The organism is Microtetraspora sp. AC03309 (genome assembly GCF_020826795.1).
Lineage (GTDB): Bacteria > Actinomycetota > Actinomycetes > Streptosporangiales > Streptosporangiaceae > Microtetraspora > Microtetraspora glauca.
In genome coordinates this window covers 1-57,671 of the sequence record NZ_JADDIL010000045.1, presented here as the reverse complement: position 1 = coordinate 57,671, position 57,671 = coordinate 1, and the positions used below count along the sequence as shown (strand labels likewise).

Annotated in this window: 42 protein-coding genes; 18 read left to right on the top strand and 24 right to left on the bottom strand. The window is 70.3% G+C overall.

The genetic code is table 11. From position 1 onward, the window contains the following. Window positions 1–11: 11 nt before the first annotated feature. From IMZ11_RS25040 to IMZ11_RS25030, 3 genes are all read right to left on the bottom strand, one after another. On the bottom strand, window positions 12–713 hold the full coding sequence (locus tag IMZ11_RS25040) for an HAD family phosphatase (protein ID WP_228644790.1): 702 nt from the start codon (window positions 711–713) through the stop codon (window positions 12–14). A gap of 307 nt (window positions 714–1,020) precedes the next feature. Then, a complete protein-coding gene (locus IMZ11_RS25035) occupies window positions 1,021–1,314 on the bottom strand; it encodes a hypothetical protein (RefSeq protein WP_228644789.1) in 294 nt (97 codons plus the stop codon). Window positions 1,315–1,394: 80 nt separating this feature from the next. Further along, window positions 1,395–2,294 carry a carbohydrate kinase gene (locus IMZ11_RS25030; RefSeq protein ID WP_228644788.1) on the bottom strand — a complete coding sequence of 300 codons (900 nt, stop codon included), beginning with the start codon at window positions 2,292–2,294 and terminating at the stop codon, window positions 1,395–1,397. Window positions 2,295–2,547: 253 nt separating this feature from the next. Here IMZ11_RS25030 and IMZ11_RS25025 point away from each other — a divergent pair, with 253 nt between their 5' ends. The 4 genes from IMZ11_RS25025 to IMZ11_RS25010 all read left to right on the top strand — a co-directional run bounded on the left by IMZ11_RS25025 (window position 2,548) and on the right by IMZ11_RS25010 (window position 15,115). Then, window positions 2,548–3,150, top strand: a complete 603-nt coding sequence (locus IMZ11_RS25025) for a winged helix-turn-helix domain-containing protein (protein ID WP_228644787.1) — start codon at window positions 2,548–2,550, stop codon at window positions 3,148–3,150. 67 nt (window positions 3,151–3,217) lie between these two features. Further along, window positions 3,218–7,099 (top strand): ATP-dependent RNA helicase HrpA, encoded by a 3,882-nt coding sequence (hrpA, locus tag IMZ11_RS25020; protein WP_228644786.1) that lies wholly within the window; start codon window positions 3,218–3,220, stop codon window positions 7,097–7,099. A 13-nt stretch (window positions 7,100–7,112) separates the two neighbouring features. Next, the gene (locus IMZ11_RS25015) at window positions 7,113–7,790 is read left to right on the top strand and encodes an HAD family hydrolase (protein ID WP_374462693.1); all 678 of its coding nucleotides are present in this window, start codon (window positions 7,113–7,115) and stop codon (window positions 7,788–7,790) included. Between the two features lie 719 nt (window positions 7,791–8,509). After that, window positions 8,510–15,115 carry a PKD domain-containing protein gene (locus tag IMZ11_RS25010; RefSeq protein ID WP_228644785.1) on the top strand — a complete coding sequence of 2,202 codons (6,606 nt, stop codon included), beginning with the start codon at window positions 8,510–8,512 and terminating at the stop codon, window positions 15,113–15,115. A gap of 168 nt (window positions 15,116–15,283) precedes the next feature. On the opposite strand, the gene IMZ11_RS25005 is transcribed toward IMZ11_RS25010, so the two are convergent. Both IMZ11_RS25005 and IMZ11_RS25000 read right to left on the bottom strand, forming a co-directional pair. Next, a complete protein-coding gene (locus tag IMZ11_RS25005) occupies window positions 15,284–16,495 on the bottom strand; it encodes an SGNH/GDSL hydrolase family protein (protein WP_228644784.1) in 1,212 nt (403 codons plus the stop codon). Window positions 16,496–16,758: 263 nt separating this feature from the next. Next, entirely contained in the window at window positions 16,759–17,349 is a 591-nt protein-coding gene (locus IMZ11_RS25000) for a TetR/AcrR family transcriptional regulator (protein WP_228644783.1), read from the bottom strand. 140 nt (window positions 17,350–17,489) lie between these two features. On the opposite strand from IMZ11_RS25000, the gene IMZ11_RS24995 reads away from it, so the two are divergent. From IMZ11_RS24995 to IMZ11_RS24985, 3 genes are all read left to right on the top strand, one after another. Next, on the top strand, window positions 17,490–17,666 hold the full coding sequence (locus tag IMZ11_RS24995) for a hypothetical protein (protein ID WP_228644782.1): 177 nt from the start codon (window positions 17,490–17,492) through the stop codon (window positions 17,664–17,666). Between the two features lie 16 nt (window positions 17,667–17,682). Continuing rightward, a complete protein-coding gene (locus IMZ11_RS24990; protein ID WP_228644781.1) occupies window positions 17,683–18,279 on the top strand; it encodes a TIGR03086 family metal-binding protein in 597 nt (198 codons plus the stop codon). Between the two features lie 347 nt (window positions 18,280–18,626). Then, entirely contained in the window at window positions 18,627–19,421 is a 795-nt protein-coding gene (locus IMZ11_RS24985) for a tyrosine-protein phosphatase (protein WP_228644780.1), read from the top strand. A gap of 114 nt (window positions 19,422–19,535) precedes the next feature. Here the strand turns inward: IMZ11_RS24985 and IMZ11_RS24980 are convergent, their stop codons facing one another. Both IMZ11_RS24980 and IMZ11_RS24975 read right to left on the bottom strand, forming a co-directional pair. Beyond that, window positions 19,536–20,654 (bottom strand): Gfo/Idh/MocA family oxidoreductase, encoded by a 1,119-nt coding sequence (locus IMZ11_RS24980; protein WP_228644779.1) that lies wholly within the window; start codon window positions 20,652–20,654, stop codon window positions 19,536–19,538. 147 nt (window positions 20,655–20,801) lie between these two features. Further along, window positions 20,802–21,707, bottom strand: coding sequence for a proteasome assembly chaperone family protein (locus IMZ11_RS24975; protein ID WP_228644778.1), 906 nt, complete (start codon window positions 21,705–21,707; stop codon window positions 20,802–20,804). A 462-nt stretch (window positions 21,708–22,169) separates the two neighbouring features. Between IMZ11_RS24975 and IMZ11_RS24970 the strand changes: the two genes are divergently transcribed. After that, the gene (locus tag IMZ11_RS24970; protein ID WP_228644777.1) at window positions 22,170–23,168 is read left to right on the top strand and encodes a 4-epi-cubebol synthase; all 999 of its coding nucleotides are present in this window, start codon (window positions 22,170–22,172) and stop codon (window positions 23,166–23,168) included. 244 nt (window positions 23,169–23,412) lie between these two features. Here IMZ11_RS24970 and IMZ11_RS24965 read toward each other — a convergent pair whose 3' ends face one another. Continuing rightward, window positions 23,413–24,060 carry a DUF3800 domain-containing protein gene (locus IMZ11_RS24965; RefSeq protein WP_228644776.1) on the bottom strand — a complete coding sequence of 216 codons (648 nt, stop codon included), beginning with the start codon at window positions 24,058–24,060 and terminating at the stop codon, window positions 23,413–23,415. Window positions 24,061–24,411: 351 nt separating this feature from the next. After that, complete coding sequence (locus IMZ11_RS24960) at window positions 24,412–24,807, bottom strand: ACT domain-containing protein (protein WP_228644775.1); 396 nt, start codon at window positions 24,805–24,807, stop codon at window positions 24,412–24,414. 334 nt (window positions 24,808–25,141) lie between these two features. Between IMZ11_RS24960 and IMZ11_RS24955 the strand changes: the two genes are divergently transcribed. Continuing rightward, window positions 25,142–25,651, top strand: coding sequence for a hypothetical protein (locus tag IMZ11_RS24955; protein WP_228644774.1), 510 nt, complete (start codon window positions 25,142–25,144; stop codon window positions 25,649–25,651). A gap of 13 nt (window positions 25,652–25,664) precedes the next feature. Here the strand turns inward: IMZ11_RS24955 and IMZ11_RS24950 are convergent, their stop codons facing one another. Then, window positions 25,665–27,731: a hypothetical protein gene (locus tag IMZ11_RS24950; protein ID WP_228644773.1), complete on the bottom strand. Its 2,067-nt coding sequence runs from the start codon at window positions 27,729–27,731 to the stop codon at window positions 25,665–25,667. 212 nt (window positions 27,732–27,943) lie between these two features. Further along, a complete protein-coding gene (locus tag IMZ11_RS24945; protein WP_228644772.1) occupies window positions 27,944–30,055 on the bottom strand; it encodes a tetratricopeptide repeat protein in 2,112 nt (703 codons plus the stop codon). Between the two features lie 228 nt (window positions 30,056–30,283). Between IMZ11_RS24945 and IMZ11_RS24940 the strand changes: the two genes are divergently transcribed. Further along, window positions 30,284–30,457 carry a hypothetical protein gene (locus tag IMZ11_RS24940; protein ID WP_228644807.1) on the top strand — a complete coding sequence of 58 codons (174 nt, stop codon included), beginning with the start codon at window positions 30,284–30,286 and terminating at the stop codon, window positions 30,455–30,457. Between the two features lie 218 nt (window positions 30,458–30,675). On the opposite strand, the gene IMZ11_RS24935 is transcribed toward IMZ11_RS24940, so the two are convergent. Both IMZ11_RS24935 and IMZ11_RS24930 read right to left on the bottom strand, forming a co-directional pair. Next, window positions 30,676–31,668, bottom strand: a complete 993-nt coding sequence (locus tag IMZ11_RS24935; protein ID WP_228644771.1) for an ABC transporter permease — start codon at window positions 31,666–31,668, stop codon at window positions 30,676–30,678. Then, a complete protein-coding gene (locus IMZ11_RS24930) occupies window positions 31,665–34,328 on the bottom strand; it encodes an alpha/beta fold hydrolase (RefSeq protein WP_228644770.1) in 2,664 nt (887 codons plus the stop codon). The genes IMZ11_RS24935 and IMZ11_RS24930 overlap by 4 nt, the downstream gene beginning before the upstream one ends. 258 nt (window positions 34,329–34,586) lie before the next feature. On the opposite strand from IMZ11_RS24930, the gene IMZ11_RS24925 reads away from it, so the two are divergent. Beyond that, window positions 34,587–35,789 (top strand): hypothetical protein, encoded by a 1,203-nt coding sequence (locus IMZ11_RS24925; protein WP_228644769.1) that lies wholly within the window; start codon window positions 34,587–34,589, stop codon window positions 35,787–35,789. Here IMZ11_RS24925 and IMZ11_RS24920 read toward each other — a convergent pair. The 3 genes from IMZ11_RS24920 to IMZ11_RS24910 form a co-directional block, all read right to left on the bottom strand. Next, the gene (locus IMZ11_RS24920; protein WP_228644768.1) at window positions 35,747–36,853 is read right to left on the bottom strand and encodes a copper resistance D family protein; all 1,107 of its coding nucleotides are present in this window, start codon (window positions 36,851–36,853) and stop codon (window positions 35,747–35,749) included. The genes IMZ11_RS24925 and IMZ11_RS24920 overlap by 43 nt on opposite strands. Then, window positions 36,850–37,539 carry a copper resistance CopC family protein gene (locus IMZ11_RS24915; RefSeq protein WP_228644767.1) on the bottom strand — a complete coding sequence of 230 codons (690 nt, stop codon included), beginning with the start codon at window positions 37,537–37,539 and terminating at the stop codon, window positions 36,850–36,852. The genes IMZ11_RS24920 and IMZ11_RS24915 overlap by 4 nt, the downstream gene beginning before the upstream one ends. Window positions 37,540–37,920: 381 nt before the next feature. After that, on the bottom strand, window positions 37,921–40,239 hold the full coding sequence (locus IMZ11_RS24910; RefSeq protein ID WP_228644766.1) for a chitinase C-terminal domain-containing protein: 2,319 nt from the start codon (window positions 40,237–40,239) through the stop codon (window positions 37,921–37,923). Between the two features lie 532 nt (window positions 40,240–40,771). On the opposite strand from IMZ11_RS24910, the gene IMZ11_RS24905 reads away from it, so the two are divergent. Next, window positions 40,772–42,037, top strand: a complete 1,266-nt coding sequence (locus IMZ11_RS24905; RefSeq protein ID WP_061255273.1) for an MFS transporter — start codon at window positions 40,772–40,774, stop codon at window positions 42,035–42,037. Here the strand turns inward: IMZ11_RS24905 and IMZ11_RS24900 are convergent. The 8 genes from IMZ11_RS24900 to IMZ11_RS24870 all read right to left on the bottom strand — a co-directional run bounded on the left by IMZ11_RS24900 (window position 42,021) and on the right by IMZ11_RS24870 (window position 48,447). Further along, window positions 42,021–42,725, bottom strand: coding sequence for a cupin domain-containing protein (locus IMZ11_RS24900; protein WP_228644765.1), 705 nt, complete (start codon window positions 42,723–42,725; stop codon window positions 42,021–42,023). The genes IMZ11_RS24905 and IMZ11_RS24900 overlap by 17 nt on opposite strands. Beyond that, window positions 42,722–43,549, bottom strand: coding sequence for a PmoA family protein (locus tag IMZ11_RS24895; RefSeq protein WP_228644764.1), 828 nt, complete (start codon window positions 43,547–43,549; stop codon window positions 42,722–42,724). The genes IMZ11_RS24900 and IMZ11_RS24895 overlap by 4 nt, the downstream gene beginning before the upstream one ends. After that, window positions 43,546–43,755, bottom strand: a complete 210-nt coding sequence (locus IMZ11_RS46305; protein ID WP_308066843.1) for a hypothetical protein — start codon at window positions 43,753–43,755, stop codon at window positions 43,546–43,548. The genes IMZ11_RS24895 and IMZ11_RS46305 overlap by 4 nt, the downstream gene beginning before the upstream one ends. Further along, window positions 43,728–44,582 carry a Gfo/Idh/MocA family oxidoreductase gene (locus IMZ11_RS24890; protein WP_308066842.1) on the bottom strand — a complete coding sequence of 285 codons (855 nt, stop codon included), beginning with the start codon at window positions 44,580–44,582 and terminating at the stop codon, window positions 43,728–43,730. The genes IMZ11_RS46305 and IMZ11_RS24890 overlap by 28 nt, the downstream gene beginning before the upstream one ends. Before the next feature lie 5 nt (window positions 44,583–44,587). After that, window positions 44,588–44,776 carry a hypothetical protein gene (locus IMZ11_RS24885; RefSeq protein WP_228644763.1) on the bottom strand — a complete coding sequence of 63 codons (189 nt, stop codon included), beginning with the start codon at window positions 44,774–44,776 and terminating at the stop codon, window positions 44,588–44,590. Next, window positions 44,773–45,300, bottom strand: a complete 528-nt coding sequence (locus tag IMZ11_RS24880) for a hypothetical protein (protein ID WP_228644762.1) — start codon at window positions 45,298–45,300, stop codon at window positions 44,773–44,775. The genes IMZ11_RS24885 and IMZ11_RS24880 overlap by 4 nt, the downstream gene beginning before the upstream one ends. A 216-nt stretch (window positions 45,301–45,516) precedes the next feature. Then, window positions 45,517–47,328 carry an alpha/beta fold hydrolase gene (locus IMZ11_RS24875; protein ID WP_228644761.1) on the bottom strand — a complete coding sequence of 604 codons (1,812 nt, stop codon included), beginning with the start codon at window positions 47,326–47,328 and terminating at the stop codon, window positions 45,517–45,519. Between the two features lie 102 nt (window positions 47,329–47,430). Further along, window positions 47,431–48,447 carry a LacI family DNA-binding transcriptional regulator gene (locus IMZ11_RS24870; RefSeq protein ID WP_228644760.1) on the bottom strand — a complete coding sequence of 339 codons (1,017 nt, stop codon included), beginning with the start codon at window positions 48,445–48,447 and terminating at the stop codon, window positions 47,431–47,433. A 214-nt stretch (window positions 48,448–48,661) separates the two neighbouring features. On the opposite strand from IMZ11_RS24870, the gene IMZ11_RS24865 reads away from it, so the two are divergent. The 6 genes from IMZ11_RS24865 to IMZ11_RS24840 all read left to right on the top strand — a co-directional run. After that, window positions 48,662–49,927, top strand: a complete 1,266-nt coding sequence (locus IMZ11_RS24865) for an extracellular solute-binding protein (protein WP_228644759.1) — start codon at window positions 48,662–48,664, stop codon at window positions 49,925–49,927. Between the two features lie 313 nt (window positions 49,928–50,240). After that, complete coding sequence (locus IMZ11_RS24860) at window positions 50,241–51,131, top strand: carbohydrate ABC transporter permease (RefSeq protein ID WP_228644758.1); 891 nt, start codon at window positions 50,241–50,243, stop codon at window positions 51,129–51,131. Continuing rightward, the gene (locus IMZ11_RS24855; protein ID WP_228644757.1) at window positions 51,128–51,982 is read left to right on the top strand and encodes a carbohydrate ABC transporter permease; all 855 of its coding nucleotides are present in this window, start codon (window positions 51,128–51,130) and stop codon (window positions 51,980–51,982) included. Before IMZ11_RS24860 ends, IMZ11_RS24855 begins: the two co-directional genes overlap by 4 nt. Before the next feature lie 67 nt (window positions 51,983–52,049). Next, window positions 52,050–53,420 (top strand): glycoside hydrolase family 5 protein, encoded by a 1,371-nt coding sequence (locus IMZ11_RS24850; protein WP_228644756.1) that lies wholly within the window; start codon window positions 52,050–52,052, stop codon window positions 53,418–53,420. 103 nt (window positions 53,421–53,523) lie between these two features. After that, window positions 53,524–56,514: an endo-1,4-beta-xylanase gene (locus IMZ11_RS24845; RefSeq protein ID WP_228644755.1), complete on the top strand. Its 2,991-nt coding sequence runs from the start codon at window positions 53,524–53,526 to the stop codon at window positions 56,512–56,514. A 214-nt stretch (window positions 56,515–56,728) separates the two neighbouring features. Next, window positions 56,729–57,671: glycoside hydrolase family 43 protein (locus IMZ11_RS24840; RefSeq protein ID WP_228644754.1), on the top strand; the 943-nt coding region annotated here is incomplete at its 3' end.

The window sequence follows — 57,671 nt, the reverse complement described above, 5'->3', positions numbered from 1 at the left end:
CGTCGGGCGGGTCACCGGCTCTGGCGTACGCCGAGTTCGTCGAGGCGGTTGAGCATGTCGGCGGGGTCGGCGTACACCCGGAACGCTCCGGCGCGCTCCAGTTCGTCCCTGCCGTACCCGCCGGACAGCAGGCCGATCCCGAGCGAGCCGGCGCGGCGCGCGGCGAGCAGGTCCCAGACGCTGTCGCCGACCACCATCGCGGATCGGGGCTCGATGTCCAGGAGGGCGGCACCGGCGAGGAACAGGTCGGGGTCGGGCTTGGCCCGCCGCACCAGGTCGCGGGTGACCATGGGCGTGTCCTCCGGCAGTTGGAGCATGTCGAGCGCCCGCCGGGCGGTCGCGGCGTACCCGCTGGTGGCGATAGCCCAGGGCACCCCGCGTTCGGTCAGCTCGGAGAGCAGCGAGATGGCCCCCGGCAGTGGCTTCACCGAGTCGATCTGCTCGGTGTAGGCGGCGGCGTGCGCGTGCTGAAGGTCGTCGATCTGTTCCTGGGTCAGCGACAGGCCGGTCTCGCGCAGCAGCGCGGTGACGAAGAGCCCTCCGCTCATGCCGATGCGCCGGTGGATCCGCCAGACCGACAGGTCGATGCCGAGCCCGGCCAGCGCGGACCGCCACGCGATGACGTGCTGGTACACGCTGTCGATCAGAGTGCCGTCGAGGTCGAAGAGGAACGCCGGATTGGCCGGTTCGGGATAACGGAGGTCAGTGCTCACCGGCCCATTCTTCCCCGTGGTCCGCCACGAGCCGTAAAGGAGTGCCCCAGTACGGCGATGCCCGCGGCCGCAGGGACCGCGGGTTCGGGACCGTCGCCGCAGCCCTGCTCACGCGGGAAGGCGACGAGCCCGGGGTACCGGGAAGCGCGATCTGAAGCGGTAGGACTCGCGCCGTCCGAAGCCCTCGGAGAAGGCCGCCTGAGCGAGGCCGCTGAGACGCCCGAATCTGGAAAAATCCGGAAAGGTCGGAAACGCGACCAATACAGGAAAGCGGTAGGACGGGATCCCGGTGCGGACGATCAGCGCATCACACGCCCGCGCGTGAAGGGGTGCGCATGGCCTGCTGCTGGGTCTCCTGCCAATCGGCCATCTCGCTCTGCTTCATCTCGCGCATCTCCTCGATGCGGAGCGCGATCCCTATGCCGAAGAACGTGGGTGCCCACTCGCCGACGAAGATCCCCCAGCGGTCGGCCCGATCCTGGCCCGCGGCTTCGTAGTTCCTCGACACGAACCACGACGCGGCCGCGAGGCCGATCGAGGCCAGTCCGGCCGCGTACATCATGCCGGAGCGCAGGCCCATCCTGTGGAGTGTGCTGATCATGTTCCCCCCTGGTGGTGGTTTCCCCCCTCTAGCGTTACCCTCCGTAATCGCACACAATCCGGATGTTACTGATCAAACAGCTACAAACCGGCGTCCACCTCGGCGCGTGACGGCGGCGCCGCGCCCTCGCGCGTGCAGGTCAGCGCGGCGGCGCGGACCGCGTAGCGCAGGGACTCCGCGAGCGGCATGCCGCGGTCCATCGTCCCGTGCAGGAAAGCGCCGGTGAAGGCGTCTCCGGCTCCCACCGTGTCCACCACGCGTACGGCGACGCCGTCCGCCGTAACCGGGGGACCGTCGCAGCTCAGCGCCACGGCCCCGGCGGCGCCTCTCGTCACGAGGACGAGATCGAGGCCGTGCTCGGCGAGCCACGCGCGGGCCGTGTCGAGCGGGTCGCGTTCCGGGTGGAGCCAGGCGAGGTCCTCCTCGCTGGCCTTGACGACGTGCGCCACCCGGAGCCACGCCTCGACCTGCTCCAGGTACGGCTCCCGCCCGGGAAGGACGGCGGGTCGCACGTTGACGTCGTAGACCACCGTGACCGCGTCGCGATGCCTGGCCGCCCACGTGCGGAGGACGGCCGCGCCGGGCGGTACGACCGAGGCCAGCGAGCCGACGTGCAGCGCGCGCGTGCCGGGCGGGAGCGACCCGGGCAGTTCGCCGGGAGTCCACTGCCAGTCGGCGGTCTTCTCCATGGAGAACCGGAAGTCGGCGGAGCCGTGCTCGTCGAGGTCGACCACGGCGAGGGTCGTCGGCTCGGTCGCCTCGACGGCGAGGCCGAGGTCCACGCCGTTCGCGGTCAGGTGGTCGCGCAGCCGCCGTCCGAATCCGTCCCGTGACAGCCGGCACAGCAGGCGTACCGGGGTGCCCAGGCGTGCGACGGCCACGGCCGTGTTCGCCGGGCCGCCTCCCGGCACGGCGCGCCAGGTGTCCTCGGCGCCGGTGGGGACGAGGTCGACGAGGGCCTCGCCGCATACGATGATCACGTTTTCCTCCCGGTCGTCACGGTCGTCTTCCCGGTGGTCCTCGCGTCGCAGTCTGGCAGCGGACGGCCGCGACCGCTAATGCCATAATTTCCTACCTGGACGCCATGGAATTTCGATGCCATGATGACCGCATGAGATCACGGCGAGTACTGACCGAGCGTCGTCACATCGACCTGCTCCGGGTCTGCGGCGCCGCCTGTTGATCACCGGTTCCACAGAATCCGGTACGTCACCAGGTTGAAGGAGAAAGGCAATGTCGCAGGCGGAGATCATCGACCTCGTCACCCGAGATCCGGTCCAGGAGCCGATCGGGAAGGACGAGGGCACCGTCCTCAGCGTCGTCCCCATCCCGGGGGTCGAGGCCGCGCTCATCATCGTCGGGCACGTCGTCCCGCTGGCGCGGGCGAAGGACGCGCGGCGCGTCCCGGGCGTCCCCCCGTCCGGGCAACCGGCCATGGCCTCCCAGGCCGTCCATCCCTCCCAGGCCGTCCATCCCTCCCAGGCCGTCCAAGCCATCCGCTCCGTACCCACCGCACAGACCGCACGGCACGCGGGCGACTTCGGGGCGGACGAGTTCGTCGTCGACCGCGCGGCCCGGCTCGTCCGGGTGGGCGGCGAGGACATCGAGCTCACCTACCGCGAGTTCGAGCTGCTCGACTACCTGTGCGCCGCACCCGGGCGCGTCTACAACCGCCGCCAGATCCTGGCCGCCGTGTGGGACAGGTACGGCGACGAGAGCGCACGCACGGTCGACGTCCACATCCTGCGGATACGCAGGAAGCTGGGCCGCCACGCGGGGCGCATCGTCACGGTCAGGAACGTCGGTTACAAGTACCAGCCGGCCCGTCCGGCCTGAGCCGTCGATCATTGGCACGTAATCCGGTGGCGGAGACATACCTGGTCTTACCTATGCTTACGGCGGGATGAAAACTTCGCTCGCCGATCTGCAGGGCAGCCTGCCTGACCTGATGCTGCGCGACCAGCGCAGGCTCCGCCGGCGCATCGACGGCATGCGCAAGATACGGGACGGCAAGGCACGCCAGGCCGTGGCCGCCGAGATCGCCGCCGACATCGAGGCCGCCGAGCTCCGGGTCGCGGCCAGGCGTGACGCCGTACCCACGATCACCTATCCGCCGCAGCTGCCGGTCAGCCGGCGCAAGGACGACCTGCTGGAGGCCATCCGCGACAACCAGGTCGTCATCGTCGCGGGTGAGACCGGCTCCGGCAAGACCACCCAGCTGCCCAAGATCTGTCTGGAGCTCGGCCGCGGCGTGCACGGCCTGATCGGCCACACCCAGCCGCGGCGGATCGCGGCCCGCACCGTGGCCGAGCGCATCGCCGAGGAGCTGTCGATCCCCCTCGGCGACGCGGTCGGCTACAAGGTGCGCTTCACCGACCACTCCAGCGACGGCACCCTGGTCAAGCTGATGACCGACGGCATCCTGCTCGCGGAGATGCAGACCGACCCGCTGCTCCTGCGCTACGACACGCTCATCATCGACGAGGCCCACGAACGCAGCCTCAACATCGACTTCATCCTCGGCTACGTCAAACAGCTGCTGCCCAGACGGCCGGACCTCAAGGTCGTCATCACCTCCGCCACGATCGACCCCGAGCGGTTCGCGCGACACTTCGGCTCCGCCGCCGGCGACGCGCCGATCGTCGAGGTCTCCGGCCGCACCTACCCCGTCGAGGTACGGCACCGCCCGGTCGAGGAGGACGACGACCAGACCCAGGCCATCGTCAACGCGGTCGACGAGCTGTGCGCCGAGGGCCCCGGGGACATCCTCGTCTTCCTCAGCGGCGAGCGGGAGATCCGCGACACCGCCGACGCGCTGAAGGGCCGCCAGGAGGAGGTCCTCCCGCTGTACGCCCGGCTTTCGGCGGCCGAGCAGCACCGCGTGTTCCAGCAGCACCGCGGCCGCAGGATCGTCCTCGCCACCAACGTGGCCGAGACCTCCCTCACGGTCCCCGGCATCAAGTACGTCATCGACCCCGGCACCGCGCGCATCTCCCGCTACAGCCACCGGCTCAAGGTGCAGCGGCTGCCCATCGAGCCGATCTCGCAGGCGAGCGCCAACCAGCGCAAGGGACGCTGCGGCCGCACCTCCGACGGCATCTGCATCCGGCTCTACTCGGAGGACGACTTCCTCGGCAGGCCCGAGTTCACCGATCCGGAGATCCTCCGTACCAACCTGGCGTCGGTCATCCTCCAGATGACCTCGCTCGGGCTGGGCGACATCGCGGCCTTCCCGTTCGTCGAGCCGCCGGACAGCCGCCAGATCAAGGACGGCGTCAACCTGCTGCACGAGCTCGGCGCCCTCGACGCCAAGGGGCTGACCCCGGTCGGCCGCAAGATCGCGCAGCTTCCCGTGGACCCCCGGCTGGCCCGCATGGTCCTCGAAGCCGACAAGAACGGCTGCGTACGCGAGGTCATGATCATCACGGCCGCGCTGTCCATCCAGGACCCGCGCGAGCGCCCGGCCGACAAGCAGCAGGCGGCGGACGAGAAGCACCGCAGGTTCGCCGACAAGGAATCCGACTTCGTCACCTACCTGAACCTGTGGAAGTACGTCAGGGAGCAGCAGCGGGAGCTGTCCTCCAGCGCGTTCCGCCGGCTCTGCCGCGCGGAGTTCCTCAACTACCTGCGCGTACGCGAGTGGCAGGACATCGACAGCCAGCTTCGCCAGGTCGCCAAGAACCTCGGCGTCGTCCTCAACAGCGTGGACGCCGACCCTCAGCGGGTGCACGTCTCACTGCTGTCCGGGCTGCTCTCGCACATCGGCGTCAAGGACGTCGAGTCGAAGGGCGCGCGCAAGCAGGACGGCCCGCGCCGCCCCATCACGGAGTACATCGGCGCGAGGAACGCCCGCTTCGCGATCTTCCCGGGGTCGGCGCTGGCCAGGACGCAGCCGCAGTGGGTGATGTCGGCCGAGCTGGTGGAGACCTCGCGGCTCTGGGCCAGGGTCAACGCCAAGATCGAGCCGGGCTGGGTCGAGCCGCTCGCCCAGCACCTGGTCAAACGCACCTACAGCGAGCCCCACTGGGAGAAGGACCAGGCCGCCGTCGTGGCCCTGGAGAAGGTCACCCTGTACGGCGTGCCGATCGTGACCGAGCGCAAGGTCAACTACGGCAGGATCGACCCGGAGCTGAGCCGCGAGCTGTTCATCCGGCACGCGCTCGTCGAAGGCGACTGGCGGACCCACCACAAGTTCTTCCACGAGAACCGCAAGCTGCTCCAGGAGGTCGAGCAGCTTGAGGAGAAGGCCCGCCGCCGCGACATCCTGGTCGACGACGAGACGCTGTTCGACTTCTACGACCAGCGGATCCCGGCCGATGTCGTCTCCGGGCGCCACTTCGACAGCTGGTGGAAGAAGACCGCCCCCGCCAAGCCCGACCTGCTCACGTTCTCACCCGAGATGCTGGTCAACGAGAGCGCGGACGTCAGCGCAGGGGACTACCCCGACGCGTGGTGGCAGAGCGGCCAGCGCATGCGCCTCACCTACCAGTTCGAGCCGGGCACCGACGCCGACGGCGTCACCGTGCACGTCCCCCTCGCCGTGCTCAACCAGGTCGACTCGGCCGGGTTCGACTGGCAGATCCCCGGGCTGCGCGAGGACCTCGTCACCGCGCTGATCAGGTCGCTGCCCAAGCACCTGCGGCGCAACTTCGTGCCCGCCCCCAACTACGCGAAGGCCGTACTCGAGCGGGTGTCCTCCGCGACGCAGGAGAGCGGAGCCCCGGCGGAGGCGCTACTCGACGTGCTGGAGCGGGAGCTGCACCGGATGACCGGCGTGACCATCCCGCGTGACGCCTGGGCCCCCGACCAGGTGCCCGACCACCTGCGCATCACGTACCGCGTGATCGACGACAGGAAGCACGCCATCGCCGAGGACAAGGACCTCGACGGGCTGAAGCGGCGGCTCGCGCCCAAGCTCCGCGCGACCCTGTCCAAGGCGGCCGACGACCTGGAACGCACCGGCCTGCGCGAGTGGACCATCGGCACGCTGCCCCAGGTGTTCGAGCAGGGCAGGATGAGGGCCTACCCCGCGCTCGTCGACGAGAAGGACGGCGTCGCGGTGCGGATGTTCGAGACCCAGGCCGAACAGCGACGCGCCATGTGGGACGGCACCCGCCGCCTGCTCCTGCTGGGCTCGGTCAACCCGGCCAAGGCCATCCTGCGCGGGCTCACCACGGCGCAGAAGCTGGCGCTCAGCCGCAGCCCGCACGGAGGCGCCGCCGAACTGTTCGACGACTGCGCGGCCTGCGCCGCCGACCGGCTGATCACCCAGGCCGGCGGTCCGGCGTGGGACGCCGCCGGGTTCGGGCGGCTGCACGACCACGTGCGCGCCGGGCTGTACGACACCACCGAGGACGTCGTCGGCAAGGTGGAGCGGGTCCTGGCGACCTGGCACGCCGTGCAGAACTCCATCGCCGGCCCGGCGGACGCGGTCGCCGACATCAGGGAACAGCTCGACGGGCTGATCAACCCCGGGTTCGTCACCGCGACCGGATATGCCCGGCTGACCGACCTGCACCGCTATCTGCGCGCGGTCGAGCGCCGCCTGCAGAAGCTGCCGGACGACCCCTACCGCGACCGCGAGTGGATGCACAAGGTCCACGACGTCGAGGACGACTACCGCGACCTGCTCGACCGGATGAAACCGATGGAGCGGGACGCGCCGGCCGTACGCGAGATCCGCTGGATGATCGAGGAACTGCGGGTCAGCTTCTTCGCCCAGCAACTCGGGACGCCGTCCCCGATCTCGGAGAAGCGCATCCGCAAGGCGATGGACCAGTTGTGACGGGCCAGTTGTGATGGAAGGGCGTGGGGAAAGCGTGGAAGCGGCCGTGATCCGGTCACTGGTGTTCGACGTCGGCGAGACGCTGATCGACGAGACGCGGATCTGGTCCCGGTGGGCCGACCGGCTCGGGGTGCCCCGCCTGACGTTCATGGGCGTCCTCGGCGGGATGGCCGCGCTCGACCGCCCGCACGCGGACGCGTTCCAGGTGATCCGCCCGGGACTCGACCTCGACGCCGAGATCGAGGCATGGCGCCGTGCGGACCCGGACGGCCTGCGCGAGAACTTCGACGGCGACGACCTCTACCCCGACGTGCGCGGCAGCCTCGCGGCGCTCAGGTCCGCCGGGTACGAGCTGATCATCGCGGGCAACCAGCCGCGTCAGGCGTACGACGCCCTGCTGGCCATGGACCTGCCCGTGGACGCGATCCACACCTCGGCCGCCTGGCACGTCGAGAAACCCGCTCCCGAGTTCTTCGCCAAGGTCGCCGCCGTGGCGGGCCGGCGCCCGGAGGAGATCCTTTACGTCGGAGACCGGCTCGACAACGACGTCCTCCCCGCCAGGCGGGCGGGGATGCGGACCGCGCTGCTGCGCCGGGGGCCGTGGGGCTACCTCCACGCGGCCCGGCCGGGGGCCACCGACGCCGACATGGTCGTCGACAGCCTGGCCGCCCTCGCCGCCCGCCTCACCTGACCCGTCGTTCTAACGCCGGCCGCGGAACGTCCGCCGCAGGTCGTCGACCCACAGGCCGGTGCTGGCACCGGGTGAGTTCGTCGCTGCCATCCCTGACATGGTCGCGTCTCCTGTTCACGTTCCGCGCCGCGCTGAACGGCCAGCTCCCATCAGCCGTGTCACAACCTGCCTGGGCAGTACAGCCAGCTCGTGATCCCGGGCCTTCGCGCTCGTATCGCGGAACCGAGTGATTCGATCCCGCCTGGGCTTACCCGTCGTCCTTGAGAGCGCCTTGAGACCACCTGCCGTCGATTAGTGGCCCGATGGCGGGCGGGGACGATTTGTCATGGCATTTCGGCCAGTCGCCCCCAGGGACTCTCATGCAGGACCGGCAATCTTTGTGGCCGAACTGATCGATCCAATATCCGGGGGTGAGGCCTTGAAGGAGGCGCCTACATCGCCGTCGGGCGAGTCTGGACAACCTGTGTCCACTTCCGAGGCTCCGCCTCGAGTTGCCGAGTAACAAGCCCTATTCGACATTCCTGTGCCGTGCCCCATACGCGGCCTCGGTTTCGGAGAGTCATCTTTGAACTGGTTATCCAGCCGGATCTTCACCCGGCAGATACAGGAGTTCGGGGCGTGATCACATACGCGATCGAATCCCCCCAGCCGCGGCGCCAGTCGCCGCGTGATTCCCATGCCATGCCATGTGGGCATGGCCGCGTTTTCGGAGTCTCTTCTTGACGTACTTATCCACTCGTGCCTCCGTCCGGTGGACCGCACTTTCCCTGCTCGCCGCGGTGGTGGTGGCCGGCTCCCCGGCCATAGCCACGCCGGCGGTGGCCGCATCACAGCCACAGTCGCCTCAAACCGCTGGTCAGACGACAGCCGTCAGCGGTGGACCCCGGCTCATCGATCTGGGCAGCCTCAAGGGCGGCGCCCGAGCAGGGAGACGCACTGGATTCCTCAACAACCGAGGCCAGCTCGCTACGGCGATCACAGACACGGTCAGCGGGACTGACAAAGCGGTCCTGCTCTCCGAAGGGTCCGTCACCGATATTCACGCAAGCCTCGGCCTCGGCACAGGGAGCAGCAGTTTTGCCTGGGACGTCAACTCTCAGGGCACGGTGATCGGGTTTTACAACGAGGAGGCTGTTCCCGGAGAGACGGCAAAGCCAGCGCAGGCGTTCGCCTTCAAGGACGGCGTGGCGACCAAGCTGGGCCTGCCCCCAGCAGTGGCCATCAACGATGTGAATCGGGTCGTGGGAAATAACTACGTGTATGATCTCGACGACGGTTCGATGCTGAGGATCGACAAAGGATTAAAACCTCGCAGCGTTTCCGCCAGCTCATTGAACAATCGTGGCGAGGTGGTCGGCACCTTTGTGGACGATTCTGATCCGGACGACGCTCGTGCTGTCGCCTTCCGCATCAGAAAGTGGGGCGTCCCGCTCAACCCCGTCACGGATCGTTTGCGGTTCTCCGCAGGTAGCGACGCCATGGCCCGCGATATCAATGACCGAGGGCAGGTCGCCGGTGTCGGAATGGACGGCACCAACCATGTCCCCCTCATCTGGAATGAGGACGGCATGCCGATCGAGATGCGCACTCCTGGCAATCTCGGCGGCGACGTGCTGGCGATCAACAACGCCGGCATGGGGGCCGGGGTTGTCAATCACCTCCTCCCCGACGGCGTGCGCGTCGACGAGCACGCGGCCCTGTATGTGAATGGCGGCGCCGTCGACCTGAACACCCTGCTGCCGGCCGACACGCCGTTCACCCTGGTCTACGCCACCGGCATCAACGACGCGGGGCAGATCGGCGGTTTCATGGAGCCCAAGAATGGGGGAAGGTTCCATGCTTTCGTGCTCGACCTGGGAGGCGGCCTCCCCGAGATCGAGTCGGTAGCCCTGAAGACACGGCTGTACCCCTCGGAGGCCTGGGTTCCGATACCGGAGGACGGGACGGTCGACGGCAACGAGGTTCAGGTCACCGTCCAGGTCACCAACCCCAGCGACTACCCCACGTACGGGTGGCTCAGGCTGCGCGAGGACCGGGCCGAAACGTGGTTGCGCGATGGAGGGTTCTTACTATCGCTTGCCCCGCATCAGACCGTCACGAAGCGAGTGGTCTGGGACACCGCGGGTTTTGCCTGGCAGGGGGGCAAAGCGCGTTCGGACCGCCGACTGGAGGCGAACCTTTTCATTGGCGGTTGGGGGGAACTGACGCCAGTGTCAACCGGCGCCGTATCCGTGACCGTCCGGCCGAAGCCCGTGGTTCTGGTGCACGGCTATCTGAGCAACGCGGCAAAGACGTGGGGCGACTACGCGACCATCCTGGCGTCCGCGCACCCGCTGCTGAGGGGATACCCGGCCGACAAGCTGAAAACCGGTAACAAGTCGAAGCCGGCCGAGCGTACCTACACCGAGGAGGAAAACGCCCAGCAATTGGACATCTACATCGAGGGAGTGCGGCAGAAGACGCACGCGTTCCAGGTCGATGTCGTCGCCCATGACTCGGGCGGCGTGATCACCCGGCGGTACATCCAGTACATGATGCCCAGCACGGTGGCGGGTAAGCCGGTGGTGAACCGGATGCTGCAGATGGGCACCCCGAACAGGGGAACTCCCTGTGCTGACGCGCTTTTGGCCGGGGCGGCGATGGGCGTTCCCATTCCGATGCCGGCCACATTGCACAGCACGGTGAAGTTCATGGAAGGCACCTTCAACCTGGTGGTCACCAACCTCAAGGGCGTGACGGCGTCCAGTCTCGCGGGTGTGGGCAAGGCCGTTTGTGACATGCCAGACGCGGGAGATGGTGACGGGCAGGTCACCGTCCGCAGCGCGCATTTCGTGTACACCGATGCCGTCACCACGCGCACGGGCCACAATGACATGCCCGGTTCAGCGGCGGACTTCCTCTCCTATGTCAAGCCGCGGCTTGCCTCGTTGCTGGTCGGCAACGACAGTCCTGATGGCCTGCCCTACCTGAAGGACAACGGCGCACGCGAGCGGGGCGATGCCCCGAAGTCCGGTGCGGAGTCCGGTGCGGCAGTCGCAGCCGTGGATGGTGCCGATTCCGATTCCGATGCCGGTGCGGGGATCGACGGGATCTCGTCATTCGCCACGGCGTCGGTGACGGCGAAGCCGGGTGCGACGGCGAGTGTGCCGTTGGATGTTCCCGCGGGTTCGGCGTTCGGGGTCACCGGGGCACTGCCCGAGACGGTGGGATTGCTGCTGCGTGACCCGTCGGGTAAGGAGGCCGCGTCGTACGCGGCCGGCAGTGACGCGGCCAAACAGCCCATCCAGGGGTTGAGCGTCACCAAGCCGCAGGCGGGGGTGTGGAAGCTGGAGGTCACCAACACGGGCTCCGAGCCGGTCACGGCTGATGTGGTGGCCTGGATCACCGGTAACGCGGTGAAGGTGACGAGCAAGGTGGAACAGCCGTCCGACGACGGCCGGGTGAAGATGACCGCCACGGTGACCGATGACGGTCAGCCGGTGACCGGTGCGCCGGTGAAGGCGATTCTGATCGGGGAGCAGGACACGCCCCACGTCGAGCTGATCTTGAACGACGACGGCAACAGCGGAGACGGCGCCGCCGGCGACGGGCTCTACGGTGCGACGACCGAGCCGCTGGCCGACGGGGCGTACGCCGCGGTGGTGCGGGCCGACACGGCCAAGGGCATGCGGACCGCACATGACGTGGTCAAGGTGGCAAAGCCCGACCTGCGGGAGTTCGAGCTGACGGTGTCGGCGCAGCCGGGGGGTTCGGTCGCGGCGTCGCCTGCGCAGGACACCTACCGGGTCGGCACCACGGTGACGCTGACCGTGACCGCCGATGTGGGGCGGATTCCGCTCGGGTGGACCGTCGATGGTGAGGAGCGGCCGGGTGGGTCGCTGACCATCACGATGGACGGCCCGCACACGGTGGTGGCGCGGTTCGGCTCCTACACGGTGACCGAGCTGGGTGCGTTGCCTGGAGGTGACCCGGGGGACACGAAGGCGGCCAGGCTGAATGATCGCGGTCAGGTCGCTGCCACGGGGAAGGACAAGGATCACAAGAGCCGTGCGGTGCGCTGGGAGGCCGGCGCGTTCACCGATCTGGGTGATCTGCCGTGTACCGATGGCCCTGGCAGGCTCGCATGCGCGGTGGGTGCCACGGGTATCAACGAGGCCGGGAACGTCTCGGGGTGGGCTTCCACGACGGTCGAGGATGGCGCCGGCGGCTACGTGAACTTGCAGCATGCTGTCGTATTCCGTGATGGTGCGGTGACGGACCTGCAGCCGGCCGACAGTCCGCGGCTCACGAGCAGCCTCGCCATTGACCTGAACGACGACGATCAGATTTTCGGTTCGATGTACGCGGGGTACAGCGCGTATCCCTACGTGATGTGGGATCACGGGGCTGTGATCCGGCTACCTGAGGAGCCGGATTTCGACGCGCGGACCGACAGCGGTCATATCAACAGGGGAGGCGAGGTCGCCGGGAGCTGGGTGACGTCGCGGAACGCCGCCGGTCCTACCGGGTGGAACCCGGCCGTCTATCGAGATGGGGAGATCCAGAAGCTGAAGCTTCCCGATTGTGACGGCGCAGGAAGCGGCTTCGCGCGGGACATCAACGCCACCGGTGTGCTCGCCGGTTACGGGTACTGCAACACGGGTGAGAAGGTCACCTTCAGCGCGTATACGTGGCGGGACGGCCGGCGGACGGATCTGGGCACGGGCACGGCGACCGCGATCAACGACCATGGGCTGGTGGCCGGTTTCGCCGGTGAGCCGGTTGCCGCGGTGCCGGCGGTGTGGCTGGACGGTCAGATGTACAAGCTGGCGGACCTGCTGCCGCGGCCGATGTGCCCGCAGGACATCGACGACACCATCGAGCCGTGCATGCGGTTGAACGTGCTGCTGGATGTCAACTCGCCGGGTCAGATCCTGGCGCAGGGCGTTGTCCGCGACCGTTCGGCCACGTCGGCGGGCTTCACCGAGTCGGCGCGGTCGTTCCTGCTGACGCCGACCACCGCGCAGGCGGATCTGAAGGTGGAGCAGTCGGTGTCGGCGGCCGAGCCCGGGCCGGGTGGGACGGTGACGTGGACGACCACGGTGACCAACACCGGCCCGGACACCGCGACCGATGTGCGGCTGGACGTCCTCATCCCCGGCGTGCTCGCCGGTACGGCGGTGTGCGAGACCTGGCGGGGTAAGTGCGCCCCGCTGCAGGGCGGGTTCCGCAACACGGTGGCGAAGCTGGAGCCGGGCTGGGATGCCACCGTCGAGGTGACCGCCACGATCCCGGCCGGCATGGCCGAGGGGACCGAGCTGAAGGCCACAGCCGGCGCCGCGAGCCTGGCGGTGGGCGATCCCAAGCCGGCGAGCAACGTCGCCTCGACCACGGCGACGGTGCGGCCGCTGCTGGACAAGACCGGGATCACCTGGGCCGACCCGGTGCAGGTGGGGTCGACCAGCTCCGCCCACACGGTGACGCTGACCAACCGGCTCAACGAGCCGATCCCGCTCAAGGACATCACGGTTGAGGGACCGTTCACGCAGACCGACGACTGCCCCCCAGCGGAGCTGGCGGTGGACGCCGCGTGCACGGTCACGGTGAGGTTCTCTCCCACGCAGGAGGGGCCGGCCAGTGGGAAGCTGACCTTCACCACCACCCAGGGGGTCACCTACACGGTGACTCTGGCCGGGAGCGGCATCGGGAACACCCCTCCGAGGATCGTGGTGCCGCCGACTCCGCTGAAGGGCACGGTGGGCGAGCCGTTCACGCTGCGGGTGACGTTCACCGATCCGGACACGGGTGACCACCACACCGCCCAGGTGTCGTGGGCTGGGCCGCCGGTGGACGCGGAGGTGATTTCCGAGCCGGGTGGCGGGACGATCAGCGCGCCGGCCAGGACCTTCACCGAACCGGTGTCGGGGAAGGCTTTGGTGCTGCTGTGGGATGACAAGCACCCGACCGCGGTCTCCGCGCTGATCGATTATGTGATCGAGGAGGCCATGCCGAACGCCGCCCCGCAGGTGAGCGCCGGCCCGGACGCGCAGGTGAGTGTGGGGGAGAAGCTGCAGCGCACGGTCACGTTCACCGACCCGGACTCCACGTCCTGGTCGGCGACGGTCGATTACGGGGACGGGACCGGCGTGCGGCCGGTGGCGGTGAGCGGGCAGTCGATCGCGCTGGAGCACCAGTGGGCCGCCGCGGGCAGCTACACCGTCACGGTGAAGGTCAACGACGGCGGGTTGGAGGCGAGCGGCATGTTCGGTGTCACGGTCGCGCCGGGGCAGCCGCAAAACAAGGCGCCGGTCGTGACGCTGACCGGCCCGGCCACCATCGCCCAGGGCGGCACCTGGGTTGGCAAGGGCTCGTTCACCGACCCCGACTCCACCTCCTGGACGTTCACCGCGGATTACGGGGACGGGACCGGCCCGCAGCCGTTGGCCCTGGTCGCGGGGCAGTTGAAGCTGGAGCACGTCTTCACCGGCAGTGGTGAGGTCACGGTCACTTTGGCGGTGACCGACAATCAGGGCGCCACCGGGACCGCGAGTGTGAAGGTGCAGGTGACCAACGCCGCGCCGGTGGTGACGCTCAAGGAGCCGGTCGCGGTGGCAAAGGTCGGCGAGCCGGTGCTGCTGGCGGCTTCGTTCGCCGACCCCGGCACGGGTGACAGCCACACCGCGACCTGGACCGTCGGGGCGGAGAAGGTGGCCGGCGCGCTGAGTGAGCACCCCGGCAAGGGTAAGGGCGCCGGCACGGGCACGGTCGGCCTGCCGTATGTGTTCACCGAGCCGGGTGTCTACCCGGTGGCGGTCACAGTGACCGACGGCGGTAAGGCCGCGGCGACGGCCGACACCGCCGGTGGGCGGAAGGCGTATGTGCGGGTGTATGACCGGGCCGGTGCTGTGGCGGGTGCGGGCATGGTGGCTTCTCCGGCGGGGTCCTGCCTGCTGGAGGCCGACTGCGGCAAGGCGGGGCGGGCGTCCCTCACCGTCACTGCCCGCTACCGGGGTAAGAAGGGCGGGCCGGAGGGTGAGCTGCGGTACTCCGCTGCCGGGTTCACCTTGACTGGCACTTCGTACGAGGTGCTGGTGGCGGTGGACGGCACCGCCACCCTGCGCGGGACCGGCACCACCGGGAAGGCCGGGAAGGCTGGGGAGGCCGGGAAGGCCGGGAAGATGAGGGTGACCTTCGAGCTGACCGCGGTCGACTCCGGCACCACCGTCGGCCGCATCGATCAGTTGCGCCTGCGCGCATGGGATTCCACCGGCAGGCTGGTCTATGACAACCAGCCCACCGGCGCGGCGTCACCGGCCGTGACCGGCACCCTGCGCGTCAGCGGCTGACCTCCGGCACAAGGTGTCAGACCCGGCCCCGGAGGTCCGGGTCTGGCACCTTCCTCACGCCCCACTACGCGTGTTGGCCGGCAGACCCCAATCGTGACGGAACCGGCACCGGGGCCGCGACCGCGACGGTCCGCGTCCTCGGGAGCGCCGTCAGCGGTGTCAGAGGTGTCAGAGGTGTGAGAGCCGCACCGTGTACGCGAGCCTGCGCCGGCCGGCGTCGCTGAGGTGGATGTGGTCGCCGTGGTCGTACGCGGCGGCGAGCTGCGCGGGATACGCGGGGTCGCGCACCGCCTTGTCGAAGTCGATCACGCCGTCGAACGCCTTGCCGGTCCTGATCCACGCGTTGACCTCCTGGCGGATCTCCTCGCGCTCCTCGGTCCAGGTCGAGTATCCGTAGAACGGCGTCAGCGTGCCGCCGAGGATGCGCAGCTTCTTGGCGTGCGCGAGTTTGATCATTTTCTTGTACGCCTCGATCAGCGGCTTCGCCGAGGTGTACTCGCCTCTGGAGATGTCGTTGATGCCTTCGAGCACCACGATCGTGCGCGCCCCCGGCTGGGAGAGCGCGTCCCTTTTGAACCGGCTCAGCGCGCTCGGCCCGACACCGGTGTACAGCACGCGGTTCCCGGCTATGCCGACGTTGAGCACGCCCACGCGCTTCTTGGCGGGCAGCTGTCCGACCCGCTGGTAGAGGTAGTCGGTCCACCGCCGGTTGGCGTCGTTGCCCTGGCCGGTGCCATCGGTGATCGAGTCACCCAGCGCGACCACCGAGCCGATGCCGCCGTCGGCGGTCACCGCGATCCGGTCGAGGAAGTACCACTGCAGGCTGGTGGTGGTGAACGCCTCCCCGGACTCGCCGGCGGCGTGGTTCCCGGGCGTGGACAGGTAGGTCGTCGCGTAGGCCCGGTCGTGGCCGGTTACCTGCTCCACCGTCGTCGGGACGTAGGCGCTGATCACCACGTCCTGGCGGCCGGTGATCTTCCCGGGAAGGGCGTCGCTCCAGACGGCCTGGCCGGGCCGGATCGTGACCGACGCGCGCCCGCCGAAGGTCAGCGGCCGGTTGGTCTTGCCGACGATTTCGGCGCCGTACGCCTGGAGGCCGAGATGCACGCTCTTGAACGTGACCGGCACGACGCCGAAGACGTTGGACAGGCGGATCCGCAGGCCGGATCCTCCGACGCTGGTGCGCGCCACCATGCGGATGGTCTGGCCGCCGATCGGGGCGAGCAGCCGGTCGTCGGTGGTCAGCCGGTCGCTCGCGGCCGACCACGTCCCCACAAGGTGGCGGGACTCCGCCGCGGCCGGTGACAGGGGAAGCACTCCCGCCATCACCCCAGTCATGACCACCACCGCCATGGCCAACCGGTGAACCGGCCGTCGCATCGTCGTCCTCCTGTTTGATCGTCTTGTGCGACGGCTTACATTACGGGCATTCGTGACAGTAGACGCAGGGGTCAGCTGTGAATTGTCGGGGAAATCGGTCCACGGCCTTCCGTGTTCCGGATGACCCATGGCGTGACACCGATGATCGGCGGGTGATCGGCGGTCCGCCGTTTTCCTTCAGGTCGGGGGACGTGCTCAGTGGTGGGGCGGGAGACGCCGAGCGGGCGGGCGATGGTGGCGTCGGCCTGGCGCCATGCCTGCGATCACCCGTTGCGATCGCGGAGGGCCAGGAGTCGGTCGATCAGCGTGTCGACGTAGTCAGGCGTGAGGGAGCCCAGGCCGAACAGCACGCGGATGTACATCGGGGCCAGAAGGTGGTCCAGGATGTCGAGCGCCTCCGGCGGCTGTTCGCCCCGGTCCCGCGCGCGGTCCAGCATGCCCTGGATCTGGCGGGAGCGTTCGGCCAGGAAGTCGTCACGCGCCCGGGCCCCGGCCTCGCCCGCCGTGGACAGCGCCAGGACGAGGCGCAGCACCGCCAGGCCGTCGGGGCCGGTGACGTCGCGCGCGACGCCCGCGGCGTAGGCGCGCAGGTCCTGTTCCAGGCCGCCGGTGTCGGGGATCGGTGACGTGGTCGTCAGCCAGGTGATCGCCACGTCCATGAGCAGGGATTCCAGGGTGCCCCAGCGCCGGTAGACGCTGGAGTCGGCCACCCCGGCACGGTCGGCGACGTCGCCGACGGTGAAGTTCCCGTAGCCGCGCTCGGCGATCAGCGCGGTGACCGCCTTGTGCACCGCGGCGCGCACGCGGGCGCTCCGCCCGCCGGGCCGCCGAATCGGCTGTTCTCGGTCCTCCATGCGAGGCAGCTTAACGCAGCCAGGAATTGCTTTTGCCTTGATCTCTGTCCTATATTCACCTAACGCAGCCTTTGCCTGCTTTAGGAGCGGCTTGTGGAACCCCTCTTCTTCCCCGGCGACTACGACGGCTGGCACGACGCGTGGCTCACCACCGCCGACCGCGTGGCCGGCGAGGCACGCTGCTGACCTTCACCGAGGGCCAGGGGGCGGACGCCCACTGCCGGTCTGGAGGACAGCGCCTGGCTTTCGCCCGCGTCTACGACTGGCTCGACGACGTACTCACCGCCGTACTCACCGCCGCGGCCGAGGCCGCCTGACCACGATGGAGACCCCATGACTTCTGCGACCCCCGCTACCCCCGCGACTTCGGTGATCAACCAGATCGACCGCGCCCTCGACATGACCGGCGCCATCGTCGAGGCCGTCACCGGCTCCCAGCTCACTGCCCCGGCCCCCTGCCCCGGCTGGGACGTGCGGACCGAGCTCAACCACCTGGTCGGCGGCATGCGCATCTTCGCCGCCGAACTGGCTGGCACCGACCCCGGCGGCGCCCACGAGGACGACTGGCTCGGCACCGATCCGCGAACCGCCTACACCACCGCCGCCGACCTCGACCGTGCCGCCTGGCACCGCCCCGGCGTCCTTGACACCACCGTGCGCCTCGGTTTCGGCGACGTCCCCGGGCCGATGGCCGCGCTCATCCACCTCACCGAGGTCCTCGTGCACGGCGCCGACCTGGCTCTGGCCACCGGCCGAGAGGACCTCATCGCCGAAGAGCCCTGCGACGACCTGCTCACCGTCATGCACGGCATGGACTTCACCGTTTTCCGCCGACCGGGCATGTTCGGTCCCGCTCTCCCGGCACCCGCGGGCGCGCCTCCTCACCGCCGGCTCCTGGCCTTCCTGGGCCGCGACCTCACCCGGTACTGACCCGCCGCGCCCCGGCACAGAATCGTCACCGCCGTCCAGCGCCCGGCGGTCCAGACGGAAGAACGCCTCCAGTTCCGCCGGCGACGGCTCCCCCGGGAACTGGCCATAGCGGCCACCTGCTCATCAGACAGAAACTCGAACGGCATGGCCCAGGGACGTAAGCCCCCTCACCAGCCCAAACCCCCACCTACGTCGAATCGCAATGAAGATCGACTCCTAGTGCCGATTTCTGCACGCAGCCTCCTCGGAGGCCGGCCTACGGCGGGCCACAGCGGGACGGAACCCGGCCACCGAACATTCACTCTCCTCTCATGGCGCCGACGTACGGGCGGGATAGGGTCGAGGCGATGAACGAAAATGAACGATGGATTGTTCTCGACGGCGCGGTCAACGTAAGAGATCTCGGCGGTCTGCCCACCGCCGACGGAGAAGCCACTAAATTCGGGCGCATCCTCAGGGGCGACAACCTTCAGGGGCTGACCGGGGAAGACCTGAACCGGTTGGTCGGAGACCTCAAGCTCAGGAACGTGGTCGATCTGCGCTCCCAGGCCGAGGTACGGCTGGAGGGACCGGGGCCGCTGACCCTGATGCCCGAGGTCGGCCACCACCACCACAGCCTGTTCGCCGAGGCCGGCCGGTTCACCGACGTGGAGGCCGACACGATCGAGGGGGACAAGGTCCTCCCCTGGGGACGGTCGCCGAAGGTCGACGAGGAACTGCGGGTCACCGGCTACTACTACGGATATCTGCGCGCTCGGCCCGACTCGGTCGTGGCGGCGCTGCGGGTGCTCGCCCGCGACGACGGCATGGCGCTGGTCCACTGCGCGGCGGGCAAGGACCGCACCGGAGTGGTGAGCGCCCTCGCCCTCGCCGTCGCCGGGGTGACCCGCGAGGCGATCATCGCGGACTACGCCGCCACGGGCGAGCGTCTTGAAGGGGTCCTCGCCCGGCTGCGGGCCAGCGACACCTACCGGGCCGACCTCGACGGCAAGCCCGCCGACCACCATCTGCCGCGTCCCGAATACATGGCGCAGTTCCTGCACACGCTCGACGTGCGGTTCGGCGGCCCGTTCGGCTGGCTGGAGAGCAACGGCTGGACCGACGGGGACACCGACGCCCTCCGCTCCCGCCTCATCTCCTGACGGTGGCGCCCATGGGGTCCGCATGGCCGACCGGCGCCGCGGGGAAGCCACGGCCGGCAAGGGCCGCGGCGCGTCCAGAGTGTCCGAAGGGGATGCGGACTCCGACCGTGAAGATCACGAACACGGCGGGGAGTACTGACGGATCTCCAGGACCACGGTCGACCGGGTGGCCTCGGAGCGCCGGGCCGCCTCAAGGACGGTGAGGGACTCGACGGCGTCGCGCGGGTCGACGGGCGGCGGAGCGCCGTCCCGCAGACACGCCACGACGCCGGCGTAGAACTCCTGGTAGGCGCCCGGCTCCGTGGGGACCGTACGGCTGTCGCCCTCGACGCCGAGTTCGCCCCAGCGGTCCGGCGGCTCCACGCCCCAACCCCCGCGGTTCGGCCCCGTTCCGGCCGGCTTCTCATCGGGCGTCGTCTGGACGCCGGGGCGTTCGTTCGCGCGCAGGCGGTCCTCCTGCGGGTCGAGGCCCCATTTCACGTACGCGCTCCGCGAGCCGAGCACCCGGAACCGGGGGCCGAGCCGTCCCGCCACGGCGCTCATCCACAGATGGGAACGCCCGCCGTCCGCGTGGGTCAGCGCCACGAACGCGTCGTCGTCGGATCGCACGCCCGGCCGCCGCACATCGGTCTCCGCGTACACGGTGGAGACCGGACCGAGGAGCTGGAGCGCCTGATCGACGAGGTGACTGCCGAGGTCGTAGAGAACGCCGCCGATCTCGTCCGGGCCCCCCAGCTCGCGCCACCCGCCCTTGGGCACCGGCCGCCAGCGCTCGAACCGGGATTCCAGCCGGTGGATCGTGCCGAGCTCCGGCAGCAGGCGGCGGATGGTCAGGAAGTCACCGTCCCATCGCCGGTTCTGGAACACGGTCAGCATCAGGCCGCGCTCGGCGGCCAGCCGGACGAGGTCGCGGGCCTCGGCGGCGGTGCCGGCGAGCGGCTTGTCCACCACGACCGGAAGACCCGCTTCCAGCGCCGCCCGCGCCAGCGGCACGTGCGTACGGTTCGGCGAGGCGATCACGACCAGGTCGCACCGGCCGACCAGCTCGCCGGCCGACGCCACGACCTCCACGCCGGGATGCGCGTGCCGGACCCGGTCGGTCCGTTCCGGGTCCCTCGTCACCACCGCGTTCAGCCGGAGGCCGGGGGTGGCGGCGATCAGCGGCGCGTGGAAGAACGCGCCCGCCGTCCCGTACCCGGCGAGGCCGACGCGGATCTCAGACTCGTACGGCATGGCTCAACGATATTGGCCCCGCGCCGCCGCCCCGCTCCACCGTCCCCCACGGTGCCCGCCCGCCGGGTGCCCACCGTCACGACGGATCATGACGACACGGACCTCGCGACGCCGGCCTGATGGCACGGCCGTTCGCGGAGGGGCGGATCAGCTATCGCGGTCGTCGCGCTCGGCCAGGAACGCCTCGAACTGGGCGGCCAGCTCGTCACCCGTCGGCATGGGGGTGTCCTCGGCGAGGAGGCTCTCCCTCTCGGTGCCCGACTGGAAGGCGTCGTACTGCTGCTCCAGCCCCTGGATGGCGCTCGACAGCTCGGCGGACGCCTGGATCTGCTCCTCGATCTCGGCGTCGGTCTTCTCCGCGGCCTCCCGGAGCGCCTCGGTGGGGAACACCAGGCCGGTGCCGCGGGTGACCGCCTCCAGGGCCGCCACCGCGGACTGGTGGTACTCCGCCTGGGCGAGATAGTGCGGCACGTGCACCGCGTAGCCGAGCGCGTCGTGCCCCTTGGCGCCGAGGCGGAGCTCGATCAGGGCGGCGACGCTGCCCGGCACCTGGACCCGGCCGAACGGGCTGGGCGGCCCGGTGACCAGTTCGGGGCGGCTGCCGTGGGTGGTGAGGCCGAGCGGGCGGGTGTGCGGGACGCCCATCGGCACGCCGTGCGCCGTCACCAGAGTGCCGACGCCGAGCCGGGTCACGAGCATGCCGACGGCCTCGGTGAACAGCTCCCACTCGCGGTCGGGTTCCGGGCCCGTCATGATCAGGAACGGTGTGCCGGTCACGTCCTCGGTGAGGTAGACGGCCAGCTCGGGGGTGTCGTAGTCCGCCCAGCGGTCCCCGTCGAACGTCATCATGGGCCGCCTGGAGCGGTAGTCGAGGAGGCGGTCCACATCGAACGTGGCGATCACACGGTGGTCCAGCTCGGACAGCAGATGCCCGAGCGCCAACCGGCCCGCGCCGCCGGCGTCGACGAAACCCTCGAAGTGGTAGAGCAGCACCGGATCGGTCAACTCTGGGGCGTCGCCGTCGAGCCTGTAGAGATCCGTCGGGTCGAGCACCTGAGTCCCAGCCTTTCCTCATGAACGTTTCTCTGGTGAACCAGCGAGAAGTCCCGTGGATTCCGCGTCGGTGTGCTGGACCCTACCTGGTGGACAACGGGTCGCATGGAGCAGGACCCGGAACTGGAGGAGTTCGCGACCAAGTTACCGGTGCTCGCGCGGGCGGGCACGCCGTCCGCGTTCGACACCGCGCGCATGTTCGGCCGATGACGGCTGTTCGCGGCCAGTGGGCCCACGCCCCGGTGCCCGGTACGCCCACGCTCCGTCGTCCGGTACGCCCACGCCCCGGTGCCGGGGTCCATGCCGGCGGGTGCGGCTGGCGCCCGGTTCGGCACGTTCGCCACCGGCGAGTAGGGGGCGCCCAGCGGACGGCCACAATTTGCGGAATTTCCGCTAAGTCCGAAATTCCATTATTTGCTGTGACTCTAGCTATTTGTTGGCTCGCTAGTCATGCTGTTGGGCGTGTCGAATCCTTCCACGCTCACCCACAACAGACCGCCGTTGCGCATCCCCGCGCTGACCTGCCCGTTCCCCAGCGAGGTCAATCCGTACGTCGAGGAAGTGGACAGAGACACGCTGGCCTGGCTGGCCGCGTCCGGAATGATCGAGGGGACCGAAAACCTCGGGCGTTACGGTGCGGCCAGGTACGGCTGGCTGGGCGCGCGCACCTATCCCTACGCCGCCCGGGAGCTGTGCCAGCTCGTCACCGACTGGTGCGTGTGGTTGTTCGCGTTCGACGACGCGTTCTGCGAGTCGGACCGGGCGGCCGCCGAGATAGCCAGGGAGCTCCCGCTGTTCATCTCCGTCATCGACGATCTCGGCGACGGCGAGCACGTCGGCAACGTCTTCGCCCGGTCGCTGCTGGAGATCAAGACCAGGATCGCCGCCACGGGGAACGGCGACCAGCTCGACCGCTGGCGGGCCATGACCAAGGACTACCTCTTCGCCCAGGTCTGGGAGGCCGCCAACAGGGAGCAGGACGTCGTCCCGACCTTCGACGACTACATCGTCATGCGGCGCAGGACCGGCGCGATGCTCACGGTCTTCGCGCTGATCGACGTCGCCGCGGGCAGCTGCCTCACCCCCGGCGAGTGGCGCCACCCCGACGTGCGGGCGATCACCGAGCACGCGAACGACGTCGTCGTCTGGGACAACGACCTCATCTCGTACGCCAAGGAGACCGCCGGCCCGAACATCCACAACAACATGGTCAGCGTGCTCCGCCGGCACAAGGGATGCTCCACCCAGGAGGCGATGGACCTCATCGGCGGCATGCGCAACGACGCGGTCGCCGGGATGGTCGCGCTGAAGCCCCGGCTCGACGCCCTCGGCTCCGCGGGGGTCGCCGCGTATGTCAGGGGCCTGGAGTACTGGATCAGCGGAAGCGTGGACTATTCGCTGACCAGCTCCCGCTACGTGCACGCCTGGTCGGCGCAGGCGCCGCCCGGCGGCGACATGTGAGCGCGGGCGGGTACGACACGGCCGTGGCGTCGGCGGGCGAGACTTTCCTTCGACCGGGATCCGTGCGCCGACCGCCTCGTATCGAACAGTCCGCCAAGTTTTCGAGCGCCGTTACAAGGATGGAGTGTGACAATGCTCGAAGCGGTTGACCCGCGTCGTCTCGATGGCGTGTACTGACGATGGCCAGTGACAAGAGGTCCAGGGGACCTCTTCCCCCCGGGGATAGCTGGCCATTATCGTGCGCCTAGCCCCAGGGCCGGGAGAACGAGCTCAATGTCGGCTCCACCGCCCACATGAAGCCGGCGTCGCCCCGTTCCAGCTTCCTCTGGACGGCCCACAGCCCGTAGTCGGCCACCTGCAGCCCCCAGCTCGTACTGGAATCCCAGGTACAGACCACAACATCCCGGCGCGACGGCGCGCAGTCCTCGCACACTTCCCTGATCGCGTCCTCGAACGCCTTCTTCCGCGCCGAGGTGCCCAGCGTGGCGACCACGACGTAGAGGATGTCCCCCTGCACGGTGACCTGCTTGGCGATCTCCTTGAAGTGCAGGTACCAGGCCTCCCGGTACAGGTGGAGATCCCCTTTTTCGCGTTTTGAATCGTGCGCGTTCTCCTTCGCGAGGAACGTGGCATCGAATCGGGGAGCCTGCGCCCTGATGACGTCATAGACCTCCTTGCGCGTCCGGTAATTGTCGTTCTTCGCGTGATATCCGCGCGGGAACGCCAGGCCCGCCCGTGAATGGGCCAAGCGCAGCCGATGCCCCTGCCACACGGCCTGGTCGTGGTCGCCTACGAAAGTCGCCGTTCCGATACCGAAATACTTCGAGCCGCCGCCGCTGACGTTGTAGTCGAGGTTGCCGGTCTCGTCGGCGTACATGAAGACCTCGGACATGGACGGCCTCACTGATCACGTGGCTTCGCATCTGTCACGCAACCGGTACCACAGCCGACCCCGGTTCTGGCGGAAACCGGTGATGAGGCGGCGACGCGGCGGGAGAGTGGCGCGCGTTTCGCCGTTGTCTTGCCGCCTTTAAGGCTTTCGCGTAGGAAATGAGAGGTCAGAGGCGTTCGAGAACGACATCCTTTTCAACGGCTCGCTTCTGTCGCCCCAGCGCAGCCGCCCCAGCGCAGCCGCCACGGCGCGCAACGGAAGAAAGGGCAACGGAAGAACAGTCGCTATCCCGCGAAAAGGAATACGGCCTGCCTGTGTGATCTGTCCCTCGCACGCCGCGTCCCACCCCGGCTAGCCGCCGGACGATCGCAGATGCGTGGTGTCCACCTGATGGCCCGCGTCCTCGAGAACGGCGACGGCCTCCTTGGCCCTGGGCTCGGGCACGAGCACCAGATCCCCGTGGAACGTCGAGGCGACGAACACCGGGATCGCCGCCTCGGCCAGCGGCCCCACGATCGCCGCCAGCATGCCGGGCACGTCCAGGCCGTGCGCGATCGCCCCGCCGTACAGGCCGATCCACCGATCGCCGGACCCCGTCGGCCAGGTCTCGCGAACGACGGTGAGGCCTTCTGGGGCGCGGACCAGCGCGATCCACTCGTCGTCCTCGGGGAACGTCGCACGCGGCATATGTTCGACGGCGAAGACGGATGGCACGACGCCCAGGCGCTGAGCAGGAGGCACGTTCATGAGACGTGTGTACCAGAGGCACCGTTCGGCTCGTGCCGTGCGCGGAAGCCTTCGGACACGCAGGCGGTGATCGAGACGGTACTCGCGGACCCCGGGTGACGCGCGAGCCTGCGCTCCCGGGCGTCGGTCCTCCGGCGTCGCGTCGCCCACCGTGGACCGGGCGGCGCCCCCGGATCCCGCGCCCGCTGAGCTTCGGCGACGGAACGGGCGTACGTGGACGACTGGAACGCGATGGAACGGGAGTGGCACGGAACGGAACGCCTACCAGGCGAGAGCCGTAGATCCGCGGTGACGGATGGCGGCACCACGCCGCCTGACACGGAAGGTGAATCCGATGAGAAGACGCGCACTCGCCACCACGGCGTTCCTGGCGACCCTCGCCCTGACCTTCGGCGGGGTCGCGGAGGCCGCCACCGCGGCGAAGGCCACGGGGAAGGTCGGCAAGGACCCGGGGCCCGCCGGCCAGGCCCAATGTGACGCCCTGGCGGTCTCGATCGACCTGTTCGACAACGCGGCGGCCGGCAGCAAGGACCCGGCCGAGGTCAAGCGCTACCTGACCTCGGCGGGAACGGTTCGCACCGTGGGCAAGTGGCGCGGCTGCACGTTCACCACCAGCGGCAGCGGCTCGAGCGCGCGTACGGTGGCCACCGCCACCGGTGTGAGCATCGGCGATCTGCGAGCCGCCACCCAGGCGGAGTGTGAGGCCTTCGCCGGCGTGCTCGACAACCTGGAGGACGGGAAGGCGGCCGTCAAGGAGGAATGGGCCAAGGAGCTGATCGCTCAGGCGTGGAGCACCGTCTTCTTCACCGGCCAGGCCATGGGATGCTCGTTCGGGTCGGCCTGACGTGCGGATCCGGTCATTCGGGGCGATAGCAGCAGCGCGTGCCGGTTCGCACGGTGGCACGTAGCTCGTCGCCGATGACCGGGTCCGCCTCGCTGATGCGGTCAAGGGCGCGTCGGATCGCCTTTCCGACGGCGATCCGGGCCCGTTCGCGGTTCCCGGCGAACGGGCGTGGTCGCCCGCCGAGGCCGGTCGCGGAGGCCAGTTCGGCGGCCAGCCAGTCCCGTTCCGCGCGTAGTGCGCAGGCATGCTCGGTCCGGCCCGACGATTCGAGGTCGTCGATCTCGACGTCCAGCCGTGTCAGACGCTCCCTGTACGCGCGTCTGGCCTGGCCGTCGAGCACCGGCTGGTCCGGAGTGGTACTACCGGCGGCCGGCTCCGCGTCGGAGAGCCCCGGTCCCGCGGCCAGATCGGTCGCGGGGATCTCCTGCCCGGGGTTGGCGAGGAGGACGGCCAGGTGCCGGAGCCCCACGCTGTCGCCGACGCGCGCGAAGCGCCCGCCCATCGCGATTCGCCAGCTCCCGCCGCGGCGCAGGAGCGCGACGACAGGCGCACGCCCGTCGTCGTCACCCGAGGCACCCGCGCTGATCAGCACCCGCCGTCTCGTCTCCGGCGGCAGCGTGCACGGCGGCACGGAGGGCGGCACGGAGGGCGGCGGATTCGGCGGCACGGAGGGCGGCACGGAGGGCAGGTATGGCGGCGCGGAGGGCAGCGCCATGCCGAGCGCCGCCGCCTCCCGGGTGGCCAGGTCCAGCTCGCGTCGCGCCACCTTGTCGCGCGGACCGTCACGGAGCGCCAGCGCCTGGCCGAGGCGCCACCGGGAAAGGATCATCGCGGGCCAGTGCCCCAGCGCGAGGTTGTCCTGGATCGCCGCGCTCAGGTGCTCCGCCGCCCTGCCCGCGTCACCGCCGGTCAGCGAGGTGACGCCCAGGCAGTGCTGGACGGATCCGAAACAGGCCGCGCCCAGGCTGACCATGATCGGGAGCCGCGCGAACGGGAGGAGCAGATCGTAGGCCCGCGCCGCCAGCTCCACGTCTCCGAGCAGATGGGCCGCCTCCACGACGCCGTACATCGACAGGAGCCAGCTGCTCGACCGGGGGAGGTCCGCCAGGTCGTGACCGCGCAGCCTCGCCAGCGCGCTCATCGCGGGACGCCGTTCTCCCGCGGTGGCCGCGGCCACGGCCAGTCCGGCGAGACAGGAGTTGTCGACCGCGCTGAGCAGCGGCGAGTTGACCAGGTCCGACAACATCGGGAGCAACTCGGCGATCCTGCCCTGGTACCAGCGGATCGCCACGAGCTGGGCTCCGTACCATCCTGTCGCGTCGATGTCGCCCGCCACGGCCCCGCGCTCGGCGCAGGTGGACGCCAGGGCCTCGGCCTGCGTGAAGCGGCCGTCCCGGATGCTGAACATCACGTCGATCGCGCTGACCACGAACCCGGTCGCCAGGTGTCCTTCCCGTCCCAGCAGGCCACGGAGTTCCTCCAGGCACCGTTCGGCGTGCGGGTCGGCGTCCAGGAGCAGATCGACGGTTCGCCACAGCAGCCCCATCAGCAGGTCGCCGCGACGCGCCGTCAGGGACGCCACGGCGATCAGCTCCTGGGCCAGTTCCAGCCGCAGCGTCCCGTGCTCGGGGCCCAGGACGCAGTGGTGGGCCAGGCTGAGCGCCTCCGCCAGGGCCACGGGGTCGCCTCGGCGCCTGGCCTCCTCCACCATGGCGAGGGCGGCGGTGTGCCCGCCGGTGCGGTACTCCTCCTCGGCGACCAGCCTCGTTCGCAGCCGGAGCGCCAGCGCGGAGTGCGCGTCGTTGAGCGCCAGGGCGTGGCGCTGGCGTGCCCGGATCATCGCGGAGTCCGCGGCCGAGCGGTGCTCGTGCACCCACAGCCCGCCGAGCCCCAGTGCCGCATGTGCCATCGCGACGCCGTCGCCCCAGCGCTCGGCTTCCCGGTAGGCCGAGTCGAACCATCTGCGGCCGGCCAGCAGGTCGCCCTCGACGGACAGTGCGTGCTCTCCGGCGAGGAGTGACGACTCGATGTCGTTCCCGCGCGTGAGAAGGTCTTCCCCCAGCCCGTGCACGCCCTTCACAGGACTCCCTCCGTCGGTGCGTTCGACGACGGACGCGGGTCGCGCCCCGCTCGCGCCCGTACCCGGCCGTCCCGCGACGCGGGCCGACCGGGGGAGCGGAGGTCGTCGGCCGACGATAGAGGCGGTCGCTTGCAGGTACCTTGATCGTCGCTTAGCGCCCCGCGCGGTCCTGGTCAGGCGACGCGCGGACGGGTGCCGACGAGGTCGGGCATTCAGTCCGGGACGTGCGGCTCGTCGAAGTCGTCCAGCGCGTACTCGATCAGCTCGCTGAGCGAGAGCCGGGTGCCCCGGCTGTACGCCTCCTGGTAGGCGGCGTCACCGAGCAACTTCCTGCACTCCTTGACGCACTGCTCGTGCTCGTTCGTGAAGAACGGCGACCCGAACTGCGGCAACCCGAAGGTCCGCCAGTTGGTCTGGGCCGCGCCGAGCAGGTGCGCGGTGTACTCCGGCCGGCCCATCTCCAGATAGAGCCCGGCCATCACGTCCACGCACAGCACGATGCCGAGGACGTCGTGGAAGTACCGCTTGATCCGCAGCGAGGACTTGCAGCTCTCCAGCGCCTCGTCGCGGCGGCCGGTGGCCCGCTGGACCTGCGAGGTGGCGTACCACGCGTAGGAGCGCAACCACTGCTCACCGCGCTCGGTGCACACCTTGACGCAGTCTTCGAGGAGTCCCTCGGCCTCCGCGAAGTCACCCTGCGCGAACAGGACCATGGACAGCTCCACGATCGCGGGCAGCAACCCGGGGTTGAGCTCCCGCCCGCCCCGGTGGAACTCGATGGCCACGCCGAGCAGGGCCGTGGCCTTCTTCGCGTCGCCCTGCAGCATCGCGGTGGTGCCCTGCATCTTGGTCGCCAGGATGACGGCCCCGGAGTCTCCGGCCCGCACCGCCTCGCTGCTGCACTCCTCTGCCGCCGCCAGCGCGCCGGGCAGGTCGCCCTGGGCGCTGCGGATGTACGCCAGCACCCACAGGGCCTTGCATCGTTCCTTGCTCGGCACCCGTGACGCGGCGAGCGCTCTCTCCAGGTAGACCGCACCCTCCCGGGCGAATCCGCACGCGACCCAGAGGAACCACAGCGACGACAGCAGCTCCTGGCCGACGCGCGCCTCGATCGGGTCGGACAGGCAGTAGTCGAGCGCGACCCGGATGTTGTCGTGCTCCTGACGCATGCGCACGTACCACTGCACCTGCCGCGGACCCGACCAGGAGTGCTCGCCGCGCTGGGCGAGCTGCAGGTAATGGTCGCGGTGGCGGCGGCGCAGCGCCTCGGTCTCGCCGAGCTTCTCCAGCCACTCGGCGCCGTACTGCCGGAGGGTGTCGATCAGCCGGTACCGGTGGCCGACCGGGGTGGCGAAGCTGAACAGGATCGACTTGTCCACCAGGCCGGTGATCACGTCCAGGACGGACGCGGCCTCAAGGCCGTCCCCCGCGCAGACGTAACGGGCCGCGTCCAGGTCGAAGTCGCCCGCGAACACCGACAGGCGGGCCCACAGCAGCCGCTCGGCCGGCTCGCACAGCTCGTGGCTCCAGCCGATCGCCGCGCGCAGCGTCTGGTGCCGCGGCAACGCCGTACGGCTGGCGCCGGCCAGCAGGCTGAACCGGTCGGTGAGCAGCGCGAGGATCTGCTCGACCGACAGCGCGCGCAGGCGGACGGCGGCGAGCTCGATGGCGAGCGGGATCCCGTCGAGCCGCCGGCACAGCTCCGACACGGCCGACACGTTGCTCTCGTCCACCACGAAGTCCGGCACGACAGCGCTGCCCCGCTCCGCGAAGAGCTGGACCGCCTCGTTGGTGTACGGACTCTCCGAGGGATCGTCTCCCGGCACGGCGAGCGGAGGGATCGCGATCGTGTGCTCGCCGGGGGCGTTGAGCGACCGGCGGCTCGTCGCGACGATCCGCAGGTTGGGCGCCCGGGCCAGCAGTTCCTGCGTCAGCTCGGCGCAGGCGTCCACCAGATGCTCACAGGTGTCCAGGATGAGCAGGATCTCGCGGTCGCCCAGCCACTCGGCCAGGGTCTCGGACCCGGCGCGGTGTGACTGGTCGGCGATGCCGAGCGCCGACGTGATCGTGTGGTGGACCATCCCGGCGTCCTGCAGCCGCGCGAGGTCGGCGTACCAGACGCCGTCTTTGAACTGCTGGCGCACCAGATGGGCGATGCGCAGGGCCGTACGGGACTTTCCTACGCCCCCGATCCCGGTCACGGTGACCAGTCGGGAGTCGCGCAGTCGCTGTCTGATGGTGGCGAGAAGCCTGGTCCGACCCACGAAGCTGGTCAGCTCCGCGGGAAGGTTGCCCTCTCGACGCCATCCTGCTGGCGTTGCCATGCCGCCTCACGGGGGTCGCGTCCGGCCTGCTACCTGTTTCCGCATCGTACCTTTGCTGACGGTTGAATGTTCGGGTCTGAGGATCGAGAGGTTCCACCTTCTCGGAGGAAATCACCTCGACCTGGGGCGTTCTGCCGTAATTCGCCATGATTCGGTGCTATTGCCGACGAGGGGTGCGACGCGCCGACGGCACCCGCGCCCGGCCGCCTGGCCGGTTACCATCGTCGTGTGACTGAGCGGCATCCGGATGACATGCGGCCGGTGGACCTCTTCGACGAGGGACTGCCGGTGCTGCCCGACCAGACCAGCGACGACACCGACCTCGGCTGGGGCGAGTGGCGTGGCGACGCCGATTCCGACGACGCCCGACTGATCGAGGAACGCCCGCCGCACTGGGACTAGTCACCTGCCGGAGTGGGGCGACTCGCGGCGCGTAGTGCCGCGATGAACCACTCGAATACGGGCACCTTCGGCGAGAACGGCGGTCGCCCGTCGACGCGCCGGATCACCGCCGTCCTCGGAGTGTCGAGACGCGCTCTCCTGTCGCGCGGGACCACCGCCGTCCTCGGCGCGTCAGGACGTGCTCGCCTGACGCGCCGGACCTCTGTCGCCTCGGCGTGTCAGGACACCACGTCCTTGGCGCGGAACCGCCGGAAGGCGAACGCGATGAGGATCACCGAGTACGTCACCGACACGGCCACACCCTTGATCATTCCGCTGTAGTCGGGATCGGGGGCGAGAGCGTCGAGCCAGGCCGTGTTCCAGAACGTGGGCAGGAACTCGCGGATGGAGCCGAGCGCCTCCACCGCCTGCAGGATGCTGCTCACGATCACCAGGCCGACGGCGCCGCCGACCGCGCCGAGGGGTGAGTCCGTCCCGACCGACAGCAGGAACGCGACGGACGCGACCACGAGCTGGCTCACCAGCGCGTACCCCACGACGACGGCGAACCTCGGCAACACGTCGGCGGCCGGGATGGTCTCGCCGGTGCCCGGCACCTGGATGTCGTTCCAGCCGAAGGCGATCGTGCCCGCGAGCAGCGCCATCAGCGGCAGCACGGTCACCGCCGCGGCCGAGTAGCCCATCGCGACGATCAGCTTCTGCCGCAGCAACCGGTCACGGGGTACGGGCGCGGCCAGCAGGTAGCGCAGCGACGACCAGCTCGCCTCGCTCGCCACCGTGTCCCCGCAGAACAGCGCCACCGCGACGACCAGCAGGAAACTCGCGGACACCGACAGGGCGAACGCGGCGAAGTTCAGCCCGCCCTGGGTCGCCAGGTCGGACAGCCGCAGGCTGGTGCTCTGCCCGCCGGGCCCGGGGCCGAACTGGAACGCCACCACCAGGACCCAGGGCAGCGCGAGCAGCAGCCCGAACATCGCCATCGTCCTGCGCCGCCGGAACTGGCGGACGAACTCCACCCGCAGCGACAGCGTCCGGCCGGGCGCGTATCCGCGAGCCGTCCCGGTCCCGTCTCCCGCCGCGTCGGTCCCGCCTCCCGGCCGAGCGACGTCGCCCGCCGTCCTGGTCCCGTTTCCCACCGCCCGCGTCGCGGACGCCGGGGCCGGGGTCTCGGACGCGCGCGCCGGGACGGCCGCGTCGCCGTTCACGCTCATCGAGCCTCTCCGATCAGGTCGAGGAAGACGTCCTCCAGCCGGGGGCCGGGCCCGTCCGCGGGGGAGCGGGAGCCGAGCAGGTCGCCGACCGGCCCCTGGAAGACCAGCCGGCCGCGGCGCATGACCACCACGTGGCTGCACGTCTGCTCGACCTCGCCGAGCAGGTGGCTGGAGACGATCACGGTACGACCTCCCTCGGCGTACGCCTTGAGCACCTCGCGCATCTCGGCGATCTGCGGTGGGTCGAGGCCGTTGGTGGGTTCGTCGAGCACGAGCAGGTCGGGCAGGCCGAGCATCGCCTGGGCGATGGCGAGCCGCTGGCGCATGCCCTGGGAGTAGGTGCGCACCGCCCGCTCCAGGGCCGCCCCGAGCCCGGCGATCTCCAGCGCCTCCTCCATGTGCGCGTCCTCGGCGGGCCGTCCCGTGGCCTGCCAGTACAGCTCCAGGTTGGCCCGCCCGGTGAGGTGCGGCAGGAATCCCGGCCCCTCCACGAACGACCCGAGCCGCGACAGGACCGGTGCGCCGGGGACCACCCGCCGGCCGAAGATGTGGATCTCGCCCTCGTCCGGGTGGATCAGCCCCATCATCATCCGCATCGTGGTGGTCTTGCCCGCGCCGTTCGGCCCGAGGAGGCCGAGCACCTGGCCCTTCTCGACGTGGAAGGAGAGGTCGTCCACCGCCTTCTCGCCGTTGCGGTAGCGCTTGGTCAGCCCGGTGATGCGCAGCGGCACGCCGTCCGGCTCGCCGTCCCGCTCCGACGCCGTACGGCGGCGGCCGGCGACGAGGAGCCCGGCGGCGACGACGATCGCGGCCAGCGGCGCGGCCCACGTCCACCAGGCGGGCCCGGTCGCGGGCGCGGTGAGCGACGCGTCACCGGGAAGCGAGAGGGTGTCTCCGGCAAGGCCCACGCGGTACGCGGCGGGCTTGGCCGGCGTGGCGTAGCCCATGTCGGTGGTCGTCACCACGACCCGCAGCCGGTGGCCGGCGTCGAACCGCCGGTCGATCGCGGGAAGCGTGACGGTCGCCTCCGTGCCCGACTCCGACGCCGTGACCCGCAGCGGAGCCACCAGGCTCGACGGAAGCACGGCGAGCCGCCCGCCGCTCGCGTCGTAGAGCTTGGCGAACAGCGTCACCTCGCCCGTGCCGTACACCTTGATCCGGACCGTGGGCGTGCCGGTGACGTGGACGGGCTTCGGCAGCGGTGCGGACTCGAACACCGCGGCCTGGCCGGGCATGTCCACGGAGACGCCGAGGTTGGCGCTCGAACCGCCGAGCAGGCTGCCGATGCCCGGGACGGCGGAGATGGAGGCGGGGGAGCCGCCCGGGGGGTTCGCGATGTCCTGGACCGGCCCGGAGACGCGCACCTCGGTCCGGGCGGTGCCGCCCAGCCCGGCGTACGACGGCGCGGTCGCGTGGACGACGACGGCGCGCCGGGTGCCGGGGTCCCTGCCGCCGTCGCGGGACACCGTGAAGCCCTGGACCGGGCCGGGCAAGTCCTTGAGCCAGCGGTCGAGCCAGGCCGTGGTCCGCTCCTCCACCCATTCGGTGTCGGCGTCGCCGCCGCCGTCGTGGCCGCCGCTCATCCAGGCCACCTCCACGGGGGCGCCCGTCGCGGCGATCGCGCGGGCGTTGGCGTCGGCGTGTCCCAGGGGGAACAGGGAGTCGCGCTGGCCCTGGATCAGCAGGGTCGGGATCCTGATCCGGCCGGGCACCGAGATCGGGCTCGACGCGCGCAGCAGTTTCACCGCCTCCGGGGTGGCCCGGCCCGTCTCGGCGATGGTCAGGTACATGTCGCAGATCTCGGACTGGAAGCGGCCGCACTGGGCCTGCCGGGAGGCCGCCGTCGTGCCGTCCCCACCGTCCCCACCGTCCGCGCCGTCCGCGCCCGTCTGACCGTCCGTCCCCGAGCTCGCGTTCTGTCCGGTGCCCTGGCCCGTCCCCTGGCCCGCGCGCTGTCCTGTGCCACCGCCGGTGAGCGCGGCCAGGCCGCCCGCGGAGCCGCCGGAGGAGAGCCCGCCACCGCCTGTGCTGAAGAAGATGCCGGCCCACATCTTCTTGAACACGCCGTGCTCCGCGCCCCGCCCGGTGGACTCGGGGAAGAGCGCGTCGGCCAGGTCGTACCAGGTGATCTGGGGCACGATGGCGTCGATCCTGGCGTCGTAGGCGGCGGCCATCAGGGCGATGGCCCCGCCGTACGAGCCGCCCGCGATGCCCACGCGGGGATCGCCGTTCGCGTCCAGCCGGACGTCCGGGCGCCGGGCGAGCCAGTCGACGAGCTGGCGGACGTCCTTCACCTCATAGTCGGGGGAGTTCAACGCGATCTCCCCGGTGGACCGCCCGAACCCGCGGGCCGACCAGGTCAGTACGGCATAGCCGCGACCGGCCAGCCGCGCCGCCTCGTCCCGCAGGTCGTCCTTGCTGCCGCCGAATCCGTGGGCGAGCAGCACCGCCGGGGCGCGGCCACCGGAGGCGGGCGGGAAGTACGTGGCGTCCAGCGTCACGCGCTGGTCGTCGGCCGGGCCGTCCAGAACAGGGATGGCCACGTCCTGGCCGCGCACCTGCGGCGTGGACGGCCACAGGAACCAGGCGAGGCCGCCGACGACCACCAGCGCGAGCGCCACCAGTGCGGCAAGGGCGCGCCGCCCACCCCGAAGCGTCATGCCGAGAGCCTACTGAGATCTGCTGAGAACCAGCTGAGACCGCAGCCCCGGGGCAACGCGCTGATCGCGTAGCCCCGGGGCAACGCGCTGATCGCGGCGAAGACGAAGAGCGCGGGCTGGTTCCCGCCGTCTCCGCCCCTTCCGTGCCTTCATGGCTCCCCTCAAAGCAGGGATCGCCACCTCTTAGCTGGACAGCTCGGGTATATCGGGGTTGTCCCCGATTGCGTTGCGGGCGACGAGACCGGCATCATTTCGCGCGTGACCATTGGAACGCTCAGGCAAGCACCTCATCGGATCCTCGATTGGGCCCTCCCGTACTGGACACGTGGTGAGGCGGGCAGGGAGACACCGGCGGATCTGTTCCGGGTGCTCTACCTCGGCTGGCTGGCGGCGTTCGTGCTGAAGGTGCTGGGGGCGTCCTGGGACGTGTCCTGGCACTTCAGGTGGCTGCGCGACGACCTGGCCCCGCCGCACCTGCTCAACACGGTCGGCACCGTCATCGCCGTGGGCCTGACCATCGTCCACTGGTACACCGGTTACGGAGTGGACCGCCTGGCCTCGCGGTTGATCGTGTGGGGCACGGGCGTCTTCCTCATCGCGATCCCGCTCGACCTGATCAACCACCGGGTCAACGGTCTCGACATCACCGCATGGAGCCCCTCGCACGCGCTGCTGTTCATCGGCAGCGGGCTGATGATCGCCGGGGTGGCCCGGGGCTGGTGGCTCGGCGCGCCGCGTGGCGACGCGCGGGTCGAGCGGCGGCGCACCGTGGTCCTCGCCGCGCTGTTCGCTTTCTTCCTGGAGAACCTGCACTTCCCCGCCCAGCAGCAGGAGTACGGCGTGCTGGAGATCGCCTCGTGGGACCGCGGCGAGCCGTACGCCGAGCCGAGCCTGCTGGAGTTCGCGGCCAACCAGCTCGGCCGGGCGGTGGACCGCGAGATGATCGTCAAGTTCTCGCTCCCGGTGCCCGACCTGCTCTATCCGCTCTGGGCCGGTGTGGCGGGCATGCTCGTCCTGGTCATCGCCCGGCTCATGATCGGGCGTGCCTGGACGGCCACGGCGATCGCGGCCGCGTACGTCGCCTACCGCGCGCTGGTCTGGCCGCTCTTCGTCGGGATGGGCTTCCCGGGCTCGGCCATCCCGTTCTTCTTCGTGCTCGGCGGCCTGTTCATCGACCTCGCCTTCCTGGCGTGCGGTCCGCTCGGTGACTCACTGGTCGCCCGGCTCGTACGGCCGGTCCTGGGCGCCGCGCTGGTGACCGGCGGGATCTACGGCGGGTTGGCGCTGCAGAAGGAGCTCCTCGCCGCGCCGCCGTACCCGACGGACTCCTGGGCGATGGCCGGCGGGTTGCTCGCGGCCGCCTGGATCGGCGCGGAGATCCTCACCCGGATGTACCGCCTGCGCGACGGCGACCGGGATCAGGAGACCGGAGCGCGGGTCAGCGCCACCGCCACGCCGTAGGCGAGGCCCATGACGGCCAGTTCGAACGCCACCCAGGCGGCGAACGCCGTCGGGGCCTGCCGGCTGATCGCGGGCAGCAGCCGCCAGCGGATGTTGCCCCCGAGCAGTGCCACCAGGCCGACGAACACGATCTTCGCGATGACGAGCTGCCCGTAGCCGGTGGTCACCAGCGAGAGCGGGAACTCCTCACCGGGGGTCAGCAGCAGCTCGACCACACCGTTGAACAGCCCGGTGAGGCCGACGACGAGCAGGGCCACCGTGGCCAGCCGGGAGAACCGCGGGAGCGCCAGCGCCAGCAGGCCGCGGTTCCCCGCGAGCAGGACGGCGAGCGCCAGCAGACCCCCGACCCACGCGGCCGACCCGATGACGTGCAGCTCCATCGAGACCATGCTCAGGTCGTGCCAGTACCAGTTGGACGCGTGACCGGTCACCGGCAGCGGAAGCAGGCCGAACGCGGCCACCAGCACGCGGAGCTCGGCCGGGACCTTCTCGCCGAACCTGACCGCGAACATGCCCACGGCGGCGCTGACCACCGCGCACGAGGCGCTCACGACCAGGCCCTGGCCGGAGCCGATCCGCTCGACGAATCCGGCCACGTCCGGCGCCTGCCCGGGAGTCAGCTCGGCGGCGCTCAGCACGGTGGAGACGAGCGCGGACAGCGCCCACACGAGCGCGGACAGCACGGCCCAGTGCCTGGCGCGCGCCGCCACCGGCTCGGTCCGCTCCGGATCGTCGAAGCCGAGCAGCTTGGGCAGCAGGCTGAGCCCGACGGTCGCGGTCGCCGCCACGTCGAGGACCAGCCGCATGACGGGCAGGCCGTATTCCACCAGCGGGCCGGGCATCACGATCCCGCGCGCCGCCTCGGGGAGTGTGAGCCAGGTCGAGATCAGCACCGCGAGCAGTCCGGCGAGAACGATCGCGGCCAGGGCGAGCCGGGGACGCGCCACCGCGGCCGTGCCCCGCGGACCTCCCACGGTCTCCGGACGTTCCGTGGTCTGCGGAGGTTCCGTGGTCTGCGGACGTCCCGTGCTCTCCGCGTTCTTCGCGGCCCCGGTCCTGGTCATGCCGCGCTCCGCGCGCGACGGTCGTGCCGTACGAGCACGTAGGCGGACAGGGCGAGCAACGCGAGGGTGCCGACGAGGAGGCCCCACACCCATCCGCCGGACGAGCTCTGTGCGGTGAGGTCGGTGGTGGACGTGGTGAGGTCCGGCTGTCCTCCGGCGGCCGGAGGGAGCGTCCGGCCGCCGGTCTGCGCCTGCTCCGACGGTGTCGCCGAGGGGCTCTCCGGCGGGTTCGCGGACGGGCTCTCAACGGGGGCCGTCGAGGAGGCCGTCGATGGGGTCGTCGATGGGGTCGTCGATGGGGAGGGCTGTCCGGCCGCCTGCCCGGCGGTGGTCAGGGTGAAGGTGATCGTGCCGGTGACCGGATGGCCGTCGTTCGAGACGATGCGATAGCCGATCACGTACGCGCCGGCCGGGCCGAGCGGGGCCAGGCCGATCGAGACGCTGTCGGCCTTCGCCGTGACCTCGCCCCGCTCGTAGGTGGCTCCGTCCGGGCCGGTGACGGCGATCCGCGCGAAGTCACGCCGTACGGGCTGGTCGAAGTCCAGCGTGATCCGGTCCGGGGCCGTGGCCACCTGGGCGCCGTCCTTGGGGTCGCTGCCGACCAGCACGTTGTGCGCCTGAGCGGGCATCGCGACGCCCAGTACGGGAGCGCAGGCGAGCAGCAGGACCGTGAGTAGCCGCCTCACCGATGATGACCTTCCGTTGGAGGGTTCCTGACCCACACATGGTCCCATCGTTCGGCACCGGTACGGCTCCCGGCCAGGCGTGATCGCCGCGGACGTGATCGCGGCAGACCTGATCGCCGCGGACGTGATCGCGGCAGACCTGATCGACGCGGACGTGATCGCCGGGCACGGCCGTCCTCGGACGCCGGGGAGACGACCACCCCGGGCGGTGCCCCCAGGTCGGGTCGTGCACGTCCGGCCTCGGCGGGTCGTGCGGGCCCCCGGGCCCTGATGGGGGGCGTGAGGCGCAGGGCCCGGGGGAGTCTCGGTGATGTGAGCCTCGGGACCGTGGGGGAGGAGAGGGGAACCCCACGGCCCCGAGGGTGTGTCAGGCGAGCGGGCTCAGCAGGCGCCGAGGTCCTTCCAGACGCCCCACTCGCCGGTGGTGCCGGGCTCCTCGTTCTGCGTCCACCACTTGGCCTGCCAGGTGTGGCCCTTGTGGGAGACCTGCTGGCCTCCCGTGTAGACCGTGCCGGTCGACCAGGCGGGCGACGCGCACGTGCCGCCGCTCGGGGACGCGCTCGGTGATGCGCTGGGGGATGCGCTCGGGGATGCGCTCGGGGACGCGCTGGCGCTGGGCGAGGCGCTGGGGGACGTGCCCCCGCGGGCGTTCTCGAAGGCCAGGCCGTACGTCTTGCCGCCGAAGGTGAGCGTGTAGTTCGCCGGGCCGGGCGCGGGCAGGTAGTAGACGTAGTCGAGCGTGACCGACGCGCCCGGTGCGAGCGACTGCCACGAGGGCAGCTTCACCGAGACGCGATGGAAGTCGCCCTTGAGCCCGCCGATGTTGTTCCCGGTGTGCTCGCTGCTGATCACGCTCAACCCGAAGCCGGACTGGTCCTTGGCGTTGTTCGGCGCGGACGTCGCGTAGTCCCACTGGAACTCCGCGCCTCCGGGGAGCGTCGTCTGTGAGTTGTTGGTGATCTTCAGCTTGGGGTTGATCGGGTAGTTGCTGTCGCCCACGGGGAACCCGGTCGCCTCGACCGTGACGTCCAACTTCTCGGCCGGGACGCTCACCTTCGCCATGGTCGCGCCGTACGGCGAGGCGGTCTTGAGCGTGTCGTAGGCGAGGGTGGTGAGCGTGTCGCCCATGAAGTACTCGGAGCCGGTCCACCGGTAGTCGCCGGCCAGCTCCCAGATCATGATGCCGCCCAGGCCCTTGTCCTTGACGTAGTCGGCCTTGACGCCGATCGACTGCTCGTCCTCGGTGGACAGGAACACCTTCTTGGTCGCGTTCCACAACCAGGGGGCGGCCATCGTGGAGTCGTAGTTGCGGGTGTAGGTGCCGGTCAGCCTGTCGTCGGCGTCGTTCGCCGGGTCCAGGCCGTAGGCCGCGCCGTACGAGCCGGTGATGCCCTTCTCCAGGTTCTTGGCGTGCCACATGGGGTTGGATCCGGCGCCGACCTCCTTGCCGTTCTCCTCGTCGTGCCACAGGTTGTCCACGCCGCGCGCGCCGTCGCCGCAGGTCGTCAGCCCTGTCGGGCAGTTCGAGCCGACCGACGTACCCCACAGCCCGTTGGTCCCGCCGTTGACGCTCTTCCAGCCGCGCGTGTAGTACGGCACGCCGATGTTGATCCGCCCGGCCTGCATGGCGCCGCGGAAGTAGTGGTAGGCCCAGTCGGTGTTGAGGTACCCGATGCCGCCGTACTGCGAGGTGGTGTAGACGCCCCACTTGGCCAGTTCGGCGTCCTTGCCGTCGTCGTACAGCGCGGCGTTGGGGCCGACGAACTCGTTCCAGGCGCCGTGCAGGTCGTACGACATGATGTTGACGTAGTCGAGGTACTGGGCGACCTGGAAGGTCTCCATGCCGCGCAGCAGATAGCCGGAGGCGGGCGCGGCCACGGTGAGCATGTAGTACTTGCCGTCGGCCGCCGAGGCGCGGTCGAGCTTCTCGCGCAGCGTCTTCATCAGCGCCGCGTAGCCCTTCATCAGGTTCGCCCGGCGCGCGTTGGCGATGGTCCAGTCGAGCGGGTTGCCCGCGTCCTTCATCGAGGTGGGGTACTCGTAGTCGATGTCGACGCCGTTGAAGCCGTAGTCACGCAGGAACTTCACCGCGGAGTCGGCGAAGACGTCGATCCCGGCCTGGTTGACGCCGCCGCCGGCGTTGACGGTCATGCTGTAGAAGCCGCCGGAGGCCACCCGGCCGCTCCCTTCCAGGTAGCCGCCGGTCTCGGCCCAGCCGCCGACGCTGATCAGCGTCTTGGCGTGCGGGTTGGCCTTCTTGTACTTGTTGAGCAGGTTGAAGTGCCCCTTGTACGGCAGCGCGGGGTCGAGTTCGGCCCCCGCGACGCCCGGCCACTCCATGCCGGTCGCCGGGTTGTCCGCGTCGTTCGCGCCGACCGAGATCTTGTTGTCCGAGCCGACGTGCGCGAAGGCGTAGTTGATGTGGGTGATCTTGCTCCACGGGATGTCCTTGGCCAGGTAGGACGGCTGGCCGTTCTTCCCGTCCCGCCACCCGGTGAAGTAGCCGATGATCCGGCGCGGATGGTCGGTGCCCATCTTCTCCCTGCCGGACTCGTCGTAGGTCAGGCAGTAGGGGACGTCCACACCGGGAGTCCGGTAGAGGCCGTCGGGGCGGCAGGTCTCGTTGTCGGCCGCCGCGGCCGCCGCGCCCGTGAGGGCGCCGACGACGAGGGCGAGGGACGCTCCGGCCGCGGCCAGCACCGTCCGCAGGCGCGGGGCCGCCGAGGCCGGCCGCGCGGCGGATGGGGGCGGAGAAGCGGGAGACGGTGGTACGGCGGGCGGTCGTGATGAGGACGGTCGTGAAGGGAACACGGACGGGCCACCTCCGTAGGCGACAGGACTTCGTGCGCACCCCGCCCCCAGGGGTCGTCGATCTGGAAGCTAGGCGCTCCCAGCAGGCCCGTCAATGCCTTCTTTTAGGAAAGTTTCCAAAAAGATAATGCCGTTTGGTGAGGTCGATCCGGGTGGCTGCGCGACCGGATCTCCCTGTCCTGCGGATTCATGGTTCCCCGGACCCGCCGCGTGGGCGGCGCGGGACGGCGGCCGAAGGCGAGGGCGGGGCCGGAGGGGACGGCCGCCCTGATCACAGGGCGCCGTTCCCGGTCGGCGCGGGGCGGCCGGCTGGATTACAACGTGGGAATTAGTGTGGTCACAGTATAGGAACGACGTATTCATCTGCTGTGGGCCGGTGGCATACCATCCGAGCACCCCTCACCTTCGGGAATGGATGCCCATGAACGTCGCCGGCCAGGCCGCCGAGCTTCCCGCCGCCCTCGCCGAGCCGGTACGGCGGGTGAGGCCGCGGTGGATCGCCTTCATCTCCCTCGGCAACCTCGTCCTCTGGATGGGGTACTTCGGCCCGTTGCAGGTCCTCCTGCCCGAGCAGGTCGGCGAGATCGCCCCCGGCAACAAGGAGACGGCCCTCGCCATCGTCACCGGACTCGGCGCGGCGGCCGCCCTGATCGCCAACCCGATCGCCGGTGCGCTGTCGGACCGTACGGCGAGCAGGTTCGGACGGCGGCACCCCTGGACGCTGTTCGGCGCGCTCCTCGGCTGTCTGGGACTGCTGTTCCTGTCCACGCAGAGCACCGTCGCCGGTGTGGCGCTGGGCTGGTGCCTGGCGGAGATCGGGCTGAACTCCCTGCAGGCCGCGTTGTCCGCCGGGGTCCCCGACCACGTTCCGGTCAGCCAGCGCGGCGGCGTCTCCGGATGGATCGGCATCACGCAGTCGCTCGGCGTCGTGGTCGGCGTCGGCCTCGTCACCATGGTCGCCACCGGCATCACGTCCGGATATCTGCTGATCGGCCTGATCCTCCCGCTGTGTGTGCTGCCGTTCGTGCTGACCACTCCCGACCCGGCCCTGCCGCGCGAGCACCGCCCGGCGTTCTCGTTCAAGCACTTCTGGATCAGCCCGAGGAAGCACCCCGACTTCGCCTGGGCCTGGGCCACCCGGTTCCTCATGAGCCTGGGCAACGCGATGGCGCTGCTGTACCTGCTGTACTTCCTGACCGACGCGGTCGGCTACGAGCGGCTGTTCCCGGGTGAGAAGGCGAGCGACGGCCTCTTCCTGCTGATCCTGATCTACACCGGGGCCGTGGTGCTGACCGCCGTGCTCGCCGGCATGCTGTCCGACCGGCTGGGCAAGCGGAAGGTCCTGGTCACGATCTCCGGCACGATCAGCGCGATCCCCGCGCTCATGCTCGCGTTCTGGCCGCAGTGGAACGTGACGCTGGTCGGGGCGCTGGTTCTCGGCATCGGCTTCGGCGCGTACTTCGCCGTGGACAACGCCCTCATCACCCAGGTCCTCCCCGCCGCGAAGGGACGGGGCAAGGACCTCGGCCTGATCAACATCGCCAACTCCGGGCCGCAGGTGCTCGGCCCGGTCATCGCGGGTCCGATCGTCGCCAGCTTCGGCGGATACACCGTGCTCTACCTGACGGCGGGCGTGCTCGTCCTGCTCGGCGCCGTCTTCGTATGGAAGATCAAGAGCGTCCCGTAGAGAAGGCGTCCAGGCGGCCGCACATGCCGAGCCTCGGCTCGGCTCCGGTCCGGGTCACCCCGGCGTCCCGCAGATGGCCGATGTCGCCCGCGCGCAGGCGCGCGAACTGCGCGCCGGTGGCCCGGACGGCCGCGAGCGCGCCGGACCGCCACCGCTCCTCGAAGGCGTCCAGCCTGCCCGCCACGATCCGTACGGCGTGGCGGAGGAAGTCCTCGACGCAGGAGGGGCCGGAACGACTCCGCTCGCGGAGTTCGAGGAAGCCCTCCATCGCCAGGTCGCGGCGGCGGCGGGCCGACTCCTCGCCGGAGACCGCGGCCGCCGCGCCGTACGCCTCCGGGTCGGAGACGACCGCGGCGGGGAAGGTGAGGACGGCGTCGCCCGCCTCGGGCAGGCCGCTGTTCTGCATGACGACCACGATGCGCAGGCCGCCGTCGTTGACGAGCCGGTGGACGGTCCCGGGAGTGAACGACACCACCGTCCCGGGCGCGAGCGGCGTCTCGGCGAAGCCCTGACAGGTGATCGTCTGCACGCTCCCCTTCCCCTCGACGACGACGTACGCCTCGGAGCACAGCAGGTGGACGTGGGGCGAGCCGCCGCGGCGCCCGTCGGCGGCGGGCCAGTCGTAGACCCTCAGGTCGGAGACGCCGACCCCGCCGGGGAAGGCCCCTCCCGCCGGGAGACCCGTCATGCGTGCTCCTTCACGTAGGTCTCCAGCCGGTCGCGGTCCCAGGCGCCGGTCGCGACGACGACGCGGTACCCCAGGCTCAGCGTCTCGCCGTGCCCGAGGCGTACCTCCCGGTCGAACGCGATCGACGGGTTGACCGCGGCGAAGGGCGTCGTCCGGACGAACCACGTCGTGGGCCGCTCGGCGACGAAGAGGACCGTGGAGGACCGCTCCACCCCGTCGTGCGCGCCCACGTAGGCCAGCCAGTCCGCCTCCCGGCCCATCATCTCGGGGCCGTCGCCGTGCGAGGCGACGACCCGGCCGTGCTCGAACGAGCGCGGGCCGCGCCAGAACAGGCCGCAGTAGCCCGCCATGGGCCGTCCGCAGGTCGTCGGGCTGCCGAACACGAGGTCCTCGCCTCTGACGTTCGTCATCGACGTGTGGAAGCGCAGTGTCCAGGAGTCGTCCTCGACGTCCTCGACCGCGATCGTCCTGGTCTCGTCCACCCAGTGCTCGCCCGCCTGTGTGTGCCAGGTCAGGAGCTCGGTCCCCGGCTCGGGGAAGCCCTCGTGGCGCATGGTCCCGTTGTTCGGCAGGTCGACGTACCCCGCCTCCTCGCGCACGTAGGTGCCGCCGCCCCAGAAGTTCTCCCCGGACAGGTACGACACGGTCATCTGGAGGCCCCTGTGCCAGCGGTGGTCATGCGGCCGGTACGCGGTCACGACGTCCCCGGCGAGGGTCCGCACCGGATGCGCGTACGGCTTCGGCGACTCGACGACCGGCGTGTCCGGCTCGTAGACGTAGCGCAGGAGTTCGACGCCGCGCTCCTCGAAGACCAGCTCTCTCACAGCTCTCCTCCGCCCGGACGGTGATAGAAGGGGGTGTCCACGGTCAGCTCCTCGCGGTGGACCGGCCGCCCGGTGAACGCCGACGCGTAGAGCCCGGTGACGAGCTCCAGCGCCTCGCGTCCCTCGGCGCCGCTGAGGGGTGGTCGCTCGCCGCGCTCGAACGCGTCGAGCAGGAGCCTCAGCTGCGCCTCGTGGGAACTCGGCACGTCCTCCGGGGGGTTCCAGCGCGGCGAGGTCGAGGTCCAGTCCGCGTTGCGGTAGCCATACAGGTGGCGCAGCTCGACGGTGGCGTCGGTGAAGTCGAACCGCAGGTAACTCTCCTCACGGGGCGACAGGAGGCTGTTGACCACCGACGCCATCGCCCCGGACGCGCGAAGCGCACCGCGGCCATGGACACGTCCTCGGTGTCGATCCGCCGGTCGAGGGTGCCGGCCATGGCCCTGACCTCCGACCAGCGGCCGAGCACCGACAGCAGGACGTCCATCTGGTGGATGCCGTGACCCATCGTGGGGCCGCCGCCCTCGGTCGCCCAGCCGCCCCGCCACGGGACGTCGAAGTACGCGTGGTCCCGGTACCAGGCCGTGACGCACAGGGCGACCAGCGGGCGACCCAGCACCCCGCCCGCCACCAGGTCGCGGAGGTGCCGGGCGCCCGACCCGAAGCGGTGCTGTGAGACGACGCTCGCGTAAGCGCCCCGCTCCGCCGCCGTGATGGTGTCGTGCTCGGCGAGGGTGAGGCAGACCGGCTTCTCGCACCAGACCCAGGCTCCGGCCCGGAGGCACTCGACCACCTGCGCGGCGTGCAGGTGGGGCGGGGTGCACACGTGGACGAGATCCGGCCGTTCCGCGTCCAGCATCCCGGCCAGGGACGTGTACGCCGCCGGGATGCGATGTTCGGCGGCGAACGCCTGAACCCGCCCGGCGTCCACGTCCACGGCCGCGACGATCTCGGCGCGGTGCGCCTGCGCCCGCAGCGCGGGGACGTGGCAGATGCCGGCGATGCCGCCGGCGCCTACGATGGCGACCTTGATCATGCGGTTCAGCGCCTTCCGCCGCGGCCGTCGACGACGATCGTGGTGAGCGAGCGCGGCCGGACCGCCACCGTCCCGCGCGCCCCGTGCCCCTGTACGGGGACCGGCGCGAGCGAGTGGCCGCCGTCGGTCAGGTAGGCGGCGGCCGTACCCGGCCGGGTGGTGAGCGAGGTGGTCACGGCCGCGGTGCCGCTCACAACGTGCCGCCGTCGGAGTCCGACCCGTTGTCCTTCATGTAGCCGGGGGCGCTCCACGCGTCCGCGTAGAACCGGGTCACCCCGTACGCCTTGGCCTCCTTGGCCAGCCAGACCTGGCCGCCGTCGTCGCCGTCCCAGACGTACCGGGGCGTCGCGTCGGGGCCGCCGGGGTCCTCCGGCTGGATCGAGAGCATCAGGTCGTACGGATCGGTGGCGGACGAGCCGATGCCGAGGCGCAGGATGCTCAGCCCCGCGCCCTTGTCCCGGCTTAGCCACGGGTCGAGGATCTCCCGCTGCCTGTCGGCGGGAAGCGCCCGGATGAGCGTGTTCCGCTGGAACGCCTGCGACAGGCCGAAGCCGTCGACGGCCTGGCGGGTGGCGTGCTCCTTGATCGTGATCGACGCCTGGGAAGCGCTTTCCCGGCCCGCCCGCGTGTGCGCGGCCCAGGCCGGCTGCGCCCCCACCGGGACCGCCACCGCGAGTACGGCCGCCGCCCGGAGCGCCCTTCGCCGTACCGTCACCATGGACCTCCGAAACTTTCGGAAGATTAGGGAGAAGTTTTGAACCCGAAACGTATGGGGTGAATCCGCCCCCGTCAATGCCCTGCTCATGTGCTCCGCCTTCGGCGGGACAGGCTCGGGGCGCCTTCGCGGCGATGATCTTCGGGCGTCGCTCGGGACGCGTTCCGCGCCCGCTCGCTCCTGCTCAGATCGCCGCCGCGCCCCTCGCGCGTCGGATGACTAGGCGAGCACCCAGCCGTAGAGCCAGGTGAGGAGGACGAGACCGGTCACGACGGGGATGATCTCGGACGAGGCCGAGCGCAGCCGGAAGGCGGCGATGATCGACAGCGCGGTCGAGACCACGGCGAGCAGGCCGTACCAGGCGATCGCCGGAGGGAGGCCGATGGCGAACACGGTGTCGTCGGAGACGCGGGTGAGGCTCAGCGCGGCCAGTCCGGCGAAGGCGAGCCCGGCCAGCCCGGCCAGCCCGGCCAGCGACGGGAGCAGACCGTGACCGCGGCGCCGGACCAGCGTGACGAGTCCGGCCAGGAACTGCACGGCCGCGGCGAGCGCGAAGATCCCGAGCGGAGCGAGCAGTACGGGGGACTGCGACATCCGGTACGGCGCCGACGTCAGGTGGAGGTCGCCCGGCCGGACCGGTGACGGGGCGCCGGCGCCCGGGTCGCACGGCGCGGTTCCGGCCGCGGTCGGGTCGGCGAGGAAGGCGGCGATCGTCCGGCGTCCGCAGTCGCTCGACAGGAAGACGCCGTGCCCGATTCCGGCGAACTCGGTGAACCTGGCGTTCGGGAGGGCGGTCGCCGCCTGGCGCGCGCTCTCGGGAGGAGTGGTCGGGTCGTACTGGCCGCCGAGGACCAGGACCGGCGCCGTGGTGGTCGCGGCCTCGCCCGAACTGCGGGGCAGGTTCCAGGCCGCGCAGACGGCGGTGTCCGCGACACCGGTGAACAGCCGGGGCCCGCTCTGGGCCGTGAACGCGTTGAACGGCACCTCGTCCTGGCACTGCACGGCGTAGTACAGACCCCAGTCGTGCGAGGTCAGGGCGTCGCCGACGCCGTCCAGAAGGGGCTGGAGCAGCTCGACGCGGCCGTCGGCCAGGGCGTCCACGAGGGCGGGGAGGAGCGGGGCGACCTCGGTCTCATGGGCCGCCTCGCCGATGATCGTCGCGATGTCGTCGCCGGTGAGCCGCACGCCGATCCGCGTGCGGGTCAGCGGATCCTTCGTCGCGTACGCGGCGGGGTGGGCGTTGTACCTGGCCACCATCTCGTCGAACCGGGCGCCCGCGCCGAGCTTGGTCAGTGTCGCCCGCAGCGCGGGTACCGCCTCGTCGTACCAGTTGACCTGGGAGGGGAGGAAGGAGTCGAGCACCACCGCGCGGGTGCCCCGCGGGTCCCTGGCGGCGGCCTCCAACATCGACCGGGTCGAGTAGCTGACCCCGATCAGGTTCCACTGCTCGTAGCCGAGCGCCGTGCGCAGTTCCACCACGTCGGCGGCGATCTCGCCGGTGCGGTACCCGCGCAGGTCGATCTTCTCGGCCTGGTAGCGGCTCTGGCAGGCCAGCGCGCCCTCGGTGATCGGGCCGGTCTCGTCCGCGGTCGCCTTGGGCGTCTTCAGCGTCTCGACGAGGCCCCGGACCACCTCGGGACAACTCAGCGAGGGTTGCGAGTGGCGTCCGCCGCGCTGCTCGACGACGATCACGTCCCGGTCCGGCGACATCCGCGCGAGGAAGCCGGTGAGCTGCGTCGACGGCGAACCGGGGCCGCCGCTGGAGTACACCACCGGATCGGCCCGCCGGTCCGGCGAGGTCGAGCGGTGCACCGCGTAACCCACCCGGATCGTCCTGCTGCCGGGGACGTCACGCCGTTCGGGAACGAGCAGGTAGCCGCAGGTCGTGCCCGAGGGAACCGCCACCGGGCACGGCCGCTCCTCGGTCGCGGCCGCCCGCGCGGAGGCATGCGCCGCTCCGGGGCTCCCGATGAGAGCCGTAACGATCGCCGCCATGAGCGCCGTGACGGCCGCTCCCCGCCAACCCCGCAACCGTCCGCTCCGTCTCGCGCACCCGGACATATCGCGAGAAACCCTAGCGCGCCGGGCGACCCGTACGGACCTTGAACAGGTCAGCGGGTACGCGGTGGCGGGTCAGCGGGCGCGCGGCGCGGCGGTGCTCTCCCTGATCACCAGATCGGTGGCCAGCTCGACCCGGCGCGGCTCGGGCACCTCGCCCCTGCCGATGGCGAGGACCATCCGGGCGGCGAGCGCGGCCATCTCCTGGAGCGGTTGGCGGACGGTGGTCAGCGGCGGCCAGGCGGAACGTGCCAGGGGGAGGTCGTCGAAGCCGACCACGGACAGGTCCTCCGGCACCCGCAGGCCGCGCTGCCTGGCCGCCTCGAAGACGCCGAACGCCTGCATGTCGCAGCCCGCGAAGATCGCGGTCGGCGGGTCGGGCAGCGACAGCAGCGCGTGCCCCTGGTCCCGGCCGGAGCCGACGAGGAAGTCGCCGTTCTTGATCAGCTCGGGGTCGACGGCGAGGCCCGCGGTCTCGAGCCCGGCCCGGTATCCGTCGATGCGGGCCCGGCTGCAGAGCATGTCGGGCGGGCCCCCGATCATGCCGATCCTGGTGTGGCCGAGTTCGAGCAGGTGCCGGGTCGCGGCCAGCCCGCCGTGCCAGTTGGTGGCGCCCACCGACGTCATGCCGGGGGCGGGCTCGCCGTCCGGGTCCACCACCACGAACGGGATGGCGCGGGCGTTGAGCTGCCCCTGCTGGCGCGTGGACAGGTGCGACCCGACGATGATCGCGCCGTCGGTCCGGCGGGCCGCGATGCGGTCGATCCAGTCGCGGCCGGGGCCGGTCTTGGTGTGCAGCACGGAGACGACCACGCTCGCCTCCGTCTCGCGCGCCGCGGTCTCGGCGCCGCGGATGAGCTCCATCGCCCACGGGCTCTCGACCTCGGCGAAGACCAGGTCGATGAGGCCGACCGGGCCGTCTCCGTGACCGGTCCTGCGCTGGTAACCGTGCTTGTGGAGGAGGCGCTCGACCCGTTGTCTGGTCTCGGACGCGACCTCGGGGCGGCCGTTGATGACCTTGGAAACCGTGGGGACGGAAACCCCCGCTTCCTTGGCGATCAGGGCGATCGTCACCCGCCTTTTCGCTGGCATGGGCGGTAGCGTAGCCGAAAACTTTCGGATCCGCGTGTCGCGGGTCCGGCCGGGTATGGGATCGCTCCCACGGCGGCTATTGACGCGTAACGCGGAGTTTACCTATTCTCCGGGTCACGAAATATTCGGGGGTGCACCTGAAACTTTCACCGGACCACGAGCGGGTCCGTAGATAAGGAAGGGAAGCACTGAGATGTCGTTGACTCGACGAGGTGTGGTCTTATTCGCTGCGACCGCGCTGGTCCTCGCGGGATGCTCCAGCGAGGGGAACGGTGGGAAGGCGTCGGACAAGTCCGCGTCCGAGAAGGTCACGGTCGAATGGTGGAACATCTCCACCGCCGAGCCGCTGAAGTCCATCCTCGCGGAGCGGGTCAAGGAGTACGAGGCCGCCCACCCGAACGTCACGATCAAGAACGTTCCGATCGAGAACGAGGCGTTCAAGGCCAAGATGTCCACCGCCACCCAGTCGGGGAAGACACCCGACATCTACTCCACCTGGGGCGGCGGCGTCCTCCAGCAGCAGATCGACGCCGGGCTGGTGAAGGACCTCTCCGGCGACGTCAGCTCCTGGATCGGCAACTTCACCCCGGCGTCGCTGCAGGCGTACCAGTTCGACGGCAAGACGTACGCGATCCCGAACGACATCGGGATGGTCGGCTTCTGGTACAACAAGGCGCTGTTCACCAAGGCGGGCATCGCCCAGCCGCCGGCCACGTGGAGCGAGTTCCTCGACGACGTCAAGAAGCTCAAGTCCGCCGGGATCACCCCGATCGCCCTCGCCGGCAAGGAGAAGTGGCCGGGGCACTACTACTGGGCCTACCTCGCCATGCGCGTCGCCGGCCTGGACGCGCTCAAGCAGGCGGGCACCGACCACGACTTCACCAAGCCGGAGTTCGTCTCCGCGGGCGAGCACCTCAAGCAGCTCGTCGACCTCCAGCCGTTCCAGAAGGGCTTCCTCGGCGCGGGCTACTCGACGCCGGACGGCCAGGCCGCGACCGTGAGTAACGGCAAGGCCGCCATGGAGCTGATGGGCCAGTGGGCCCCCGCCGTCGAGAAGGACTCGGGCAAGGGCCTCGGCGACGACCTCGGGTTCTTCGCCTTCCCCTCCGTCGAGGGAGGCAAGGGCTCGGCGTCGGACGCCTTCGGCGGCGGCGGCGGATACGCCGTGGGCGCGAACGCCCCGGACGAGGCGGTCGACTTCCTGAAGTACATCCACGACGCGGCCCAGCACCGCAAGTCGGTCGAGTCCGGCGCGGTCCTCCCCGTGCTCAAGGGCGAGGAGGACGCGGTCAAGGACCCGAACCTCGCGGTCGTCGCCAAGGCGCTGGCCGCGGCGACCGGCTTCCAGCTCTACCTCGACCAGGCCTACCCGCCCGCCGTGGGCCAGGAGGTCAACGACAGCGTGGCCGCGCTCATCGCGGGGTCGAAGACCCCCGAGCAGGTCGCCCAGGCCATCACCGAGACGGCGAAGTCGGAGTAGTACCCCGCGAGCGGTCCTCGTACGGACCACCCGGGCCGGGCGGGTGCGCGCGGTACCCGCCCGGCCCGCGTCCCCGCCCCTCAGGGCACGTCCGAGGCGCCCCAGGTGGTCCCGAGGCGGCCCCAGGTGGTCCCGAGCCGGCCTCCGAGGGCGGCTCGCGTGCCGGACGGACCAACCGAAGCAACGGACGGAGCGAAGTGACGTGACACCCCCGGCTCTGACGGGCGAGCGATCGGAGATCCCCCCAGCACGTTCCCGTACGGCACGGTCGCAGGCGCCTCCCGAAGCCCGCCGCCGGCGGTTCCGGGGGCTGATGACGATCACCCTGTTCCTTCTCCCGGCGCTGGTGCTGTTCGGCCTGCTGGTCCTGGCTCCGATCGCGGTCGCCGCCTACACCAGCCTGTTCAAGTGGAACGGCCTCGGCGGCCTGCCGACGAACTTCATCGGGCTGGACAACTTCACCAGGATGTTCGGCGACGAGGTGTTCCGCGGCGATCTGTGGCGGGGGCTGGCCCTGGTCATCCTGTCGATCACGATCCAGCTTCCGCTGGCGCTCGGCATCGCCATGCTGCTCAACCGGAAGATGCGCGGGCGAGCCGTCTACCGGCTGCTGTTCTTCGCGCCGTACATGTTGTCCGAGGTGATCACGGGTGTCCTGTTCACCATGATCCTCTCGCCGGACCAGGGCCTGGCGAACCAGATCCTGGACGCGGTCGGGCTGAGCGCGCTGCAGTCGGAGTGGCTGGGCGATCCGGACATCGTCATGATCTCGGTGTTCATCGTCATGACCTGGAAGTACTTCGGCTTCCACATGATCCTCTATCTCGCCGGGCGGCAGGGCATCCCGCAGGAGCTCGGCGAGGCGGCCGCCATCGACGGCGCGACCCCCTGGGAGCAGTTCCGGTACGTCACCCTGCCGTTGCTCGGCCCGACCATCCGGATCAGCGCCTTCCTCTCGATCATCGGCGCGATCCAGCTCTTCGACCTGGTGTGGGTGCTGACCGCCGGAGGCCCGATCCATTCCTCAGAAACCATGGCCGTGACCATGTTCCAGTTCGGCTTCAAGCGGTCCCAGGTCGGCTACGGCACCGCGATCAGCGTCGTGATGTTCCTGATCAGCCTGATCTTCGCGCTGGGCTACCAGCGGTTCGTCCTGCGCCGCGACACAGAAGGAGCGATCACCACCATGCGAGACCAGCGATGAGCGGCCACGCCGCCGCGGGGCGGCGCTCGGGCGCCCGGCTCCGATCCGCCTCGGTGCACGCCGTCGCGGTGGTGCTCGGCGCGTTCGTGGTCGTGCCGCTCCTCTTCGCCCTGATCGGCGGGTTCAAGGACACCGCCCAGCTCTCGACGAATCCCTTCGGGCTGCCGTCCCCGTGGGTCCCGGAGAACTACACCGACGTGCTGGCCTCGGGCTCGTTCTGGCGGCAGCTGCTCAACAGCGTCTTCATCGCCCTCGCGACGACGCTCGTCGTCGTGGCCCTGTCCGCGATGGCCGCGTTCGTGTTCGCCCGCTTCGCGTTCAGGGGCAGGGAGTTCCTGTTCACGCTGTTCACCGTCGGGCTGATGTTCCCGTTCGCGGTGGCGATCCTGCCGCTGTTCGTGCTGCTGCGGACCATGGGGCTGCTGGACAACCCGCTCGGGGTGATCCTGCCGCAGGCCGCCTTCGGGCTGCCGATGACGATCATCATCCTGAGGTCCTTCTTCCGGGGCATCCCCAAGGAGATCGAGGAGGCCGCGACGCTCGACGGGTGCACCGCCTTCGGGTTCTTCTGGCGGATCCTGCTGCCGATGGCACGTCCCGCCCTCGCGACGGTGTCCGTGCTCGCGATCGTGGCGAGCTGGAACAACTTCTTCCTGCCTCTGGTGATCTTCAATGACCCCAACTGGTGGACCATCCCGCTCGGGGTCCAGCAGTTCTACGGCCAGTACTCCTCGGACACCGCCAAGATCCTCGCGTACGTCGTGCTCGCGATGGTGCCGGCACTGGCCTTCTACAGCGTCGCCGAACGCCAGCTCATCGGTGGTCTCACCGCGGGCGCCACCAAGGGATGACCTCCCGCGTCCGGCCGAATAGCGAAGATCGTCCGGGTTTGTCCCGGCATATGAAGAAGGAGTTGTGATGACCCTGCGTGTATCCGGATCCCGCCTCGTCGCGGCCGACGGTACCCCGGTGCGGTTGCGCGGAGTGGGTCTCGGGGGCTGGATGAACATGGAGAACTTCATCACCGGGTACCCGGCCGACGAGTCCTCGATGCGCTCCGCCGTACGGGAGGTGCTGGGGGAGGACCGCTACGAGCTGTTCTTCGACCGGCTGCTGACCTCGTTCTTCGACGAAGCCGACGCGGCGTTGCTGGCGGACCTCGGGATCAACTGCGTGCGGATCCCGGTGAACTACCGGCATTTCGAATCCGACGACCGCCCGATGGAGATCATCGAGCGCGGCTTCCGCCACCTGGACCGGGTCATCCGCCTGCTCGGCGACCGGGGAATCCACTCCGTGATCGACATGCACGCCCTCCCCGGCGCGCAGAACCAGCACTGGCACTCCGACAATCCCACCCACATCGCGTCCTTCTGGCGGCACCGGCACTTCCAGGACCGGGCCGTGCACATGTGGGAGGCCATCGCCGACCGGTACAAGGACGACCCCTGGGTAGCGGGCTACAACCCCGTCAACGAGCCCGGCGACGTCGAGGGCCGGGTGGTCGGGCCGTTCTACGACCGGCTCGTCAAGGCGGTGCGCGCGGTGGACCCCGCGCACGTGCTCTTCCTCGACGGCAACCGGTACTCCACCGATTTCACGATATTTCGTGAGGTGTATGAGAACACGGTGTTCGTCTGCCACGACTACGCGCTGGCCGGGTTCGCGCACGGCGGGCCGTACCCCGGCCACACCCGCGGCGAGTGGTGCGACCGCGACCAGCTGGAGAACACCTTCACCCGGCGGACCGCCTTCCAGCGCGAGACCGGCACTCCGGTGTGGGTCGGCGAGTTCGGCCCCGTCTACACCGGCGACCCCGAGACCGACGCCCAGCGGTACCAGATCCTGCGCGACCAGCTGGAGATCTACGACGCGCACGACGCCGGATGGTCCCTGTGGACGTACAAGGACGTCGGCCTCCAGGGGCTCGTCCACGCCGCCGGGCCGTACATGGACAGGTTCGGGCCGTTCATCGCCAAGAAGACCCGGCTCGGCGCCGACAGGTGGGGATCCACGATGGAGGAGGCGGCGGACCAGCTCGCCCCGCTGCACCGGCTGGTGGAGACCGAGTTCCCGTCCTGGGACCCCTTCCCGTGGGGCGCCCGCTACCAGACCGACGACCTCCTGCGCCACATCCTGATCGCCCAGGCCCTGCTGCCGGAGTACGCGGACCTGTTCCGCGGCCTCTCCGACGAGGAGCTCATCGCCCTCGCCGACTCCTTCGCGCTCGCCCGGTGCGTACGGCGTGAGCCCCTGCTGGACCTCCTGGCCGAGAACCTGTCCCGATAGCCCGCCCGACGGCCCGGAGACCTGGGCCCGGCGCGGCGACCGCCGGGGGCGGTCGCCGCGCTTCCCGATGTCGCCCTCAACCTGACCACGAGGAGACCCCCGAATGCGTACGCGCTGGATGGCGACGGCCGCCGCCCTGTTATGCCTGTTATCAGGATTTATCGCGATAAGTCCGGCGAGCGCTGCCGTACACGTCGCGAAATACGACTTCGAGAACGGCAGCACGCAGGGCTGGAGCGCGCGCGGCTCCGGCGTCACGGTCGGGCTGAGCGACACCGCGCATTCGGGGGACGCCGCGCTGCTCGTCCAGGGCCGGACCGCCACCTGGCACGGCGCCACGATCACCCCGCCGTTCGAGAAGGGGGTCACCTACACGGTCACCGCCTTCGCCAGGCTGGCGAGCGGGCAGCCGCCGAACACGATCGCGATGACCGTGCAGCGGACCCCGGCCGGCGGGTCCACCACCTACGAGCGGGTCGGCGCCGGCACCGTGACCGACGCCGCGTGGACCGAACTGTCCGGGACGTACACCTTCACCGCCGACTCCACGGACCTGCAGCTCTACGTCGAGAGCTCGGACGCCACGTCGCGGTACCACCTCGACGACATCGTGATCACGTCCGACGGCGACCCCACACGGTCCGGGCTGGCCAGCGACTTCGAGACGGGCACCGCGCAGAGCTGGTCGCCCCGCGCCTCCGCCTCGCTCACGCCCACGACGGCCGTCGCGCACGGCGGCGCGTACAGCCTCGCCGTGTCGGGCCGGAGCGCGTCCTGGGACGGGCCGTCACGAAGCGTCCTCGGCGCGATGGCCAAGGGCTCGAAGTACGAGATCTCCGCGTGGGTACGGCTCGGCCCCGACGTCACCTCCGGCAACCTCGGACTGTCGCTCGAACGACGGCTGGACGGCACTCCCGCCTACCAGCGGGTGGCCGCGCCCAAGGCCGTCGCCCCGGGGGAGTGGACGCTGCTCAAGGGCACCTACACCCTCGCCCACGACGTGGACCTCCTCAGCGTCTACATCGAGTCGGACGGCGGCACCTTCCCGTTCTACCTGGACGACTTCTCCCTGACGTACATCGAGCCGAAACCGATCCAGACCGACATCCCCCCGCTGAAGGACACGGTCCCCTTCACGCTCGGCGTCGCGTTCAACCGCGCGCAGACCCTCGGCGAGCACGGGCAGCTCCTGCTCAGGCACTACGGCGGCGTCACCCCCGGCAACGACATGAAATGGGACGCCACCGAGCCCGAAGAGGGGCGGTTCACCTTCACCGAGGCGGACTACCTGGTGAACTACGCGGCGGAGCACGACCTGAAGTTCCGCGGCCACACCCTCGCCTGGCACAGCCAGACCCCCGACTGGGTGTTCAAGGACGGTGACCGGGACCTCACCCCGGCGGACCGGGCTTTGCTGCTCCAGCGCCTGGAGAACCACATCCGGACCCTGGTGACCAGGTACAAGGGCAAGATCGCCGCCTGGGACGTCGTCAACGAGGTCATCGACGAGAACCGGCCCGACGGCATGCGCCGGTCGAAGTGGTTCGAGATCACCGGGCTCGACTACATCCGCACGGCCTTCCGCGTGGCGCACGAGGCCGACCCCGGCGCCACGCTGTTCATCAACGACTACAACACCGAATGGCCGCGCAAGCGCGAGGTGCTCTACGACCTCGTCAGGAAGCTGCGCGCCGAGGGCGTGCCCATCGACGGTGTCGGCCACCAGCTGCACGTCAACATCGAGCAGGCGCCCGCCTCGAACGTCGAGGACACCATCGAGAGGTTCGCCGCCCTCGGCGTGGACCAGCAGATCACCGAACTCGACGTCAGCGTCTACACCGACTTCGTCTCGACGTACGACACGGTGCCGCAGGACGTCCTTACCGAGCAGGGATACCGCTACAAGGAGCTGTTCGACGTGTTCCGCAGGCACGCGTCGCAGATCAGCTCGGTCACCGTCTGGGGTGTGGCCGACGACGGCACGTGGCTGTCGTTCTTCCCCATCACCCGGCTGAACCCGCCGCTGCCGTTCGACGACGAACTCCAGGCCAAACCCGCGTACTGGGGCATCGCGGACCCCTCGAAGCTGCCGCCGCTCACCCGCCGGCTCACCGTCCCCGCCGGGACGATCGTGGTCGACGGCAAGCGCGACCTGGAATGGGACCTGCTGCCCGACACGCCCATCGCCCGCGTCGGCGACCTGTCCGCCGGCTTCCAGGCCAGGTCCACCGGCGCGGGGCTGTACGTGATGGCCGAGGTACGCGACCCCTCGAACGACAAGAACGACTCCGTGACCTTCGAGGCCGGCGGCACGCCGTACACGGTCAGGCGGGGCGGCACGCACGCCCACGGGTTCCCCGCCCACGCGAAGAGGACCGACGGGGGATACCGCGTGGAGGCCCGGCTTCCCTCGGGTACGGCCGGCACGCTGCGCGTGACCGTCCACAACGCCTCGGGCGGCGACGACATCGCCTGGAACGGCGCGCCGACCGTCGTCCCCGCGATCAAGCTCGCCACCGCGTCCAAGGCGGCGCCCGTCGTCGACGGGACCGTGGACGCGCTGTGGGCGAGGAGTCCCGAGATCCGCACCGCCACCTGGATCCAGGGCACGACCGGAGCCACCGCGCGCGTCCGCGCGCTCTGGAACGGCGCCGGTGAGCACGGGGGCACGCTGTACGTCCTGGCCCAGGTCACCGACGCGACCCTGAGCGAGGACTCCCCGAACGCCTGGGAGCAGGACTCCGTCGAGATCTTCGTGGACCCCGGCAACGGCAAGACCAAGGGATACGACGATGACGACGGCCAGTACCGGATCTCCTTCTCCGGCCGGCAGACGATCGGCGGCACCTTCGACGCCTTCGCGATCAAGGACAACCTGACGAGCGCGGCCAGGATCGTCCCCGGCGGCTACGTGATCGAGGCGGCCGTCACGCTCCCGACGATCACCCTGGCGAAGGACGCGCTGCTCGGCTTCGACGTCCAGGTGAACGACGCCACGGGTGCGAGCCGCACCGGCGCGGTCACCTGGAACGACCCGACCGGGCAGAGCTACCTGAGCACCGCGCGCTGGGGGGTGCTCCGCCTGACGAAGTGACCACAGCGTGACCGCGGCATGACTACCGCATGATTCCGGCGATATCGCCGTGAACTCCGCGGACCGGCATGTTCCAATGGGAAGTGGCCGGGTCTCGCCTTCCGCAGCGTGCGAGGCCCGGCCTCCTCTGAGGTCATGGCGCCCGGTCCCGTCCCCATCTTCCGGAAGCCCGGGACGCGAACACGATCGCGACCATGACCGACAAGGAGAGCCGATGGAGCAGGCGTCCAGGACAGAGAACGGCCATTTCCGGAATCCCGTGCTTCCGGGGTGCCATCCGGATCCCTCGATCTGCCGGGTGGGTGCGGACTACTACCTCGTCACCTCGACCTTCGAATGGTTCCCCGGCGTGCCGATCTTCCACAGCCGGGACCTGGTCCACTGGCGGCAACTCGGGCACGTCCTCGACCGCCCGTCCCAGCTGGACCTGGACGGCCTGGCGCCGTCCGCCGGCGTCTACGCGCCGACCATCCGGCACCACGACGGCGTCTTCTACCTGATCACGACGCTGGTCGACGGCGGAGGCAACTTCATCGTCACGGCGACCGACCCGGCGGGACCGTGGAGCGATCCCCACTGGTTGCCCACGACGCGGGGGATCGACCCGTCCCTGTTCTTCGACGACGACGGCACGGCGTGGGTCGTCGGCACCCGGGAGAAGACCCAAGGCCGCTATCCCGGGGACACCGAGATCTGGCTCCGGCGCCTCGACGGCCTCACGCCGGTCGGCGAAGAGCGGATCATCTGGGAGGCGGTGCAGCGCCGCGGCATCTGGTCCGAGGGCCCCCACCTCTACCGGATCGGGGACTGGTACTACCTGCTGACCTCCGAAGGGGGCACCGCCCGCGACCACGCCGTCATGATCGCCCGCTCGCGCGACATCGCCGGGCCGTACGAGCCGGACCCGCGCAATCCGATCCTCACCAACCGGCACAAGGGCCGCGAGCACTCGATCGCCTGCACCGGCCACGCCGACCTGGTCCAGACCCAGGAGGGGGAGTGGTGGATGGTGCTGCTCGCCACCCGCCCCTACGGAGGCGACTTCGCCAACCTGGGCAGGGAGACGTTCCTTACCCCCGTGACCTGGGAGGACGGCTGGCCGGTCGTCGGCGAGGTGACCGAGAGCCGCCGGTCTCCCGCACTCACCCCGCACCGCC

What these genes read in the sequence shown, in the direction of transcription:
- IMZ11_RS25035 (WP_228644789.1), bottom strand. Translation starts at nt 1,314, where the DNA reads ATGATCAGCACACTCCACAGGATGGGCCTGCGCTCCGGCATGATGTAC.
- IMZ11_RS25025 (WP_228644787.1), top strand. Translation starts at nt 2,548, where the DNA reads ATGTCGCAGGCGGAGATCATCGACCTCGTCACCCGAGATCCGGTCCAG.
- hrpA (WP_228644786.1), top strand. Translation starts at nt 3,218, where the DNA reads ATGAAAACTTCGCTCGCCGATCTGCAGGGCAGCCTGCCTGACCTGATG.
- IMZ11_RS25015 (WP_374462693.1), top strand. Translation starts at nt 7,113, where the DNA reads ATGGAAGGGCGTGGGGAAAGCGTGGAAGCGGCCGTGATCCGGTCACTG.
- IMZ11_RS25005 (WP_228644784.1), bottom strand. Translation starts at nt 16,495, where the DNA reads ATGCGACGGCCGGTTCACCGGTTGGCCATGGCGGTGGTGGTCATGACT.
- IMZ11_RS25000 (WP_228644783.1), bottom strand. Translation starts at nt 17,349, where the DNA reads ATGGAGGACCGAGAACAGCCGATTCGGCGGCCCGGCGGGCGGAGCGCC.
- IMZ11_RS24990 (WP_228644781.1), top strand. Translation starts at nt 17,683, where the DNA reads ATGACTTCTGCGACCCCCGCTACCCCCGCGACTTCGGTGATCAACCAG.
- IMZ11_RS24985 (WP_228644780.1), top strand. Translation starts at nt 18,627, where the DNA reads ATGAACGAAAATGAACGATGGATTGTTCTCGACGGCGCGGTCAACGTA.
- IMZ11_RS24980 (WP_228644779.1), bottom strand. Translation starts at nt 20,654, where the DNA reads ATGCCGTACGAGTCTGAGATCCGCGTCGGCCTCGCCGGGTACGGGACG.
- IMZ11_RS24965 (WP_228644776.1), bottom strand. Translation starts at nt 24,060, where the DNA reads ATGTCCGAGGTCTTCATGTACGCCGACGAGACCGGCAACCTCGACTAC.
- IMZ11_RS24960 (WP_228644775.1), bottom strand. Translation starts at nt 24,807, where the DNA reads ATGAACGTGCCTCCTGCTCAGCGCCTGGGCGTCGTGCCATCCGTCTTC.
- IMZ11_RS24955 (WP_228644774.1), top strand. Translation starts at nt 25,142, where the DNA reads ATGAGAAGACGCGCACTCGCCACCACGGCGTTCCTGGCGACCCTCGCC.
- IMZ11_RS24945 (WP_228644772.1), bottom strand. Translation starts at nt 30,055, where the DNA reads ATGGCAACGCCAGCAGGATGGCGTCGAGAGGGCAACCTTCCCGCGGAG.
- IMZ11_RS24935 (WP_228644771.1), bottom strand. Translation starts at nt 31,668, where the DNA reads ATGAGCGTGAACGGCGACGCGGCCGTCCCGGCGCGCGCGTCCGAGACC.
- IMZ11_RS24930 (WP_228644770.1), bottom strand. Translation starts at nt 34,328, where the DNA reads ATGACGCTTCGGGGTGGGCGGCGCGCCCTTGCCGCACTGGTGGCGCTC.
- IMZ11_RS24920 (WP_228644768.1), bottom strand. Translation starts at nt 36,853, where the DNA reads ATGACCAGGACCGGGGCCGCGAAGAACGCGGAGAGCACGGGACGTCCG.
- IMZ11_RS24905 (WP_061255273.1), top strand. Translation starts at nt 40,772, where the DNA reads ATGAACGTCGCCGGCCAGGCCGCCGAGCTTCCCGCCGCCCTCGCCGAG.
- IMZ11_RS24900 (WP_228644765.1), bottom strand. Translation starts at nt 42,725, where the DNA reads ATGACGGGTCTCCCGGCGGGAGGGGCCTTCCCCGGCGGGGTCGGCGTC.
- IMZ11_RS24890 (WP_308066842.1), bottom strand. Translation starts at nt 44,582, where the DNA reads ATGATCAAGGTCGCCATCGTAGGCGCCGGCGGCATCGCCGGCATCTGC.
- IMZ11_RS24880 (WP_228644762.1), bottom strand. Translation starts at nt 45,300, where the DNA reads ATGGTGACGGTACGGCGAAGGGCGCTCCGGGCGGCGGCCGTACTCGCG.
- IMZ11_RS24870 (WP_228644760.1), bottom strand. Translation starts at nt 48,447, where the DNA reads ATGCCAGCGAAAAGGCGGGTGACGATCGCCCTGATCGCCAAGGAAGCG.
- IMZ11_RS24860 (WP_228644758.1), top strand. Translation starts at nt 50,241, where the DNA reads ATGACGATCACCCTGTTCCTTCTCCCGGCGCTGGTGCTGTTCGGCCTG.
- IMZ11_RS24855 (WP_228644757.1), top strand. Translation starts at nt 51,128, where the DNA reads ATGAGCGGCCACGCCGCCGCGGGGCGGCGCTCGGGCGCCCGGCTCCGA.
- IMZ11_RS24850 (WP_228644756.1), top strand. Translation starts at nt 52,050, where the DNA reads ATGACCCTGCGTGTATCCGGATCCCGCCTCGTCGCGGCCGACGGTACC.
- IMZ11_RS24845 (WP_228644755.1), top strand. Translation starts at nt 53,524, where the DNA reads ATGCGTACGCGCTGGATGGCGACGGCCGCCGCCCTGTTATGCCTGTTA.